The organism is Nocardioides sp. cx-169 (assembly GCF_021083605.1).
Taxonomy (GTDB): Bacteria; Actinomycetota; Actinomycetes; order Propionibacteriales; family Nocardioidaceae; genus Nocardioides.
The window spans coordinates 1-46,332 of the sequence record NZ_JAJNRO010000020.1 but is presented as its reverse complement, the minus strand read 5'-3'; the positions used below and the strand labels follow the sequence as shown (position 1 = coordinate 46,332).

The window sequence follows — 46,332 nt, the reverse complement described above, 5'->3', positions numbered from 1 at the left end:
CCCATACGCCGCGGTCCCGATCGCCGCCAGGTAGCCGAGCGCCGGGTAGAGGACCCGGTCGACGGCGTTGAAGCGCCCGATCAGCTGGCGGATGATCGTCGCGGCCGTGCAGAACAGGCACAGACAGATCGCGCCGAGGAACGTGACCACCCGCCCCGCGACGAAGTTGCCCGGCGCATCGCCGGCGTTCCAGACGTAGACGCCGAACCCGACGCAGACACCCATCATGGCGAGCGGGATGGCCCGGAAGATGACGCTGACCCAATAGTTCATGAGAGCACGACCTTCAACAGTTGAAGTCGGCCCGCACGCGACCTCACGGCCACGCGTCCACCCGTCGTCCTAGTAGAGCATGGATCACCGGCTGCAACCGAGGACCGTCGCTCAAGGGAGATCCTGACCCCACGTGGCCACGACGTGAACGCACGTCGGGACACTCCCCGCGCCTCAGGATGAGCGTGTAGGAGCCTTCATCCTCGGGAGCCTCGATGTCTGCACCGGGACCGACGCGCCAGCCGACCTCCACCCTGAATTGCGAAGAGCCTGATCACTCTGCGGTCTAGGAAGACGGTTTGTGTCGAGCCTTCTTTGGCTCTTCTCCCGCAGGCCCCATTGCGCAAACTAGGCCCGCGCAAGACTCCTAATTATGTCGCTGAACTTGACCAGCCACTCCAGTCACGCCAGCCCTGGCCCGGGCGCTTGCATACATGCACACTGCCGTCACACCGGCCAACACGAAATTCGATCGTCTCGCCCTCAGCAAAATTCTTGTTGCATTCCCCAATATTCCCCGAGCCCAAGGTGCTTCGACACATTCCAGCCCGGCCGTAGTTTGTCCGCCAATGCATGCCGACGGACATCCCGTCACCGCAGAAGTCACGCATCCTAAGCGTATCTTCCGATCGGACGTAGCCTCCGTCGCCGCATCCAGCCGCCCCTTGAAGCCAGGAGCCGACGCTGTCGCCGAGCCCTGGGCATGGCCAACCACAGTCCACGGCAACGTCGTACTCGAATGAGTACGCCTGAGCGGGGGCTGCTCCAACAAAACTCAGCGACAGAAGGCAGAGAACTGCCGCCATCACTGTAGATCGTCCGTAAGCTCGCATTGTTCTCATCGATCCTTTCGTGTGTGGTGGAATCACACCCGGAGGAGAGTTTCGCGGCTTCATCGATATGGAGACTAGGACGTGCTTTTGCACAAGGCCCCACAACATCCGAGAATCCAAGAGTCCGAGGAACCCCGATGATGTCGGGTAAGAGTTAGTTTGGCCATGGCCTGAAATGGCTACCAGTTTGGCCAGGTTGAGTCATTGTCAGTTAAGGAGTTTGGACGTAGCGTTTCGTGCCTCCCGTTGGAAGCAGCGCGATCGATGTCCCGTCGATAAGGTGCTCCTCACAGCTCGGACTGATGGTGTGCCCGGCCCGGCGTCCGCACCGAGTCGCCGGGCGGGGTGAGCGTGTGACCGTCCGCCTCCGAGAAAGCCGACTGAACTTCGCACGCATCCTCGGCACCCGCTACCCCCACGTCGAGTCAGTGCGCCAGCTTCTGCGACGTCCTCCAGGTCGCGCGGGCGTAGCCCTCACCTGAGGGACGGCGGGATCGAGGAGCGGAGGCGCACACGGCACCTCCGCTCCCCTCGGCGCGCTGGTCACGGTCACCACCTCACGAGTCGAGAGGGTGCGTCCCCAATTTTGGGGATATCCGGCTCGTTCACCGCCCCTCGACCGACGGTGCGGCGAACATCGCCTGTTCAACCGTTGTCCTGGCCCCCCTGGACCCGGTACCTCCGAAGGGCCTGACGAAGGAGACTGACAACGATGTCCATACCCCTCAGGGCGCTCACCGCGATTGCTGTCACGCTGGCCGTGCTCGGCGCGGCCGCCACCGTCCCCGCGTACGCCGACTCACCCCGCCGCGGCCAGCACGGCCACCACCAGGGCCATCACTGGCACGGCGGTGGGGGGCACCACTCGAGCAACGACTCGGTCCGCAAGCTCACCAGGGCTGTCTCGGTCAAGGGTGTGCTCCGGCATCTCCAGGCCCTCCAGCGCATCGCCGACGAGGACGGGGACCGCGCCGCCGGACGCCCTGGTTACGAGTCCTCCGTCGGCTACGTGGTCGGGAGGCTTCGGCACGCGGGCTACCGGCCCACGGTGCAGGAGTTCACCTTCGACTACTTCGAGGAGAACTCCGAGCTGATCCGGGTCAGCCCCGATCCCGCCGAGTTCGTCGACGAGCAGGACTTCCTGCGCAACACCTTCGACACCGGCTCGCCCGAGGGCACCGCCACCGGCGCCCTTGTCCCGGTGGGCCTCGTACTCGACCCGACCGCACCGGTCGGCACCAACTCCAGTGGTTGCGAGGCCGCGGACTTCGCCGGCTTCGTGGCCGGCTCGATTGCGCTGCTCCAGCGGGGCACCTGCGGCTTCAGCGTGAAGGCGCTCAACGCCCAGGCGGCGGGTGCGGCCGGCGTAGTGATCATGAACGAGGGCCAGCCGGGTCGCACCGGGCTGCTCAACATGATCGGCGACGCGACCGGACTGACGATCCCCGCGGTCTTCGCGACGTACGACACCGGGGTGAACCTCGCGGCCACCCCTGGCGCCAGGGTCACCGTGACCGTCGAGTACACGACCGAGGAGCGCACCAGCTGGAACGTCGTGGCCGAGACCCGTCGGGGCCGCACGGACAACGTCGTGATGGCCGGCGCCCACCTCGACAGCGTTCAGGAGGGTGCGGGCATCAACGACAACGGCTCCGGCAGCGCCGCGCTCCTCGAGGTCGCGCTGCAGATGGCGAAGGTGAGGCCGGCCAACCAGGTCCGGTTCGCCTGGTGGGGCGCGGAGGAGAGCGGCCTGCTCGGCTCCGAGCACTACGTCGCCGAGCTGAGCGAGGAGCAGGCCGAGGCGATCGCGCTCTACCTCAACTTCGACATGGTCGCCTCGCCCAACTACATCTTCGGCGTGTACGACGGCGACAACTCCGGTGGCACCGCACCCGACGGCTTCATCCCCGAGGGATCGGCGCAGATCGAGGACGTCTTCGAGAAGTTCTACGCCAACCGCGGGGAGCCGTTCCAGGACAGCGAGTTCTCGGGCCGCTCCGACTACGGACCGTTCATCGCGGTCGGGATCCCGGCCGGTGGCCTGTTCACCGGTGCCGAGGTCGTCAAGACCGACGAGGAGGCCGCGCGGTACGGCGGCGTGGCAGGCGCGGCGTACGACCCGTGCTACCACCAGCCGTGCGACAACCTCACCGGTGAGGGCCAGGACGAGGCGCTCTACGACCAGCTCGACGAGGACTACTGGCTCAAGGGGAACATCAACGTGGGCGCGCTGGATGTGAACTCCGACGCGATCGCCACGGCGGTGCTCACCTTCGCCAAGGACACCTCGACGGTCAATGGCGTGGTGACCCGCCCCGGCCACGGCCACGGTCACGGCCACCACGGGGGAGGCAGGAAGGGCCACGGAAAGAAGTGGCAGGCGTGGCAGCGTCAGGACCACGACCGGCACTACGTCGGCGGTCTGACGGCCCGCCGGCGGTGAGCCACTGACCGCACGCCCGCACAGGTGACGGCGCTCGCTGCTCAGTGACTGCGCAGCGAGCGCCGCCGTGCGCTCGACGGGTGATGAGGCCGGGCCTGAATCCTCTGCAGCGCGAGTGGCGCACACCTCTGCGGCGTCGACATCGTGTCAATCGTTTGCCCGGGTTCATTGCCGGGAGGTGCCGCTCTCCAGGATGGAGACGATCGAGTAGAGCGTGAAGCAGATCCCCCCCCCCAACCCCACCGCCTTCGCCGAGTTGGCGGGGATCAGCGAGAACTTCGTCGAGGCGGCGGCGACCGTGGACACACAGCCGCAGATCAGGCCGAGCCCGAGGACGACGTGGCCGGCGACGTACTCCGGTTTGGCACCGTTGCCCGAGGCGCCGGCGAAGACGTAGCACCCATACGCCGCGGTCCCGATCGCCGCCAGGTAGCCGAGCGCCGGGTAGAGGACCCGGTCGACGGCGTTGAAGCGCCCGATCAGCTGGCGGATGATCGTCGCGGCCGTGCAGAACAGGCACAGACAGATCGCGCCGAGGAACGTGACCACCCGCCCCGCGACGAAGTTGCCCGGCGCATCGCCGGCGTTCCAGACGTAGACGCCGAACCCGACGCAGACACCCATCATGGACGTCAGCCGCGCTGCTCCGACGCTCGTGTGGCGGCCAGGCTGCCGAGTAGGGCGAGCGCCTCCGCGGCCCGCGAGCCAGGCTCTGCGTGGTAGACGATCAGCTCCTGGCCGGGAGCGGTGCGGACGTCGAAGGCGTGGATGCCGAGGGTGAGCTCCCCGACCTCGCGATGGCGGAAGCGCTTGCGCTCCAGGCGCTTGGTGCGCGCCTCGTGCCTGTCCCACATCGCCACGAAGTCCTGGCTCTCCCGGCTCAGCAGAGCGACGACCTCGGCGATGCGCGGGTCGTGCGGGCTGCGTCCGTGCAGCACCCGGAAGCCCGCCACGGTGTAGCGCGCCACCCGCTCCCAGTCGACGTAGAAGGTCCGGGCGTCCGGGTCCAGGAACACCTTCATCATCAGGTTCGGCCCCTGCTGGAACCCGTCGAAGAGGGCATAGGCGAGCGGGTTGCCGGCGAGGACGTCGTAGGCGCGGCCGAGCACGAGGGCCGGCGTGTCGGGCCAGAGGTCCAGCAGGCGCAGCAGCTCGGGGTCGACCCGCTCGGGCAGCGGGGGTCGCGGGGTGCCGGGTGTCAGTCCGGCGACCTGGTAGAGATGCTGACGGGCGTCGTCGTCGAGCCGCAGGACCTGACTGAGGGCGTCGAGCACCTGCGCGGAAGGGCGCCGCTCTCGCCCCTGCTCGAGGCGGATGTAGTAGTCGACGCTCATCCCGGCCATGGTCGCGACCTCCTCGCGGCGCAGGCCCGGGACCCGGCGTACGCCGTGGACCGGGACGCCCGCGGACTCGGGCGTCACCTGAGCGCGGCGGGCGCGGAGGTACTCCCCCAGCGCGGTGGTCGGCATGCCTCGATCCTAGGTACGAACGTGGCGCCGTGGGTGGGTGCAGCGCTCCCGGGCACGACACGTCCTAGCAGGGGGCCGCGCGAGGGGGCACCGTCGACGACATGACCGACACCTTTGCCTCACCCCGTCCGAAGATCGTCCTGGTCACCGGCGCCAGCAGCGGCATCGGGGCAGCGACCGCCCGCCGGCTCGCTGCCGAGGGCCACGTCGTGGTCGCGACCGCCCGCCGTGCCGACCGCCTCGAGGAGCTGGCGCACGACGCGAGCGCGGCCGGGCACCGGATGGAGGCCCGCGCCCTCGACGTCACCGACCGTGCCGCGTTCGCCGACCTGGTGGGGCGCGTCGTCGCCGACCACGGCCGGCTGGACGTCCTCGTCGGCAACGCCGGCGCCATGCTGCTCTCGCGGCTGGACTCGTTCCTCGTGGACGAGTGGAACCGGATGCTCGACGTCAACGTGCGCGGGCTCCTGCACGGCGTAGCGGCGGTGCTGCCCCGCTTCCGCGAGCAGGGCGGCGGCCACGTGGTGACCCTCGCCTCCATCGGCGCCCACCAGGTCTCGGCCACCTCCGCGGTCTACTCGGCGACCAAGTACGCCGCGTGGGCGCTGACCGAGGGGCTGCGCCTCGAGGCCGACCCCGGCATCCGGGTCACCACCATCTCCCCCGGCGTCGTCGAGTCCGAGCTCGCCGACCACATCACCGACCCGCACGCCGCCGAGCTGATGACCACCTACCGAGCCGCCAGCATCTCCCCCGTCGCCGTCGCCGGGGCGATCTCGTTCGCGCTCGCGCAGCCCGACGACGTCGACGTCAACGAGATCGTCGTCCGCCCCACCCGGCAGCGCTGAGACCCCCCGAAGCCGAGACCCATCGAAGGAGCAGCAGATGAGCAGGAACTGGTTCATCACAGGCGCCTCGTGTGGTTTCGGGCGCGCCTTCGCCCGTGCCGCCCTCGAGCGGGGCGACCGGGTCGCGGCTACGGCGCGCGAGCGCCACGCAATCGACGACCTGGCAACCGCGCACCCCGACACGCTGGTGCCGCTGACCCTGGACGTGACCGACGGGGCGGCCGTCGCGGCCGTCGTCCGCGACGCCGAGAACCGGCTCGGCGGTCTCGACGTCGTCGTCAACAACGCCGGCTACGGCCAATTCGGCGCCGTGGAGGAGCTCACCGACGCCGACCTGCACGACCAGCTCGAGACCAACGTGCTCGGGCCTCTGCGCGTCGTGCGGGCGCCGCTGCCGGCCATGCGCGAGCGCGGCCACGGGACACCTGGTCCAGGTGTCCTCCATCGGCGGCATCGGCGCGTTCGCCAACCTAGGGTTTAGGGTTCGACGATGGACCGTGACGGCGATGTCGGAGCACTGGCGACATGGCGGACCACCGACCCCGGCGAGGCCGAGGCAGCCGTGGCGGCGGCGTACCACGTCCCCAACCGGCTGGTGCTGAACTCCACCGACCAGAGCCGCTTCCACATGCAGCTCGACGAGGTGCGGATCGCCTCCTCCTCGGTCGGGCTGCTGTCCTTCGGTGCGGAGGCCCGGGTGCTGACCGGGGCCACCAGCGGCTTCCACGTGAACCTCACGCTGGCGGGTCGTGCCGCGGGCGCGGGTGACGGCGGGCCGGTGCAGACGGCCGGGGCCGGTGAGGGGCTCGTCTACGAGCCCGGCGCGGTCACCGAGGCGTCGTGGTTCCGTGGGTGCCGGGTCCTGACGCTGCTGCTCTCGCGCAGGGCCGTCGAGCGCGAGCTGGAGTCACTGCTGGGCCACAGCGTGCGCGCGCCGCTTCGTCCCTCGCCCAAGGCCACCACCGACGGGCTGGCCCGTGCCCTCGCGCCGACGGTCCACCTGGCGCGGATGCAGTTGGCCCGCCCCAGCCCGCCGGCCGTGCTGACCACCGTCGCCCGCCACCTCGAGGCGCTGCTGGTGGACAGCTTCCTGCTCGAGCACCCGCACAGCTATCGCGACGAGATCGACCGCGCGGCGCGCACGCCCACGCAGACGCCGGTGCAACGCGCCGCACATCTGCTGGAGGAACGCCCGGAGCACCCATGGACGACCGCCGCGCTGGCGCAGGAGGTGCACCTCGGCGTCCGGGCGCTGCAGCAGGGCTTCCGCCGCCACTACGACTGCCCGCCGATGACCTACCTGCGGCGCGTCCGACTCCGCCGGACGCACGAGGTGCTCGCGGCCGCCATACCGGGCGAATCGACCGTGCAGGAGGTGGCCCTGCGACACGGGATCCTGCACCTGGGGCGCTTCTCGGTCACCTACCGCAAGGAGTACGGCGAGAGCCCGTCGGTCACGCTCGCCCGCCCGGAGTTCTGAGGCCCGGGGCCACGTCAGCCGTGGCCCGCACCGGGCGCAGCGGGACCTGGACGGTCGCCGTGGTCCCCCTCCCCGGGACGCTGGACAGGTCGACCTCGCCGCCGTGCGCCTCGATGATCTGCTGGGCGATCGACAGTCCGATCCCCAGACCCTGGATCGCCCGCTCGTGGGCCGCGGTCGTGCGATAGAAGCGCTCGAACACCCGATCCAGCTCGGCGCCTGACATGCCGATGCCGGTGTCGGCGACGCGGAGCACGAAGGCGTCGTCCCGCCCCTCGAGCCCGACCTCGACCGCACCGCCGGCGGGCGTGTACTTGAGAGCATTGGAGACCAGGTTGTCGACCACCTGCTCCCACGCGTCCGGATCCAGGTGTCCGCGCACTCCAGGCGCCACGGCGGTGGTCAGGCGGATGCCCGCCGCCGCGGCCACGGCGCCCTGCTTGGCCAGCGCGTCGAGGACCAGCGACGAGACGTCCACCGGCCTGGCCCGCATCCCCGGTCCCTCCGCACCCGAGGCCTGGAGGAGCTGGGAGACCCGCGAGAGCAGCACGTGCGCGTTGCGCTGCGCCACGGAGAGCATGTGCGAGACCCGCTGGTCCTCCGGACCCAGCTCCTCGGCGATCAGCTCCTGGTAGCCGATGATGGAGGTGAGTGGGGTGCGCAGCTCGTGCGAGACCGTCGTGAGGAACTCCTCGCGGACCCGGACCGCCTCCACGGCGTCGGTGACGTCCCAGCCCACGACCACGGTGCCGAACCGGTCGCCGTTGGCGCGATGGATCTGCCGCGCCCCGAGCCGGACCGCCACCTGGTCCTCGGGCGGGCCGATCCAGTAGGTGCGCGGCGGCACCTCCTCGCCCCGCTGGGCCCGAGGCACCACGCGCAGGTCGTCCGGCACCGGCGTCACCCGGTCCTCGAGGTAGAGCTGGGTCTGGCGGGCCTCCCCGGCGCCGGACAGACGCACCCCCGCCCGGGCCGCGTGCTCGTGGGCGAGGGAGTTCTCCAGAACCAGGTTGCCGTCCCGGTCGTAGCTGACGATGCCCGCGTCGACGGAGTCGAGGACGGCCTGGACCACCAGGAGCCGGTCGTGGGCGAGCTCGAGCGTGCTCTCGTGGAGTGCCGACTGCTCCTCGAGCACCCGTCGTCTCCACCGCAGCCGGACCCCCACCTGCCGTACGGCGATACCCAGGCCCAGGCCCACGGCGAGCACCATCGCGAGCTGCAGCCGCACCGGCCACGAGGAGGGCAGGGATGCCTCCCCCAGGTACGCAACACCCACGAGCGCGACGGCGGAGAGCACCGCCAAGGCGGTGCCGATCCAGTCGAAGTCGAAGACCAGCCACAGCACCGCGAGCACGGCGATCAGCAGCACCGACGGCATCCGGGAGACGGTGTCGAGCGCCATCAGCAGCACCGCCACCACCGCGAGCAGCGGCACGAGTGCCTGCCAGGCATGAGCGATGCGGTGCCAGGGCACGACGCTGATGGCCACGGTCGGGATCACCATGAGCGACATCCCGACCACCGTCGAGGCGGCACCGCACGACCCGGAATACCCGAGCGCGACGGCGATCCCGAAGATGGCGGTCAGTGCCAGGGTCGACAGCTGCCAGGCGAGGTAGGGCCGGGGCGGCGTGCGCCGGACGGCTCGTGAGGTCGGGCTCATGGATGCTGCCTACTCCGATGCGAGCGCGGCACAGCAGCGTGCCGGGGTCCGCGGTTTGCTCGCCACCAGAGGGTAGGGCGTCCGGCGCCCCGCTTCCCGACGATGACGCCCCACACGGGACAGACTGCGCGTGTGGCACAGGTGCGATCGCGAATCGGATACCGCGTCGCCGCTGCGCGAGGCGACCCGAGCCGCCGAAATGAACGACACCCGGGCTCTGCGACCCCTTGACCCCCAGAGCAACGCGACCGTGCCGCTTGGTCTCGTCTGCGGCTGTCACGTCCAGGTTTCGGCGTCAAGTGGGGTGCCGGGATGCCGTCGTCGACACTCAGGTCGGCCTCCAACCCGGCGGCGGTACGGCGTGCCTCGTCGAGTGCCCTACGCATCGACGCCTGGCCGTCGACGTCGTCCAGCCCCACAGCTGGTGCACGATCTCCATCACGTTCCGCCCGAACAGCGCCATGGTCAGGCCACGGTCAGGTTGTCGCCAGCGCCTCGGTCGGAGACAGTCGGGAGGCCCGCACGGCGGGGTAGAGACCGGCCAGGGCGCCGATCACGATCGCGCCGGAGAAGCCCGCGCCGATCGCGGTCGCAGGGACCACCAGCGGCCAATCGCGTGACGCGGCGTACCCGATGCTTCCGAGCAGCCCGATCAGCATCCCGCCGGCGCCACCGAGCAGCGAGAGCAGCACGGCCTCGGTGAGGAACTGGCCGCGGACGTCGCCGCGGGTCGCGCCGAGCGCACGGCGCAGACCGATCTCGCGACGGCGTTCGAGGACGGACACGATCATCGTGTTCGCCACGCCGATGCCGCCGACGACGAGCGCGACGGCGGCCAGACCGAGGAACAGCGCCGAGAAGGTCGACTGGGTCGCGCGCTTCGCCGCCAGCGCGTCGGAGGGTCGGCTCACCGAGATCAGCCCGGGCAGCTCTGGGCTCAGGGTCGCCGGCAAGACGCTGCGGACCGGCTCGACCTGCGACTCCGCCGCGCGCAGGTAGACGACCGTCGGGTGACCGCTGAAGCCGAGCTGCGACCGAGCCGCGTCCCAGCCGACCAGCACGGCCTGGTCCAGCTCGGGGGTCAGTGGAGTCTTGGCCAGGATGCCGACCACGGTGAACCGGTGACCGCCGATCAGGACGTCGGGAGCACGCGCCGGGTCGAGGTCGGTGATGCCGAGCCAGGTGGCCGCGGTGTGGCCGAGGACGACGGTCGGGAACCTCTGCAAGGTCGGCGTCAGGAAGGCGCCGGACTCGACCGTGGCGTGGATCGCGCCCAGCAGGTCGGGCGTCGCCGCGAGGGCGGTGATGCCGGCGGTCTCATTGGGGTCGGCGAAGGACGTTCTCAGCACCGTGGTGTTGAGGTTCGCGACCCCGGACGCCGTATCGACCGGTCCGATCCGGCGCACCATCGCGGCCGCCGAGGTGGGGAGCTCGACAGGGGTCTCGCCGGCGTCGGATCCCTGCGCCACCAGCACGTTCGTGCCGAGCGCAGTGAGCTTGCGGTCCAGGTCGGCCTGACCGCTCGCCGGGATGCTCGTCACCAGGACGAGGGTGGCGATACCGAGCGCGATGCCGAGCGCGCTCATCACCGCGCGCGCCGGCCTGGCGCGGACGCCGAGCCAGCCGAGCGTCAGCGCGTCGAGGAGGCGTGTCACCGGACGACCTCCTCGGTGAGCAGTCCGTCGCGGATCTTGACCCGGCGGCTGAACGCTGCTGCCACCGACGAGTCGTGGGTGATCACCGCGATCGTGGTGCCTTGCGCGTTGAGCTCGCGGAACAGCGCGAGCACGGATCGTCCGGTGGCCTGGTCGAGCGCACCGGTCGGCTCGTCGGCGAGCACCATCGCGGGCGCGTTCACCAGGGCACGGGCGATGCCTACGCGTTGCCGCTCGCCCCCTGAGAGCTGGTGCGGCAGGTGGTCATGCCGGTGGCCGAGGCCGACCCGGTCGAGCGCGGCGACCGCCCGGTCGCGGCGTTGCGACCGTGGCACCCCGGCGTAGAGGAGGCCGGCGGTGACGTTGTCGACGGCGTCGAGCCGTTCGGCGAGGTGCGACTGCTGGAACACGAAGCCGATCCACCGCGACCGCAGCCGGGACAGCTCGGCGTCGCTGAGCTGCGAGGTATCGGTCCCGGAGATCTCGATGGTGCCGGAGGTCGGCCGGTCCAGCGTGCCCATCAGGTTCAGCAGCGTGGACTTGCCCGATCCGGACGGTCCGACGATGGCCAGGTCGTCGCCGGGCGCGATCGTCAGGTTCGCGTCGCGCAGCGCGGTGATGCCGCCGTCGTACGTCTTGCTGACCCGGCTCAGCTCCAGGACGCTCATCGGGCCACCACGACCCGGGTCCCCTCGGCGACGCCGGAGACCTCGACCTCGCCGTCGGCGACCATGCCGATCGTCACCGGGACCAGGGTGTGGTCCACGTGCTCGAGGGCGTAGCCGCCGCCTGACAGCGCGAGCAGCGCGGCCAGGGGCACGTGCAGGACGTCCTTGCGCGACGCCGTCACGATCGTGGCGGTGACGGTGCCGAGGCCGGCTGCCTCCATCGCCTTCGCCTTCACCGCGCGGACGACGACCGCAACGCTCGGCGGGCTGCCGTCGGTCGGCGTCGTGGCTGCGCCGAGCCTCACGACCCGGGTCTTGATCCTGGTGCCGTCGGTGAGGGCGACCGGCACGACGATCCCCGGGTGCAGCGACGCCCCGAGCGACGTCGGCGCGGCCAGGGTGATCACCTTGTCGAGGCTGGTGACCTCCAGCACCGAGGTGGCCGCGTCGTCGCCGAGGTGCGCGCTGACGGAGTCGACCCGGACGGCGCCCGCAGCCACGACGACGTGGGCCGGCGAGAGCGTCCCGGTCTCGTCGACGCCGAGATCCGCCTGCCAGGCCTTCACCGCCGCGCCCAGTGAACTGCCGAAGATGGCATCCGTGGTCGTGCCCTCGTAGTAGCCGAGCGCCGCCAGGTTCGCCGCGACCAGATCGACGTCGTTGCCGGTCGGCGGCTGGCCGTCGGTCCCGGCGGTCGTCGTCAGCGCCCGGTAGAGCGGGAGCTTGCCGAAGAGCAGCGAGATCGGCCGGTCGTTGACCCGGTAGACCTGACCGCCTCGCTTCACCGTTGCCCCCGCCGAGGGGAGCCAGGTGATGATTCCCTTGCCGCGTCCGGTGACCGTCACGGGTGCTCCGAAGCCGACCTCCCCGGTGACGTCCTGGGACTGCCGGACGGTGCCGCGCGTGACGGCCACGGTGGCCACGGCGCTCTTCTCGGGGGCGACGTGGTCGGTGCCGGTGTTGCCGACGGCGAGCGCCGAGCCGCCGCCGACCAGCGCGAGCACGACCACGCCGACCGCGACGCGCAGCCTGGTGAGGCGCACCGCCATCACTTGCCCCCGAACGCCTCGAGCAGGCAGCCGTGCTCGATCTTGTCCTCGTCGTCAGGGACCGGGTGACCGGCCGCGTACGTCCAGTCGAGGTTGTGGCTGTTGAGCAGCTGGACCCAGAGGCCCTTGGCCTTCATACAGCCGACGTAGGCCAGCGACTCGGCGTGGAAGTCCGGGTTCGTCTCGGCCTCGGTCTCCGGAGGCAGCTGGGGCAGCTTGCTCGCGCAGGCCGCCTTGGCCTTCGCGGGCACCGGGTCGGCGACGACGATCAGGTCGCTCGTGACGGTCCCGGTCGGACCGGGGACGCTCCGGCCGGTGCCCTGGGTGGCGCCGTGGTCGATCAGGCACTGGCTCCAGGCGTTGATCAGCGCCGTGCGCCGGGCGTCGGTGTCGTCGAGCCGGAAGACCGGACGGCCCGTGACATCGGTGGTGTCGGTCTCTCCGCTCGGGTCCCCGTCGGCGCCGGGAGGGTCGGACGGGTCGGACGGGAGTCCACCGCCGGGCGTCGGACTCGTCGAGATGTCGTCGGTGGGGATGTTGGCGACCTGGTCGGTCGAGGGCGAGCCGCCGCAACCGGACAGCAGAGCGGCGGCGAGGACAGCCGCAACGGCGGCCGCGCGGAAGTGGTGTGTCGTCATCCCAGGAAGCTAGGAACCGAATGTCAGGGACATGTCAGCACCGTGTTGGTCTGCGGTCAGCGTTCCTAGACTCTGGTGGTGGCACGCATCCTGATCGCCGAAGACGACCCCAAGCAAGCGGAGCTCGTCCGCCGCTACGCGGTCTCCGAGGGCCACCAGGTCACGGTGGTCGGTGACGGTCGCTCGGCGGTCGACCAGGTGCGCAGCGCCGTCCCGGACATCCTCATCCTCGACCTGATGATGCCCGGCGTCGACGGTCTCGACGTCTGCCGGATCCTGCGCTCCTCGCCGGAGACCGAGGCGGTGCCGATCCTGATGCTGACCGCGCGAGTCAGCGAGAACGACATGCTGCTCGGCCTCGACCTCGGCGCTGACGACTACATGACCAAGCCATACAGCCCGCGCGAGCTGATGGCACGGAGTCGGTCGCTGCTGCGTCGCAGCCGGTCCAGTGCGACGGCGGTCGGCGGTCGTGCCCTGGTCGTCGGCGAGCTCTCGATCTCGCCGGCCACCCGAAAGGTGACCTTCCGAGGTGCCGGGGTCGAGTGCACCGTCGGGGAGTTCGCGGTGCTGGAGCTGCTGGCCAGCGATCCCGGGCGTGTGTTCAGCCGCGACCAGGTCTTGCGTCACGTCCACGGCCTCGACGGGTTCATCTCGCGCCGCACGGTCGACGTGCACGTCGCCAACCTGCGCAAGAAGTTCGAGCCGGGCCTGGTCCGCACTGTCTACGGCGTCGGCTACTCGCTCACCGTGCCGATCACTGGCGAGCCCGCGTGAAGGACAACCGGGTCCCACGGACTCAGAGCCTGTTCTTCCGTGTCTTCGTGATCGGCGCGGCGATCGCAGCCGTCGCTGTCGTCGCGGCCACCTGGGCAACCGTGCGATCCACCACGGTCGCCGTCGGGGAGGAGAGGCAGCAGTCGCTGCACGCCGAGGCGACGACGTACGACCGCTTGATCGGGTACGCCGCGACCCATAGGTCATGGGGTGGGGCCCAGGGCTTGGTGAACCAGTTGGCCAGCTCGGCCGGACACACGATCACCGTCACCGATCCGCGCGGGCACGTTCTGCTCGTCTCTGCGGGAGGCTCGAAGGAGGTCCAGTCGCCGGGCCGAGCGCGCGCCGGCCTCGACGCCTTGTCGATCGACACCGCCCTCCTCGCTTCCGCTGGCGGGAAGTCCACCGTGCCCTCGACCGACACGGCTGAGTGCCAGTACGACTGCCGCGCGTACACGGTCGCGTCCGACGCGGCGATCGACGCCCGCGCCGTCGGTCCGTTCGGTGGGCCGCCGTCGCGCGCGGTCTGGGGCAACCTGCAGCAGCGCGTGAACACCTGCCTGAAGCAGGCAGGTCTCGGGCCCGTGCTCGCGCTCGGCGAGGACTTCAGCGCGATCGTGTCCTACTCCGAGGGGCACCGAGCCGTGACCAGCTGTCTCGACCAGTCGCGCCGCGCCGTGCTCGCCCCGTACGTCGCTCCGTCGGCGCTGCTCTTCATCGGTGGCGGCGACCCGACGGCCGATCTCGGCTGGGACCTCTCCAGCGACAGCCGACTGCGGATCGCGCTGCTCGCCGGCGCCGTCCTGGTCGCCACCCTGCTGCTCTGCATGCTCCTCGCCGGGTACGTCGTACGGCCGCTGCGTCAGATGGCCGCGGCGGCGCTGCAGGCCGGCGACGGTGACCTCGCTGTCCGGGTCCCGGTCACCCGCAGCGACGAGGTCGGCCAGGTCGCCCGTGCCTTCAACACGATGGCGGACCGTCGCCAACAGCTCGAGAGCGCGCGCCAGCAGCTGGTCAGCGACGTGTCCCATGAGCTGCGCACCCCGATATCCAACATCCGGGGCTGGCTGGAGGCGACCCAGGACGGTCTCGCGAAGCCCGATCCCGCTCTGGTCGCCAGCCTGCTGGAGGAGACGCTGCACCTGCAGCGCCTGGTCGACGACCTGCACGACCTCTCCCTGGGCGATGCCGGTGAGCTCTCGCTGGAGCGCGAGGAGATCGACCTCCCCGCCTTCCTCGAACAGCTCGCCGAGGCGTTCGGCGCCGCGGGGAGCTCGGCGGGCGTCGAGGTCCGGGTCGAGGCTGCTCCGGGCTCCGTGATGCTCGCCGATCCGGTCCGTCTGCGGCAGGCCGTCGGCAACCTGGTCGCGAACGCCCTGCGGCACACCCCGGCCGGCGGCGTGGTGACGCTCGCCGCAGGCCCGGGGCAGATCACCGTCACCGACACCGGCGAGGGCATCGCGGCCCCCGACCTGGCGACCGTCTTCGACCGGTTCCGCCGGGCCGACCCGTCACGCAGCCGGGCGACCGGCGGCAGCGGGTTGGGCCTGGCGATCGTGCGTCAGCTGGTCGAGGCGCACGGCGGCACCGTCACCCTGACCAGCAAGGTGGGCGTCGGGACCGTGGCGACGATCCGCATATAGCAGCCGACGATGTGACCAGCGCCAGCCATGGACCACTCAAGTTGCAATCGAATCTTCGCGGCTCATGCCGCACGTCTCGGCGCTCGGAGTATCGCCCTGCGGATGTAGCACTTCACTGAATCACAACTGCGCGGACGGAACGAGTTGTCAGCGTCCGCTTTCACGGTGACGCCCCGGACTCCATCGCGAGGAATGTGAGAATGTCCGAGGTCGGCAACAGTTCCGGTCCTTCGCCCTAGTCGACTCAAGGAGGAGTACCCAACGTGGACACCCCGCCAGCCGCCGCGGTGGACATCGAAGCAGCTCGTGCCATGTGGGCGGCTTATGCCGCTGCCCACCCCGAACGGGTACGGGCATGCCCCGAGTACACGGTCGAACAGTTCGGCGACTCCCGCCGTTTGGCCGATGAGCTCCTGAAGGCTGTGACCGACGGACCGAAGCGGGCCACGTCCGAGCTGGTGACGGAGTTCCGCGCACGCGGCGACGACCTCCCACGCGTCGGGTCCCACTGGATGGCGTGCGACGGCTCCGGGTCGCCTCGCGTGGTGCTGCGCAGCATCGAACTGCGAATCGGCACGTTCGACGAAGTCGATGAGCGGTTCGCCTACGACGAGGGCGAGGACGATCGATCCCTGTCGACCTGGCAGTCCGAGCACCGTTCCTATTGGCAGCGCGCCTGCTCCGCCCGAGGCGCGGAGTGGTCAGAGCAGGACGAGATCGTCCTCGAGCGCTTCGCGGTTGTCTGGCCACCAGAACTGGTTGGCTGAGCGCGTCAGTCTCGCTAAGTTGCCCTTCCGAGAGCGGGCTCTGGCGGATATAGGCTCTCGCCATGAGGCCTGCGCAGCTCCCCCGCAAGGTTCTCCAACGCGTCGCTTTCGCACTTCAGCGTCACGACCACGCCCTCGAGGCGGCCCTGCGCGCGCTCCCTCTCGCGCACACTGGCCGGGCCCTCCGAGTGGCCGTGATCACCGAACGTCAAGGCCAAGATGGTGCTACCCACGCCGTACGCAGGTGTTTCCCGCAGGCAGACGTGCTCGTAGTCGGGGCGCCGCGCCTCGGGGGCATGCATCGGGCTCTGAGCCGCAAGGGACCAGTGGACCTCATCCTGAACACGCGGCCGGCAAGCGCCAAGACCCACCTTGCGCAGATGAACGGCTTGATGCCACACGCAGCCGTGGGGGGTGTGTACGCAGCGGACACGCGATCGATCGAACCTTCCGCCGACTCGTTCATCACCGCGCTCGCAAATCTGACCCCGCATGGCCGCTTGCCACCGGCGCAGCGACAACGAGCTGCGCTCGTCTCCAGTGTCATCAGTGGTCCCCTAGTGGCCGGTGTCGTCATCGGTCGAGAAGCATTGCTGAAGACGCGTCATGCCACCGCCACCGAGGTCATCAACCGCAGGCCCGGCAGGACTCACGTCACCGAACTACAGGTGCTCCCGCGCGGCGCCTTTCACGACCCGGCTCGCCTGTGGACGCATTCGGTGCGAGGCATCGAGGAGGTTCGTATAGCTGACAGCTTTCCCGAGCACCAGCTACGTCACTATCAGTCTGGCGACATCACCTTGGCCTACGGTTCCATCGCTTTTGCAGATGGAGTGCTTTTTCCCGACACATTCCGTTGGCACCTGCAGAAGCGTCTGACGAACTCCAGATTGATCGACATCGGGCCGCACTTCGGTCGAATTAAGGGAGCGCAGAAGAGTACTCAACTGGCGGGGAGCTACTACCACTTCGACTATCCCAACCCCGGTCACTATGGCCACTTGATGACTGAGGGAATCAGCAGGCTCTGGGGGTGGGAGGCGGCCAAGACCGCCATCCCAGACCTCAAGCTCCTCAGGCGCATACATCCCCGCGACATCACGTCAGGCCGAGAACCACATGATGTTGAGCTGCTCACCGCCTTCGGGATCGCCCCCGACGACATCGTCCGAGTAGCCGGCCGGGTCACGATCAACAGCCTCGTGGCCGCCACGCCAATGTGGCACAACCAAGTCCCCTTCTACGTGCACCCCTCAATGACTTCGATCTGGGAGCAGCTCGGGCGAGGATTCGGGACACAGGGCCTCGAAGCCACAGAGCGAATTTTCGTGACTCGCAGCAAGTCTGGCGGGCGCGTCTGCAAAAACACCAGTGAGGTTGAACTCCTCTTCGCCGCCGCTGGCTTCCGCATCGTTCATCCTGGCGGCATGACCCTCACCGAACAGGCGGGGTTGTTCGCCCGCGCTCGCGTCGTCGCAGGATTCGCAGGCACCGGCATGTTCAACCTGGCGTACGCACATCGGGTCGAACGAGTGATCGTTCTTACGCAGGACGCCTACGACGCTCGCAACGAGTACCTCTTCGCGACTCCCCGCGGGGCGGAGACTCACTACTTCTTGAGTTCAGCCGACGTCGCGCACCCACCAGATGGATGGTCGTACGAAGCATTCCAGTCGAGTTGGACGTTCGACATCAAGCGACACCAAGCGAATCTGCTCGAACTGATTCGCCACTAGCGACCCGTCGTCGAGCTCAGGAACGATTGGTCCACTCGGACACCGCAGCTGGCGCCTCACCCTGCCTCTTGACAGAAGGTCCCCACATATCAGATGTACTGACCGGTGAGGTTGGTCAGCCTGGTGAAGGGTGCTGACCCGCCGATGGCGGTGTGGGGCGGTGGTGGTTGCACTCGTGGAGCCATTTTTGGCAGAGCTGCTCGGCGGGCAGACTCGGAGTTGTAGAACTTCTTGAAGGCCCAGTCCAGTAGACGTCTGTGGGCGCGACCCGTCCCACAGCGCGACGATCGTCATCTGGGGCAGGGCCTACCAGGGGCGGCTGCCGTCCCTGATTCGGCTAGCGATTCCCTCGATCTCGTCCAGGTCACCAGCGGCGATCTCTATCACCAGCTCGTACGCCTGGTCATTGGTCAGGGTGAGTCGGCGCCCGTTGACACCGAGAAACGCGATCGTGCCGGCCAACGCGAGCCGCTTGTTCCCGTCCAACAACGCACGGTTGCGGGCCAGTGAGTGCAGCAGTGCGGCGGCCTTCTCCTCGAGGCTGGCGTAGGCATCGACGCCGAAGGCTGTTGCCTGCGGGCGGGCCAACGCCGCTTGCAGCAACCCAGGGTCTCGAACCGGCGCTTCGCTACCGAGGGTTCGTTCTGCGACGTGGAGCAGTTCGGCCAGCGTCAGGTAGATCACTGACCGAGCCGCTCCAAGGCCTCCGCGTAGCGGGGCAGTTCCCGGTCAAGCACCTGGCCGAGCAACTCTGCCCGGCTGTGGGTCTCGATGTACTCGCGCACTGCCTGCCGGGCGATGTCTTGCATCGAGCGAGACTCCTGCTCGGCACGACGACGCAGGGCGTCTGATTCGGCATCCGAGAGGCGCAGGGTCATGGCCATGACAGTGATGGTATCACGGGTGACACCACAGAGTCTGGCGCCGTTACGCGGTCGTGGTGGCGACTGACGATGCTGACGAACGTCCCTTCGCGCTCTCAGGTGAACAGCCTGCGCGGCCCTCGTGAGCGATTCTCGGTCGCGAGCGCGAGGGTTTCTGGTACATCAACGCGTCATAAGGGGATCTGGCTCACATGGCTAGTGGCCCCTGAGCTGCGGTTTCCGCAGGTCACGGGCCACTTCTCGGTCGGGCTGACAGTGTTCTGGTTCAGGACATCGGCGACACATGTCTCAAGACATAGGCGACACCTGTCTCGAGTCATTGGCGACAGCTTCACGAGGCTCGATGCCCGGCCATGTCGCAGCCCACGTCGAAGGCCCGCCTGGTCATCACCGCTCTGTTCCTCGACAACCAGAGCCCTGCCGAGGTCGCCGCCCGCTACGGCGTGCATCGCGCCTGGGTCTACAAGCTCAAGGCCCGCTACGAAGCCGAGGGCGACACCGCACTGGAACCCCGCTCCCGGCGCCCCAAGACCTCCCCCAACGCCCTCGCAGCCGAGCTGGTCGACCTTATCGCCCGGATCCGCAAGGAGCTGACCGAGGCCGGCCTGGACGCCGGACCCGAAACCATCGCCTGGCACCTCGAGCACCAGCACGGACACCGGGTGTCCAGGTCGACTATCAGCCGTCACCTCACCGCGGCCGGACTGGTCACCCCCGAGCCCAAGAAGCGACCCAAGTCCTCCTACATCCGCTTCCAGGCGGGCGATGCCGAACGAGACCTGGCAGTCCGACTTCACCCACTACCGGCTCACCCGTCCCGACGCCCGCCCGGCGCGGACGCGGAGAGCATCACCTGGCTCGACGACTGCACCCGCTACGCGCTGCACGTGAGCGCGCACCCGCGGATCACCACCCCGATCGTGGTCACAACCTTCCGCGAAGCCCTCGCCCGGCACGGGATCCCCACGTCCACGCTCACTGACAACGGCATGGTCTACACCGTCAGATTCGCCGGAGGACGCGGCGGCCGCAACAGCTTCGAAGACGAGCTACGACGACGTCACGTCGTCCAGAAGAACTCCCGCCCCGGCCACCCCACCACCTGCGGCAAAGCCGAGCGGTTCCAGCAGACGATGAAGAAGTGGCTGCGCGCCCAGCCCGTCCAGCCGACCACGATCGTCGAGCTGCAGGCACTGCTGGACCTCTTCGTCGACCAGTACAACCACCGGCGCCCACACCGGTCGCTGCCCCACCGGGCGACCCCGGCGACGCTCTACGACTCGATGCCCAAAGCCCTGCCGGGTCCGGCCACCGACCCCGATACGCACGAGCGGGTTCGACACGACCGCGTCGACAAAGCCGGCTCGGTCACGCTGCGCCACAACAGCCGTCTCCACCACATCGGCGTCGGCCGAACCCACGCCGGAACCTGCGTCATCCTGCTCGTCCAGGACCTCCAGATCAGGATCGTCAACGCGGCCACCGGCGAGCTCCTACGAGAACTGATCCTCGACCCGAGCCGCGACTACCAGCCCACCGGAGCACCCAAAGGCCCCACCCGACGACCCCCGAAATAAACAACACCCGGACCTGCATTCGCAGGTCCGGGTGTCGCCGATGTCCTGAGACATCACATCGGTCGGGCTGACAGGATTTGAACCTGCGACCCCTTGACCCCCAGTCAAGTGCGCTACCAAGCTGCGCCACAGCCCGAATCTCCCGGTCGATGCTGCGTTGACCGGGCGCTGGAACACTACAACAGGGCGGCCCTCACCCGGGAATCGGGCTCACCGGACGGCCATGCTGTCGTCGTCGACCTGGAGTCGCGCGGTGTGGAAGGTGCCGAAGGCGGAGGCGGGATGGTCTTGAGGTCCTCGATCAGCCGGGTGGGCCGGCGGGCGTGCTGCTCGCCCTGGAAGAACCACGGCGAGCCGCAGTCGGCAAGCACCAGCCGTAGGTCTTCAGGGCGCGCCCGACCCGTCGGGCGTACGGCGAGAGGCCGGCGGGCGACCAACCGGCGCGCAGCCGGAACCGCGCCCCCATCGGCGGGTAGGCGAGGCTGTCACGCGAGCCCGCGTCGTGACGTGCCGGCCACAGGTGGTGCCGGCTCGTGAGGTCGTCGCGCACTTCGTTCCACCGCAGCAGGCCGGGCTCACGTCGTCGCGCCACCAGCTGGCGGCGGGTAGCTGCGAGCAGCGGGTGGTGGCCACCGGCCTGTCCCCCGGCGCCGGCGACGACGTGCGGGTCCCCTGGGCGCCGGCCACCGGCGACAGCACGGCCAGGGCCACCGCACCGAGGGTCAGTCCCACCAGCGTGCGCACCGGCCCAGACTAGGCGAGACGGCCTGCCCGGGGAGGGGAAACCCGTCGTCGTGGGAGATGCCCTCGCCACTCGCGTGGAACTAGCGCTTTCGCTTCTCCCGCGGGCGCTGCTGCAGCAGGATCGGGGTGCCGACGAAGCCGAACTCCTCGCGCAGGCGGCGCTCGATGAACCGCTCGTACGACGCGTCGAGCTTGCCGCTGGTGAAGAGGATGAACATCGGCGGCGCCGTGCTGGCCTGGGTGCCGAAGAGGATCTTGGGCTGCTTGCCGCTGCGCACCGGGTGGGGGTGCTCGGCGACCAGGCGGCCGAGGAACGCGTTGAGCGTGCCGGTGGAGATCCGGGTCTCCCAGCCCTCCAGTGCCTTGTCGATGGCGGGGACGAGGCGGTCGACGTGCCAGCCGGTGCGGGCGGTGATGTTGATCCGCGGCGCCCACTGCACCTGGACGAGGTCGCGCTCGATCTCGCGCTCGAGGTAGTAGCGGCGCTCCTCGCCGACCAGGTCCCACTTGTTGAAGGCGATGACGAGGGCGCGGCCGGCCTCGCGGATGGTCTGGATGATGCGGACGTCCTGCTCCGAGAGCGACTCGCCGCCGTCGACGACCAGCACGGCCACCTCGGCGCGGTCGATGGCGGTGGAGGTGCGCAGTGAGGCGTAGTACTCGTGCCCGGACGCCTCCTTGACCCGCTTGCGGATGCCCGCGGTGTCGATGAAGCGCCACTGGCGCCCGCCGAGCTCGATGAGCTCGTCGACCGGGTCGACCGTCGTGCCGGCGACGTTGTCGACGACTACCCGCTCCTCCCCCGCCAGGCGGTTGAGGAGCGAGGACTTGCCGACGTTGGGCTTGCCGACGATCGCGACGCGGCGGGGTCCCCCGGCCTCGTGCTCGCGCTCGGGCGGCGGCTCCGGCAGTGCGGCGAGGATCGCGTCCAGCATGTCGCCGGACCCGCGCCCGTGCAGCGCCGAGACGGGCCACGGCTCCCCCAGGCCGAGGTTCCACAGGCCGAAGGCCTCGGCCTCGGCCCGCTGGTCGTCCACCTTGTTCGCGGCGAGGACGACCGGCTTGCCGGACTTGCGCAGGATCTTGACGACCGACTCGTCGAGGTCGGTGATGCCGACGGAGGCGTCGACGACGAAGAGGACGGCGTCGGCGAGCGTCACCGCGATCTCCGCCTGGGCGGCGATGCTCTGCGCCAGCCCCCGCGCATCGGGGTCCCACCCGCCGGTGTCGACGACCGTGAAGGCGCGACCGGCCCAGTTGGCGTCGTAGGAGACCCGGTCGCGGGTGACGCCGGGGACGTCCTCGACGACGGCCTCGCGGCGGCCGATGATCCGGTTGACCAGGGTCGACTTGCCCACGTTGGGGCGTCCGACCACCGCCAGCACGGGCACGGGGCCATCGGGGCCGTCGGGGCCCTGGGTGGCCTCGGAGTTGTCGGGGGTCTGGCTCACGTCGTCGTTCCTGTCACGCCACCGGAAGGGTCGGGCTCCTGCTCCCCTGGCGGGAGGGGTCCCGGGAGGCTCCGGCCGGTGGTCACCAGCGCCTCTCGAAGGTCGTCGAGCATGCGGTCGCGCAACTGCAGCGACGCGGACTCCACGTCGCCGCGACGGCGCGGCCATGCCGTCTGCTCCAGTGTGAAGGGTGGCCCGAAGACCAGCTCAATCCTCGCGCCCTTGCGCGGGAGCGATCCGGTGTGCCCGCCGGGCTCGCGGGTGCCGATCAGGATCACCGGCACGACCGGGGCGCCGGTCACGAGCGCGAAGTACGCGGCACCGCGGTGGAAGCGCTCGAGCTCCCCCGCGCCGCGGTGCCCCTCGGGGAAGATCCCGACCGCCCCGCCGTCGCGCAGCACCCGCAGCCCCTGCCGGACCGCGCCCGGGTCGTAGACGAAGCGGTCGAGGGGGATCTGGCCGGAGTAGTGCAGGAAGCGGCCCAGCCGGCCGCGGAACATCTCGATCTTGGTCAGGGCGTGGACCGGGCGCGGCGCGAAGATGGCCAGCAGCGGCCCGTCGATCACCCCGACGTGGTTGGCCGCGAGGATCACCGGTCCCGAGGTGGGCACGTGCTCCGCGCCGTGCACGAGTACGTCGTAGCGGCGTCGGAGCAGCCGGCGGGCGAGCGGCCGAAGCCCTTCGAGCATCAGCCGCGGCGGGTGGGGCGTGTGGTCGGTGCGGGGCGGCTGGGTGTGCTCGCTCATCCGACGGCCCGCTCGACGAGCTGCACCACCCGGTCGATGACCTCGTCGAGCGAGTGGTAGGTGGTGTCGACGTGCACGGCGCCGTCGGCCATCACCAGCGGGGCGGTGGCGCGCCCGGAGTCGATCCGGTCGCGCTCGGCGAGCACCTTCTCGGTCGCGGCCACGTCGGAGCCGCCCTCCTCGGCCGCGCGGCGCAGCGCGCGCGCGTTGGCGTCGGCCGTCAGGTAGAGCTTGACCTCGGCCTGGGGCCAGACCACCGAGCCGATGTCGCGCCCCTCGACCACGATGCCGCCGTCGGCGTCGATGATCTCGCGCTGGAGCTCCAGCAGCCGGGCCCGGACCTCGGGGACCGTGCTCACCGGCGACACCGCGCCCGTGACCCGGTCGGAGCGGATCTCGACCGCCACGTCGACGCCGTCGACCTCGATGGTGGGGGCGAGCGGGTCGGTGCCGGAGACGATCGTGGGCTCGCCGGCGCGCGCGGCGACGGCATCGGCGTCGTGGATGTCCACGCCCTCGCGCAGCATCCACCAGGTCATCGCGCGGAACTGGGCCCCGGTGTCCAGGTAGCGCAACCCGAGCCGGTCGGCGACGCCCCGGCAGGTGCTCGACTTCCCCGACCCCGAGGTGCCGTCCACCGCCACCACGACGCGCTCCCCGGTGCTGCTCTCCACGGGAGGTGACCCTACCGGTGAGTCACCCAACCCCGTGATTCGAGAGAGTCCAGCAAGTGCTCGGCGCGATCCTCATCGACGATCAGCTCCACCAGGCCCACGGGACGACCCGGGTCGTGGTCGATCCGCACGTCCTCGATGTTGACGCCGCTCTCCCCCGCGTCGGCGAACAGCCGCGCGAGCTCGCCGGGGTGGTCGGGGACGGCCACGAACACCGCTCCGGTCGGACGCGGCGCGCCGCCGTGCTTGCCCGGGATCGAGCGGGTCCCACGGACGCCCTCGCCTAGGACCCGCTCGACGCCCGCGCGGTCCCCGGCCGCCAGGGCCTCGATGACTGTGTCGAGGCGATCGCGGACCCCCGCCAGCAAGGCACCCACCGCCACCGCGTTGCCTGCCACGATCTGCCCGTAGAGGGCAGGGTCGCCGGCGGCAACCCGGGTGACGTCGCGCACGCCCTGGCCGGAGAGCGCCAAGTGGTCGGCCGGGGCGCCGGCCAGGGCCCCGGCAGCGAGGGACGCCATGAGGTGCGGGACGTGCGAGGTGCGGGCGACGGCCTTGTCGTGCTCGTCCGGGGTCAGCCGAACCGGCACCGCCCCGCACAGCGCCACAAGCCCCTCGACCAGATCCACCGCGGCGGCGTCGGACTCCGGGTGGGGCGTGACGGCCCAGGGCCGGCCGTCGAAGAGCGCCGCACTGGCCGCCAGGGGCCCGGAGCGCTCACTGCCCGCCATCGGATGCCCGCCGACGTACCGGGCGATGCCGGGCAGGCCGGCCAGCGCCGCCAGGGGGGCGGCCTTGACGCTGCCGACGTCGGTCACCACCGCGTCGCCCGCGAGCGCGCGTCTGATCTCCTGCGCCAGGTGGTCCGGCGGCACCGCGACCACGACCAGCTGGGGCTTGTCGCCGGGAGCACTCGCACGACCGGCACCGAGGCCGGAGGCGGTGCGCAGGTGGTCGTCGGAGGGGTCGGTCAGCAGCACCTCGAGCCCGGCCCGGCGGCAGGCCAGTGCGATGGAGGTGCCGATGAGGCCGGCGCCGACGATCTCGACCGGACCGACGAGCGCGTCACTCATGCCGGTCGCTCATCGCAGTCACTCATCGGGGACCGACCGCACGCGGCTCAGGTCGCTGCGCAGCGCGGCGGCGCCGTGAAGGTAGACGTGGGTGATGTCGGCGCGCGGAAGGTCGGTCTCGATGTGCGCCATCATGCGCACCACGCGCGGCATGGAGCCCGCGATCTCGAGCTCGCGCGCGCAGATCAACGGCACCTCGCCGAACCCGAGCTGGCGGGCGGCGTACGCCGGAAACTCCGAGACCACGTCCGAGGTGGCGGTGAAGATCACGGAGATGAAGTCGTCGACCTCCAGGCCGTTGGACGTCATCACGTCCGTGACCATCTCCGAGACCCGCTCGAGCAGGTGCTCGCGCTGGTCGACATCGAGTTGGGTGGCGCCGCGGACGGCTCTGACTGGCACCCCGCGATGCTATCGGGGCTGGTAGCTCCCGATTGACCAGTGGTTGCCCTCTGGATCGATGACGCTGCCGCCGCGACCGCCGTAGTCCTGGTCGACCATGGGCCTCAGGACGCTCGCTCCGGCCGCCACGGCGCGCTCGAACAGGTCGTCGGGGTCGTCGGTGACCAGGTACGCCGCGGAGCCGCCGGCGTTGTCGACCGCGGCGTCGGGGCGCACGGAGCCGAACATCACCCCGCCTCCGGCCCACACCCACTCGGCGTGCATCACCACCGAGGGGTCGTGCTCGTCGCGGTAGGTGGCGTGCTCGGTGAAGCCGAGGGCGCCGAGCCAGCGCATCATCGCGTCCGCGTCGCGGAAGCTCATCGTCTGCCAGTGCCGGATCTCTGCTGCTCTGCTGGTCGTCGAGGTCATGGCCCCACCCTCACCCGACGGGTACGCCGCCGGCTTGGACGTCTGGGAACTCCTCGCGCAGCCACGTGGTCGGCGCACAGCCCGCCAGCTCGCGCCACTCGCGGGCCAGGTGGGACTGGTCGGCATACCCGCAATTGGCGGCCACCTCGGCGAGCGTGCCGCCGCGCCGCGCCGCGGCCAGCACCTGGTCGCGGCTGGTCTCGAAGCGGGCGACGCGCTGGTACTCCTTGGGGCTGAGCCCGGTCTCGGCCACCACGAGGTTGCGCAGGTGGCGCCGGCTGTAGCCGACCTCCTCGGCCACGTCGGCGACCGCGGCGCCACGTGCCAGCCGCGCGAGCGCGCGCCCCACCTCGGCCCGCGCCTCGGGAGCTCCCCCGGCGGCGAGGGCGGTGGTGAGCGCCCGGTGCAACGTGGCGGCGCGGTCGGTCCAGGTCAGCGACTGGTGCAGCTGCTCGGGCAGGTGGCGCAGGGCAGGGACCAGGTCGTCCAGGGTCAGCAGCTCCCCCGCGATCGCCGCGGCCGGCAGCCCGAGCAGCGCCCTTGCGCCCGCGGTCGTGAGCGCCAGGAAGAACCCCTCCTGGTGACCGTCGTGGCGGATCTCGGCCGGCGCCGCGTGCAGCCCGGCCACGCTGGACCAGACCGCGCCCCTCGACCCGGGATCGCCGCTCCACGCCACGTCCAGCGGCGCCCCGATCGGCAGCACGAACGTCAGCGAGGTGCCCGGCAGCCCGCGGTGGATGCCCGGCGGCCCGACCACGTCGTAGGCGCTCAGCCAGGCGACGTACGGCCGCAGCGCGGCGGGGACGGGTGCCTGGGTGTCCACGGCGTCACGCTACGCCGCTCGCGGCCGGGTGGATGGATACCCGGTCAGCCGGGTATCCATCCCCTGCCTACAGCTGCGCCCCGTCCAACAGCTCGCCGAGCTCGTCGAGCGTGAGCTCGCGCAGGTGGCCGGGCTTGAGCGTGCCGAGGGCGACCGGGCCGATGGCGGTGCGGGTGAGCTTGCGGACCGGGTGGCCGACCTCGTCGAGCAGCCGACGCACGATCCGGTTGCGTCCCTCGTGGATGACCAGCTCGACGATGGACTTGTCGGGCGCCGCCGCCACCACGCGCGCCGACGACACCGTTACCGGGCCGTCCTCGAGCGTCACCCCGGCCAGCAGTCGGGCGACGGTCGCCTTGCTGACCTCGCCTCCCACCTCGGCGACATAGGTCTTGTCCACCTCGTACGAGGGGTGGGCCATGCGCTGGGCGAAGTCACCGTCGTTGGTGAGCAGCAGCAGTCCCGAGGTGTCGGTGTCGAGGCGGCCGACGTGGAAGAGCCGCTCGGAGCGATGCTCGACCAGGTCGGAGATGGTGCGCCGGCCCTCGGGGTCCGACATCGTCGACACCACGCCCGTGGGCTTGTTGAGCACCAGGTAGACCAGGTCCGACACCGGCGGCAGCCGCTTGCCCGAGACCCGGATGACCGCGGTGCGCGGGTCGACCTTGGTGCCGAGCCGGGTGACCACCTCGCCGTCCACCTCGACCTCCCCGTCGAGCATCAGCTCCTCGCACTTGCGGCGCGAGGCCACCCCCGACTGCGCCAGGAGCTTCTGCAGCCGGATCAGGCCGTCCTCGTCGGTCGCGACCTCGCGGCTCACGGCTGCCGCTCCGACTGCCGCTCCGACTGGGGCTCCGACTGGGGCACCGCCTCGGCACCGCCGGCGGGTCCCTCGTGCACGCTCTCGGAGGCCGCCATCTCGGCGAGCTCGTCCTCGAGGTCGTCCAGGTCGGGCAGGTACGGCGCGAGCTCGGGCAGGTCCTCCACGGACGTCACGCCGATCCGCTCCAGGAAGTAGCTGGTCGTGCGGAAGAGGTTGGCACCGGTCTCGCCGTCCTGGCCGGCCTCCTCGACCAGGCCGCGCGAGATCAGGGTGCGCATGACGCCGTCGACGTTCACGCCGCGGATCGCGGAGATCCGCGCGCGCGAGACCGGCTGCTTGTAGGCGACCACGGCGAGCGTCTCCAGCGCCGCCTGGGTGAGCCGGCCGTGCTGGCCCTCCAGGACGAACGCCTCGACGACCGGGGCGTACTCGTCGCGCGAGTAGAAGCGCCAGCCGCCCGCGACGTTGCGCAGCTCGAAGCCGCGTCCCTGTGCGGTGTACTCCTCGGCCAGCTCGCGCAGCGCCGCGGAGACCTCCTCGGCGGGGTAGCCGACGGTGGAGGCCAGGCTCACGTCGTCGAGGGGCTGGTCGGAGACCATGAGCACCGCCTCCAGGGCGGGTCGCAGCTCCGCCAGCGGTACGGCGAGCAGCTCGCCGTCGTCGGTCGGCGACTCGGGCCGGGTGTCACTCATGGGGTCTCCTCGTCAGCGGGGGCGGGCGCCTGAGGCTCGGGCGGCGGCGCCCCGTCGAACTCGTCGGTGATCTCGATCTCGTCGTCGTCGGCGCCGGTCCACCGAATGGTGAGCTCGCCGAGCGCGGTCACCTGCTCGAAGGACACCGCCCCCTCGCGGAACAGCTCGAGCAGCGACAGAAACCGCGCCACGGTCGTCAGCCGGTCGGGCGAGTCGCCGCACAGGGCACGGAAGGTCATGGTGCCGGTGCGGCGCAGCCGGTCGACCACCAGGGCGGCCTGCTCGCGCACGCTGACCTTGTTGGCGTGGATGTGCTGCAGCGACACCTCCTGCACCTGCTTGGGCGCCAGCGCCTTGGCGGCGAGCTCGGCGAACTGCTCCAGGCCGAGCCCGATCAGCACCTCCGGCAGCAGGTTGGCGTAGCGCTCCTCGAGTCCCACCGCGCGGGGGTAGCGCCGCGACTCCTCGGCGAGCCGCACGTCCAGGAACGAGGCGACCTGCTTGAAGGCCTTGTACTGCATGAGCCGCGCGAAGAGCAGGTCGCGCGCCTCCAGCAGCGCCAGGTCCTCCTCGTCCTCGACGTCGCCCTGCGGCAGCAGCCGCGCCGCCTTGAGGTCGAGCAGCGTCGAGGCCACCAGCAGGAAGGAGGTGGTCTGCTCAAGGTCCCAGACCGGCCCCCCGGCCTTGACGTGGGCGATGAACTCGTCGGTCACCCGGGAGAGCGCGACCTCGGTGATGTCGAGCTTGTGCTTGGAGATCAGGCTCAGCAGGAGGTCGAAGGGGCCCTCGAAGTTGTCCAGCCGGAGCTCGAAGCCCGGCGTGCCTTCACCCGCCTCGCCGGGAGCGGCGAGCGCGGTCATCGGGGAGTCATCCCTCGGTCAGCCGCCGCACCAGCCCGCTGTCGTCGCCCTGGGCGTCGAAGTCGGCCAGCACCAGCGCCACCGCCTCGCGCACCAGGCGGCCACGGTCGACGGCCAGCCCGTGAGCGCTGCGCAGCGTGAGGCGCGCCTGCTCGATGTGCAGCAGCTCGTCGGAGGTGACGTAGACCGTCATCTTCTCGTCGTGCCGGATCCGGCCGCTCGGCTTGGGGACCGCGGGCTCGGGCGCCTGCCCGGCGTCGTCGGTGACCTCCGGCGCGTCGGGGACCGCGTGGACGGCGGTCGGGCGGAAGAGGTCGTCGGCCGTGGGCATGCTCACGCGTCGAGGCACCGGGCGAGCACCTCCTTGGACAGCTGGCGGTAGGCGTCGGCGCCGCCGGACGTCGAGGCGTACGACGTGATCGGCTCGCCGGCGACCGTGGCGTCGGAGAACTTCACGGTCCTGCGGATGACGGTGTGAAACACCTTGTCGCCCCAGGCCTGCACGAGGCGGTCCATGACCTCGCGCGAGTGCAGGGTGCGGCCGTCGAACATGGTGCCGAGCACGCCGTCGATCTCCAGGTTCGGGTTGAGCCGCTCGCGCACCTTGTCGATGGTCGTCTTGAGCAGTGCCACGCCGCGCAGGGCGAAGTACTCGCACTCCAGCGGGATGATCACGCCGTTGGAGGCGGTGAGCGCGTTGACCGTGAGCAGGCCCAGGGAGGGCTGGCAGTCGATGAGGATGACGTCGTACTTGTCCATGGCCGGCGCGAGCACCCGCTGCAGCGTCTGCTCCCGGGCCACCTCGTGCACGAGCTGCACCTCGGCGGCGGACAGGTCGATGTTGGAGGGCAGCAGGTCCATGCCGGGCACCCGGGTGGGCACCACGACGTCCTCGACGCTGACGTCGCGCTGCATGAGCAGGTTGTAGATGGACAGGTCCATCTCGTGCGGGTTGAGACCCAGGCCGACCGACAGCGAGCCCTGCGGGTCGAAGTCGACGAGCAGCACCTTGCGGCCGTGCTCGGCCAGCGCCGCCCCCAGGTTGATGGTCGTCGTGGTCTTGCCGACACCACCCTTCTGGTTGCACATCGAGATGACCCGCGCACGGGTCGGCCCGGAGACCGGCCGCGGCTCGGGAAGGAACGGCATCGGCCGACCGGTGGGGCCGAGGACGACCTCGGCGACCTCGGTGCCCTCGAGCACCGGGTCGCGCTCCACCGTCGTCGTCGAGGGCGCCTCGTTGCTGGCGGCCATCTCGGGGACTCCCTCGCGCTGGGGGCGCTCGAAGGGAAGGGGGTCGGACACGGTGTGCTCATCTCCTGCTGGTGGGGAAGGGACCGGCACCCGCGGGGGCATGTCGAAGGCACTGCTGCCGGCGGATCCGGGGTACGTCCCGTGGTCGCTCATGTGCCACTCCTGCTGCATCGTCGGGGTGCCGTCGGGGGTCTGCTCCCCATCACACAATGTCGACACGACGACATTGCGCAGGCTCGCCGGGGACTCTAGGTCCGGTCCGGGCGACGCGCCAAGACGTCGCCACGATCCCACAGGCGGCAGGGCGATCTGTGCACGAGGTGTGCACTCGCGCGCGCTCCTGTGCACAGGCAGCGGGGAGCCTGTCAGTTTCCTGTGGACGAATACGGACCACTGGTCCAGCGCGACGGCGCGGCTTTCCCCGGACAACACCGGCTCCGCGGCGTAACGTGGCCGGACCCCCCGAACATCGGAGTCCCCCGTGCGCCTGAGCCCCGCTGCCGCCTCCCTCGCCGTGCTCGCCGCCGGGCTCGCCGCCCTCCCGGCCACCTCCCCGGCCCAGGCCGAGTCCAAGCGACCCCCGACGTGCCTGGGCCAGGACGCCACGATCGTAGGCAAGGGCCACGTGCGGGGCACCCGCGGGCGCGACGTCATCGTCGCGACCGCCCCGACGACCGTGGCCGCCCTGGGTGGCGACGACCTCATCTGCGTCGTCGGCACCGGCACCACGAAGCAGACCAAGGTGCGCGTCGGTGCGGGCGAGGGGGACGACCGGGTCGTGGACCGCGTGCGGAGCCCCCACAAGACCGACATCCGCCTCGCTGGCGGTGACGACCGATACACCGCGAGCAGCTCGCTCGTGCTGGACCGGGTGGAGGCCGGGCCGGGTCGCGACGTGGTGAGCACCGGCCGCGGGGACGACCAGGTCACCAGCGGCGTCCGAGGACGGCCCAACCACGACCAGGTCAACCTCGGACCCGGCGACGACCGTCTCTTCGCACGTGGGGTCGGCCAGACCAGCTCACGCCTGCGCGGCGGCCTGGGACGCGACGAGCTCGACGCCAGCGACCTCGGGCCGGGGGGGCAGCTGTCGGGCGGCCCCGGTGCCTGGATGTTCGACAACGCGGCCGGCACCGCGACCTACGAGGGCACCGTGCTGACGCGCTGGGGCGGGTTCGAGGAGTTCGACCTCCCCTGGGGGACCGGGCCGCTGACCTTCCGAGGCGGGCCCGCCTCGGAGTCGATCTGGTTCTACAACCCCGACAGAGCGTCCTACGAGGTCCTCATGGGCGGCGGGGACGACGAGGTGAAGGTGAGCGACGACATCACGATGTCGGCGCCGGTCGACGGCGGAGGCGGCCGGGACACGATCCTGGCGTACTCCTACCACCCCTCGAGTGCCACCGCCTCGCTGGCTGACCAGCAGCTCAGGTTCCGGGTCATCCCCGGAGTGGAGCCCGACCCGGGCTATGCCGAGTCCACGGTGGAGCTACGCGGCTTCGAGAACGCCGAGGCGTTCGCGCCCGTCGCGCTCGCGATCGGTGATGCCGGGCCCAACGAGCTGCAGGCGCTCGGGTGCGGCCCGGTGGCGCGCGGCGGCGACGGTGACGACAGCCTCGAGGTGCGCGTCGTGCGGGGCGAGTTCGGCTGCTTCGAGGCGGCCAACTCGAGAGCACGAGCCTACGGCGAGCAGGGCGACGACCGCCTCCTCGGAGGTCCGTTCACGGAGATCCTCGTCGGCGGACCGGGCCTCGACCGGGCGGACGGGCGAGAGCGCAACGACATCTGCGACGCGGAGCGCGAGGTCCGCTGCGAGCGCAACCCCTGACGCCCGGTCCTCAGTCGCCCAGGCAGCGCATCGCGGTGGTGGTGAGGACCAGCTCGCCGAGCTCGTCGGAGACGTCCAGGTCGACCACCGCCTCGATCACCCAGTCGTGGTTGCCCTCGGGGTCGTGGATGGTCTGACGGACCTCCCACCGCCGACCGCTGCGCTGTACGGCGAGCAGTGACGGGCCCCGGGCGTCGGGGCCCAGGTCGACGCGGTCGTGCTCGGCGTAGTACTCCTCGATCGCGGCATCCCACGCGGAGCGCGTCATGATCACCTCGCCGGGCGGGTCGGTGCGGTCCGCAGCGGCGCGCTCCAGGGCCATCAGCCCGTCCAGGTCGTCGCGCGCGACCAGCTCGACCCGGCGGAACATCGCGTTGCGGATCATGATCGTGAACGGCCGCTCCTGAGCGCTGATCGGCCGGTTCATCGGCGGCGGCGTGCCCTCGGCGACCGTCCGGGCCACGTGCTCGGGGTCTGAGAGCGCCTCCCACTCGTCGAGCAGCGAGGAGTCGGTCTGGCGCACGGTCTCCCCCAGCCACTCGACGAGGTCGTCGAGCTCGGGCGTGCGGTGTGCCTCGGGGACCGTCTGGCGAAGGGTGCGGTAGGCGTCGGTGAGGTAGCGGAGCACCAGCCCCTCGGAGCGCGCCAGCTCATAACGGCCGACGAAGTCGGTGAAGCTCATCCCCTGCTCGTACATCTCGCGCACGATCGACTTCGGGTCCAGCGCGTCCTCACGCAGCCACGGGTGGGTGCCGCGGTAGATCTCGTAGACGCCCTCCAGCAGCTCGGCGAGCGGCTGCGGCCAGGTGATGGCGTCCAGCAGCAGCATCCGCTCGTCGTACTCGATGCCGTCGGCCTTCATCTCCCCGATCGCGACGCCGCGCGCGGCGCGCTGCTGGGCGAACAGGATCTGCCGAGGCGCCTCGAGCACCGCCTCGATCACCGAGACGACGTCGAGGGTGTAGGTCTCGCTCTCCGGATCCAGGACGTCGAGCGCGGCCAGGGCGAAGTGCGCCAGCGGCTGGTTGAGGGCGAAGTCCTCCGGGAGGTCGACCGTGAGGACGTAGCGCCGACCGAACTCGTCGGGCTCGTCGAGGCGCGTCACCGTGCCGGAGCGAACCAGGCTGCGCACCAGGCGCAGCGCGCGCCGGCTGAGCCGCAGCTGGCTGCGGCGATCCTCGTGGTTGTCCTGGAGCAGGCTGCGGAGCACCGGGAAGGCGTCCTCCTCGCGGGCGAGGACGTTGACGAGCATCGCGTTGTCGACCCTCATCCGCGACTGCAGCCGCTCGGACTCGCCGTTGACCAGCTTCTCGAAGGTCTGCTCGGTCCACACGACCATGCCCTCGGGCGGCTTCTTGAGCTGCGCCTTGCTCTTGCGCTTGGCCTGCTTCTCCGCGCTCATCGAGGCGTTCTTGGCGTCGGCCTTCTTGCGGGCACGGTCGTTCTCGATGACGTGCTCTGGCGCCTGGACGACGACGTACCCGGCCGTGTCGAACCCGGCCCGTCCGGCGCGGCCGGCGATCTGCAGGAACTCCCGGGTGCGCAGGATCCGCTGCCGGCTGCCGTCGAACTTCGCCAGCCCGGTGAACAGCACGGTGCGGATCGGGACATTGATGCCCACCCCGAGGGTGTCGGTGCCGCAGATGACGGTGAGCAGTCCCGCCTGGGCGAGCTGCTCCACGAGGCGGCGATAGCGCGGCAGCATGCCGGCGTGGTGGATGCCGATCCCCCGGCGCACCATCTTGGACAGCGTCTTGCCGAAGCCCGAGCCGAAGCGGAACCCGCCGATCACCTCGGCGATCGCGTCCTTGTCGGCCTGGCTGAGCTTCCCGATGGCCGAGCTCGGCGAGAGCAGGCTGGTGGCGTGCTCCACGGCGTCCTTCTGCGTGAAGTGCACGACGTAGACCGGGGCCTGCCGCTCCTCGACGAGCCGCTGCACGGTCTCGTCGAGGGGGGTGAGCGACCACTCGAACGACAGCGGCACCGGCCGCTCGGCATCATCGACGACGGCGGTCTCCCGACCGGTACGCCGGCTCAGGTCCACGGCGATGTCGCTGACGTCGCCCAGGGTCGCCGACATCAGCAGGAACTGCGCGTGCGGTAGCGCCAGGATCGGCACCTGCCAGGCCCAGCCGCGGTCCGGCTCGGCGTAGTAGTGGAACTCGTCCATCACCACCAGCCCGACGTCGGCATCGGCGCCCTCGCGCAGGGCGATGTTGGCGAGCACCTCGGCGGTGCAGCAGATGATGGGGGCGTCGACGTTGACCGAGGCGTCGCCGGTGAGCATGCCGACGTTCTCGGCTCCGAAGACCGCGCACAGGGCGAAGAACTTCTCGCTCACCAGCGCCTTGATGGGCGCGGTGTAGAACGACACCCGGTCCTCGGCGAGCGCGGCGTGGTGCGCGGCCTCCGCCACCAGCGACTTGCCGGAGCCGGTCGGGGTCGCGAGCACCACGTTGTCACCGGAGAGCAGCGCGAGGATGGCCTCCTCCTGGTGCGGGTACAGCTCCAGGCCACGTGCGGCGACCGCCGTGGTGATCTCGTCGAGGAGGTCGCTCACCGTGCGTCCAGGACCGTCAGGACGTGGTGCCACCGGGCACGCGCGACCAGGTCCCGGGCGGTGTCGCCCGCGGCGGTCAGGGCCGGGTCGTCGCAAGGATGGGCGAAGGCGCGTGGGGGGCTCACGCTGGCCATTCTCCCCAACGTCCCCGGACTCAGTCGCGCGCCCGGGGGTGCGCGGTCGCGAAGACCTCGCGCAGGTTGTCGACGGTGACCAGCGTGTAGACCTGGGTCGTGGTCACCGAGGCGTGACCGAGCAGCTCCTGCACGACGCGGACGTCGGCGCCGCCGTCGAGCAGGTGCGTGGCGAAGGAGTGGCGCATCGTGTGCGGCGAGACGTCGCGCGTGATGCCGGCGCGGTCGGCCGCTTTGACCAGCACCGCCCACGCGGACTGGCGCGAGAGGCGACCGCCGCGGGCGTTCAGGAAGAGCGCGCCACCGACCCTCCCGGAGCCGGCGGCCACCAGCTCGGGCCGGGCCCGCACCAGGTAGGCCGACAGTGCCTCGCGGGCGTATGAGCCGATCGGCACCAGGCGCTCCTTGCTGCCCTTGCCCCGCAGCAGGACCGTGCCGTCGACGTCGTCGAGGTCGTCCACATCGAGGCCCACGGCCTCGGAGATCCGGGCCCCGGTGCCGTAGAGCACCTCGAGCAGCGCTCGGTCGCGCAGTGCCAGCGTCGTGCCCGGAGCACCGGCCGCCTCCAGGATCGCCTCGACGTCGGAGAGCGGCAGCGCCTTGGGCAGCCGCTTGGCCGGGGTCGGCGGCTTCACGCCGCTGGCCGGGTCCAGCGTGGCCAGGCCGTCGGCCACCGCGAACTTGTGGAAGCCCCGCACCGCGACGACGGTCCGGGCGGCCGAGGTGGCACTGAGCGGTTGGTGGTCCTCGTCCCCCTCTCGCAGCCGCATCAGGAACCCGGCCACGGTCGCCTCGCTCACCTGGTCCAACCGCTCGACGCCCTCGGCCGCGAGGTGCGCTCGGTAGCGCCGCAGGTCGCGACGGTACGACGTCAGGGTGTTGGCCGCCAGGCCCTTCTCCACCGAGAGGTGCTCGAGGTAGGTGCGGATCGCCCGCTCGATGTCCTTGCCGACGTCGGCCGGCCGGGTCGTGTCGCCCAACTCAGCCCAGCACGCTCTCCAGGGCGACCGCCTCGAAGCCGACGGCCTCCCCGACAGGCCCGTTGGTGAGGTGCCCGGCATGGGTGTTGAGCCCCAGCGCCAGGCTGTGGTCCTGCCGGCTCGCCTGCGCCCACCCCTGGTCGGCCAGCTTGACCGTGTAGGGCAGCGTCGCGTTGGTCAGCGCGTACGTCGAGGTGTTCGGCACCGCACCGGGCATGTTCGCCACGCAGTAGAACGTCGAGCCGTGCACCTGGTAGGTCGGGTCCGCGTGCGTCGTGGCATGGGTGTCCTCGAAGCAACCGCCCTGGTCGACCGCGATGTCGACCAGCACCGAGCCCGGCTTCATCCGCGAGACCAGCTCGTTGGAGACCAGCTTGGGCGCCGCCGCCCCCGGGATCAGCACCGCACCGATCACCAGGTCGGCCTCCATCACCTGCTGCTCCACCGCCAGCTTGGAGGAGGCCAGCCCGTGCACCCGGTTGCTGTAGCGCCAAAACGACATCCGCAACTTGTCCAGGTCGGTGTCCAGCAACGTCACGTCAGCGCCCATCCCCAGCGCGATGTTCGCGGCGTTCTGCCCCGAGACCCCCGCCCCGATGATCACGACCTTGGCATTGGCCACCCCACCGACCCCGCCCATCAGCACACCCCTCCCCCCCTCGGCCTTCAGCAGGCTGTGCGCGCCGACCTGCGGCGCCAGACACCCCGCGACCTCCGACATCGGATACAGCAGCGGCAGCCCACCCGAGGGCAGCTGCACGGTCTCGTAGGCGATCGCGGTGACCCCGCTCGCCAGCAGGGCCTCGGTCAGCGGCTTGTCGGCCGCCAGGTGCAGGTAGGTGAACAGCGTCAGACCCTCACGCAGCCGGTGGTACTCCTCGGCCACCGGCTCCTTGACCTTGAGCACCAGGTCCACCGAGCCCCACACCTCGTCGGCGGAGTCCAGGATCCGCGCGCCGGCCGCGACGTACTCCTCGTCCAGGATCGAGGAGCCGACCCCCGCGCCCAGCTCGACCACGACCTCATGGCCGCGCGCGGTCAGCTCGTGCACCCCTACCGGAGTGATCGCGACGCGGTACTCGTGGTTCTTGACTTCCTTCGGCACGCCGACCTTCACCTGCAGCTCCTTCCGCCGGGCGGCGCTGGGGCGCCACCCGGCGACACTATCGCCCGGAGCCACCCGCGACACGGCCGTTGGCCGGACAGCTCATGAGGACGTGAGCCCCCGTGCCTGCGCCGTGAGCACCGCGATCGCCACGTGGGCGTCGGCGACCGCGCCGCAGAGTACGGCGTCGCGGAGCTCGTCGAGCGGCACCCAGCCGACCTCCATCTCGGCCTCCTCGTGCTCGAGCTCGAAGTCGCCTCTCCCCACGTCGGTGAGGCCGCGCGCCAGGAAGTAGTGCGCCCGCTCCTCGGTGAGGCCCGGAGAGGAGAGCATCGTCGCCAGGTGGGTCCACTCGCTCGCCTCGAGCCCGGCCTCCTCACGCAGCTCGCGACGCGCCACCTCGGCCGGCTCCTCGCCGGGGACGTCGAGCAGCCCCGCCGGGAGCTGCACGAGCCGGCGGCCCACCGGGTGGCGGTACTGCCACAGGCACAGGGCGCGGTCCTCATCGTCAACGGCGAGGACGACAGCCGCGCCCGGATGCTCGACGACCACCCGCGTGAACGGCCTCTCCGCGGGGTGACCCGGCCGGCGTACCCGGTCCGCGCGGACGCGCACCACCCAGCCGCCCCCGTCGTACACCTCCACGCTGTCCTCGACCGGCCAGTGCTCCTCGACGTCCGCGATCTCCGGGTTGCTCACCCCGCCGACGCTATCGGTCCCCCCTCACCAGCGCTGACCCGTCACACACTCTCTGACGGGTCAGCGGGGATGTGGCGCCGTTGGCGACGGCTCAGTCGTCGGCGTCGGCGCGGCGCAGGGCGCTCTCGTCGATCGGGAAGCGGAGCTCCTTCTGACGCTCGATCGCCGCGCCGATGAGGCCGGCGAACAGCGGGTGCGGGCGGGTGGGCCGGGAGCGCAGCTCGGGGTGAGCCTGGGTGGACACGTAGTAGGGGTGCACCTCGCGAGGCAGCTCGACGAACTCCACCAGGCCCAGGTCGGTGTTGGTGCCCGAGAAGACCAGGCCGGCCTCCAGGAGCTGGTCGCGGTAGGCGTTGTTGACCTCGTAGCGGTGCCGGTGGCGCTCCTGGATCGTGGCCTCGCCGTAGGCCTCGCGTACGACGGTGCCCGGCGCGAGCTCGGCGGGGTAGAGGCCCAGCCGCATCGTGCCGCCCAGGTCGCCGGCGCCCGCCACGATGGACTTCTGCTCCTCCATCGTCGCGATCACCGGCTCGGGGCAGTCCGGGTCGAACTCGGTGGACGCGGCCTTGGACAGGCCGGCCACCGATCGTGCGTACTCGATGACCATGCACTGCAGGCCCAGACACAGACCCAGCGTCGGGATGCCGTGGGTGCGCGCGTAGGTCAGGGCCCCCAGCTTGCCCTCGATGCCGCGGACGCCGAAGCCCCCCGGCACGCAGACCGCGTCGACGTCGTGGAGGTGCTTGTGGGCGCCGGCGGGCGTCGCGCACTCGTCGGAGGCGACCCACCTCAGCTGCACCTTGGCCTCGTGGGCGAAGCCGCCCGCGCGCAGCGCCTCGGCCACCGAGAGGTAGGCGTCGGGCAGGTCGATGTACTTGCCGACCAGGGCGACGGTCACCTCCTCCTTGGGGTGGTGCACGCGGCGCAGCAGGTCGTCCCAGAGGGTCCAGTCGACGTCGCGAAAGGGCAGGTCGAGACGGCGCACGACGTAGGCGTCGAGTCCCTCGCGGTGCAGGACCTTCGGGATGTCGTAGATCGACGGGGCGTCGGCCGCGGTGACGACGGCCTCCTCGTCGACGTCGCACATCAGCGAGATCTTCTTCTTGATCGACTGCGGCAGCTCCCGGTCGGCGCGGCAGACGACGGCGTCGGGCTGGATGCCGACCTGGCGCAGCGCGGCCACCGAGTGCTGGGTCGGCTTGGTCTTCAGCTCCCCCGAGGGCCCGATGTAGGGCACGAGGGAGACGTGCAGGAAGAAGCAGTTGGCGCGGCCGATGTCGTGGCGCACCTGACGGGCGGCCTCGAGGAACGGCAGCGACTCGATGTCGCCGACCGTGCCGCCGACCTCGGTGATCACCACGTCGACCTCACCGTCCCCGGTGCCGGAGCCCATCGCGAGGATGCGCTCCTTGATCTCGTTGGTGATGTGCGGGATCACCTGGACGGTGTCCCCGAGGTAGTCGCCCCGACGCTCCTTGGCGATCACGCTGGAGTAGACCTGCCCGGTCGTGACGTTGGCGATCTGCCCCAGGTCGGTGTCGAGGAACCGCTCGTAGTGGCCGATGTCGAGGTCGGTCTCGGCCCCGTCGTTGGTCACGAAGACCTCGCCGTGCTGGAACGGGTTCATCGTCCCGGGGTCGACGTTGAGGTAGGGGTCGAGCTTCTGCATGGTCACGCGCAGGCCGCGCGAGCGCAGCAGGCGGCCGAGGCTGGAAGCCGTGAGCCCTTTCCCGAGGGAGGAGGCGACGCCTCCGGTCACGAACACGTGCTTGGTCGGCGTGGGGCTCTTCACGGAAGACCAGGGTATCCCAGAAACGGTGATCTATCCGCGTCCACGCGCCGACTGGGCCACCTCGAGCAGCTCACGGGCGTGCGCCAACGCGGTGTCGGAGTCGGTGAGCCCGGCCAGCATCCGCGACAGCTCGCGCTCGCGGCTCTCGTCGTCGAGGACCGTCAGGCCCGAGCTCGTGACCGAGCCGTCGCTCGACTTCTCGACCACCACGTGCCGGTCGGCGTAGGCCGCGACCTGGGGCAGGTGGGTCACGACGAGGACCTGCGCCGTCCGGGCCAGCTGCGCCAGGCGGCGTCCGACCTCGACTGCCGCCGCACCACCCACGCCCGCGTCCACCTCGTCGAAGACGAAGGTCGGCACGGGGCTGGTGCCCGCCAGCGACACCTCGACCGCGAGCATCACCCGGGACAGCTCGCCCCCCGAGGCCCCCTTGCCCAGGGGGCGAGCCTCGGAGCCGGTGTTGGCCGCCAGCAGGAGCTCCACGTCGTCGACGCCATGGGCGGAGTAGCGCAGCCACCTCGTGCCGATCCGCAGCGGCGCCCGACGGCCCTCGCTGGGCTCGGCCTCGGTCTGGGTCACCGCGACGGTGAGCCGGGCGTGCGGCATCGCCAGCAGGGTCAGCTCCTCGCTGACCTGGTCGCCGAGCCGTCCGGCGGCGTCCTGCCGCAGGCGGGAGAGCTCGGCGGCGGCCCCCGCCAGCTGGGTGCGCAGGGTCTCGCGCTCGGCTTTGAGCTCGGCGATGCGGTCGTCGGTGGAGTCGAGGTCCAGCAGCCGCCGGGACGCCTCCTGCGCCCACGCCAGGACCTCCTCGAGGCTGTCGCCGTACTTGCGGGTGAGCGCGGTGAGCGAGGCCCGGCGCTCGGAGACCACGGCGAGCCGGGCGGGGTCGGTGTCGATGCGGGAGGCGTACGACGCCACGTCGGCGGCCACGTCGGAGAGCAGGTAGGTGACCTCGGCGAGCCGGTCGGCGAGCTCGCCCGCCTCGGCATCGTGCTGGCGGACGCCGTCCAGCGCGGTGCGGGCGGCCGACGTGGTGGCCAGCGCGTCGGGTGCCTGCTGCTCGCTGCTCAGCGCCTCGCGCGCCGTCTCCGCCGCGGCACGCAGGGTGTCGGAGAACCCCAGCCGGGCCTCCTCGGCGGCCAGCTCCACGTCCTCGCCGGGCTCGGGTGAGACGGCCTCGACCTCCTCGAGCCCGAACCGCAACAGGTCGGCCTCGCGAGCCCGCTCCCGAGCGCTGGAGACCACCTCGACGAGCTCGGACTCGACGCCCTCCAGCCGCTCGTGCACTCGCGCGTAGGAGGCGGCCGCAGCACCCAGCGCCGGGCCCCCGAACCGGTCCAGTGCCTCACGCTGGGCCCGCGCCTGCAGGAGGCGGTGCTGGTCGGACTGGCCGTGCACTGCCACCAGGGGCTGGGCGACCTCGGCCAGGGTGGCGACCGGGACCGAGGCGCCGCCGACGAACGCGCGCGAGCGCCCCTCGGCGGAGACGTTGCGGGCCAGGACGACCCGGTCGTCCTCCACCACTCCCCCGGCCTCCTCGATCGCCTCGGCCAGGCCGGGCAGGTCGGAGACGGTCACGACCCCCTCGACACGGGCGGTCTTGGACCCCCTCCGGACCGCTCCGGTGTCGGCGCGCCCGCCCAGCAGCAGGCCGAGCGCGGTGACGATCATGGTCTTGCCGGCGCCGGTCTCGCCGGTGATGACCGTGAGCCCGGGCCCGAGCTCGAGCGCGGAGGAGTCGATGACCCCGAGGGACCCGATGCGGATCTCCTCGATCATGCCTCCTCCCCCCGGAAGCGACGCTCGGCGGTGCCGCGCCAGCCCTCGACGGGCAGGCCGAACTTCGCCACCAGGCGGTCGGTGAACGGCGCCTCGTGCAGTCGGACCAACCGGACCGGCTGGGTGCCGCGGCGTACCTCGATCCGCGCTCCGGGCGGCAGGTCGACCGTGCGGCGGCCGTCGCACCAGAGCACCCCGGCACCCTCGGTGCGCGCGAGCACCTCGATGGCCACGACCGAGGTCGGAGCGACGACCAGGGGCCGGGCGAACAGGGCGTGCGCGCTCAGCGGCACGATGCACATGGCCTCGACGCTCGGCCACACGACGGGGCCCCCGGCGCTGAAGTTGTAGGCCGTCGAGCCGGTGGGGGTCGCACACACCACGCCGTCACAGCCCCAGCGCGACAGCGGTCGTCCGTCGATGCCGAGGACGACTTCGAGCATCCGCTGACGGGCGGCCTTCTCGACGCTGGCCTCGTTGACCGCGAAGGTGCTGGTGACCAGCTCACCGTCGCGGTAGACGCGGACATCGAGCGTCATCCGGTCCTCGAGCGTGTAGTCGCGAGCGACGATCGCGGCGAGCGTGGACTCCACGTCGTCCTGCTCGGCCTCCGCGAGGAAGCCCACGTGGCCCAGGTTGACGCCGAGGACCGGAGTGAGGCTCTCGTGGGTCACCTCGGCGGCCCGCAGGATCGAGCCGTCCCCGCCGATCACCAAGGTGATCTCGCAGTCCCTGCTCGCGTCGGTCTCGGACTCCGTGAGCTCGATGCAGGGGTCGTAGTCGATCGGCTCCAGCCCCAGGTCGGCCGCCTCGTCGGCCAGGAGCCGAACGACGATGCCCTCGCCGGTGAGGCCCTTGCAGAAGGCTCGAGCGACGTCGCGAGCCTCCTCGCGCCCCGTGTGGGCGAGCACGAGGACGCGGCGCACGGGCGAGTGGTCGGTCACGGCTCCACCCTCTCACCCGGCGCCCCCGGCGCCGCGGCTTGGCGCACGCAGGCGTGGATGTCCTCCTCGGTGAGCGTCGCGGGGCCGCGTCGCAGCCAGAGGAAGAACTCCACGTTGCCCGAGGGCCCCGGCAGCGGGCTGGTCGCCACCTGGACGGCGCCCCAGCCCCGCGCCGCGGCCGCGTCGGCCACGCCGATGACGGCCTCCGCCCGGAGCCCCGGGTCACGCACCACGCCGCCCTTCGGGATGCGGTCCTTGCCGACCTCGAACTGGGGCTTCACCATGAGCGCGAGGTCCCCGTCCGCACGCGTCACCCCGATGAGGGCGTCCAGGACCAACGGCAGGGAGATGAACGACAGGTCCCCTACCACCAGGTCGACCGGTCCCCCGATGAGCTCGGGGGTCAGCTCCCGGACGTTGGTACGGTCGTGGACCACCACCCGCTCGTCGTTCTGCAGGCGCCAGACGAGCTGCCCGTAGCCGACGTCGACCGCTACGACCTGCGCCGCCCCGGCGCGCAGCAGCACGTCGGTGAACCCGCCGGTGGACGCGCCGGCGTCGAGGCAGCGCCGCCCGGCCACCTCGAGCCCGAGCGGCCCGAACGCTGCGAGGGCGCCGGCCAGCTTGTGGCCGCCGCGGGAGGCGTAGTCGGGGCGATCCGGGTCGTCGCTCACCACGATCGCGACGTCGGTCGTCACGCCGGTCGCCGGCTTGCCGGCGACCGCGCCGGACACCTTGACCCGACCGGCCGCGATCAGCTCGCTGGCGTGGTCTCGGCTCCTGGCCAGGCCCCGGCGCACCAGCTCGGCGTCGAGGCGGAGTCGGCGCGGTGGCATCGGCCGGCTCCTACGCCGGGTCTGTCGGGGAGGGCTTCGCCATGCCCGTGGGAGTGCCCGCCCTGCTCGTACTCGCCGGGGGCACCTCGTCCAGGGCCCGGCGCAGCTTGTCGTGCGCCTGCTCGAACGCCGCGACGTGCTCCTCCACGGGCCGGTCGCGCAGGTCCTCGATCTCGGCGAGGACGGAGTCGACCCGCGCGTCGCCGGTGCGCACCCGCTCCCCCTCCCACAGGTCGTCGGAGACCTCGCGGTCGCTCGGCTCACCGGGCCGGTGCCCCGGCTGGTCACCGGCGTCGTGCTCGTGGTGAACGGGCTCCTGCGTCATGGCTCCGAGGCTACCGGCCGCCGGGGTCCGCGCGTCAGGGCGCCACCAGGTCGTCGGTGGTGGGCACGTCGCCGCCCCCGTCGACGTGGGCCCACGCCGCGCACGCGATGACCGCCCACCACGCCTCTGCCTCCCCGGAGCCGGAGACCTCCAGGCGGCCGTCGGCGACCCGCGCTCGCCACCCGCCCAGCTCCCACCTGTCGTCGGTGAGCCTCGGCGCCTCGTGGGCCCGCAGCAGCCCACCCAGGTCCCGGGCGAGGTACGTCGGTCGCTCCTGCGGGCGCGCCGCGACCAGCTCGGGCAGCCCCGTGACCCCGGTCAGCACGAGCAGGGAGTCGATCCCGGCGTTGCGGGCGCCCTCGATGTCGGTGTCCAGACGGTCCCCGACCATGAGCGGGCGCCGCCCGCCGACGCGGCGCACGGTCTCGTCGAGCAGCGGTCGCTCCGGCTTCCCGGCGACCACCGGCGAGACCCCTGCGAAGCGGGCCAGGGTGTCCACCAGCACGCCGTGGCCCGGCGCGACGCCGTAGGCGGTGGGGATCGTGTAGTCGGTGTTGCTGGCCACCCACCAGAGCCCGTCGCGCACCCGCACCGCGGCCCGCATGATGTGGCGCCACCGCACCTCCGGCCCGTAGCCGGTCACCAGCGCCACCGCGTCGTCGTCCTCCACGTGCGTCGCAACCAGCCCTTCGGCGCCGAGCGCCTCCTCCAGGCCGGCGGCTCCCAGGAGCACCACCCTGGCGCCCGGGCCGAGGCGGTCCACCAGCACCCGGGCCGCGGCCTGCGCGGAGGTGACGACGTCCTCGGGCCTCGCTGTGACCCCCAGCTCCTGCAGGTGGCTCGCGACGGCCTCCGGCGGCCGGGCGGCGTTGTTGGTGATGAAGGCCAGCCGCATCCCGGACTCGCGCGCCCGGTCCAGGTGCTCCGCCGCACCCCGGACGGCGTCCGGCCCGATGTAGACCACCCCGTCCAGATCGAGCATCGCCAGGTCGTAGTCGGTGGACAGGCTGGTGCCGGACACGCCGAGCATGCGGGCCTCCTCGTGACGTGGGACTGGTCCGCGCACCCTACGATGCGATGATGGAGTCCAGCGCCGTGGTCACCCCGCCGTACGTCGGCGGGCCGCTGCGTCTCGTGCCCTTCCGGGCACTCATGCTGGCCCCCTCGCGCATCGGAGACCCCAGCTCGGCGCGTGCCTTCGCGCGGCCTTATCGCGACGTCGCGGCGCGCCTGGAGCGGTGGCGGGCCCAGGGCCAGATGACCAGGGACGAGGAGCCCGCGCTCTACCTGCACGAGTACACCGCGGCGGGCATCACGATCCGTGGCCTCGTGGGCCTGCTCGACGTCTCGCGACGCGCCGCCCGCGCCGAGGACCGCGCGATCCTGCCGCACGAGGGCGTCTACCCGGCTCAGGCCGACGACCTGGCGGACCGGATGTCGCAGATGCAGCTGAACCCGGCGCCCATCCTGCTGGTGCACCGCGGCCCGGCCCCGTTGCGGGCCCTCCTCGCCCGCGTGCAGCGCCGCGTCCCCGAGCACGACTTCACCGACCGCAACGGGCAGCAGCACCGGGTCTGGCCCATCCGCGACCCCGACGAGCTCGCCGCCATCGCGGATCTGCTCGCGCGGGAGACCGCGCTGATCGCCGACGGTCATCACCGGTACGCCGCCTACCTGCGGCTGCACACCCGGGATCCGGGGAGCGCCAGCGACTACGGGCTGGCCATGCTCGTCGACCAGGAGGACACCCCGCTCTTCCTCGGCGCCATCCACCGGGTGCTGACCGGCACCTCGGTCGACGACGTGCTCGCGGCGGCGGCGGCCGTGGGCATGGGCGTCGAGGAGACCACGGCGGAGGCGGCCGTCGCCGCTCTCGACCCCGACCACGTGGTGATCACCGACAGCGACCGCTGGGCCGTGCTCAAGGTCACCGTGCCGCCGGACCGGACGGCCGTCCAGCTCCTCCACGACCAGCTGATCCCCGCGCTCCCCTACGGTCCACGCGACATCCGGTACCACCACACGGTCGACGACGCCCTGGCTCAGGTGGGTCCCGATGTCGGGGTGGCGGTGCTCATGCCGGCCCCCCTCGTCGACCGGATCCTGCGGATCGTGCGCAATGACGGGCTGCTGCCCGAGAAGGCCACGTCCTTCCAGCCCAAGCCCAGCCTCGGTGTGCTGATCAGGTCGCTGCACGACGGATGAGCCGTCCGGAGCTCACCTCCACCTCCACCACGGAGGTGGCTCCCTGCCCGGAGCGGAAGAAGCGACGCCGCAGGCTGCCCTCGACCGCCACCCAGTCACCCGCCCGCCAACCGGCCACGGAGCGCTTGATGCGCCCGCCCCACACGCAGCACTCGAGGGCGTCCACGCTCTGATGCGCTCGCGCCTTCGCCGGCGCGCGCGGCACCACCACGCGCAACGTCCACACCGAGTCCCCGCTGGGCAGCACCTTCAGCTCCGGGTCGCGTGACACCCGGCCCACCAGCCGCACCTCGTTGGCGACCTCCACGTCGCCCCCTGCCGTCTGCGCCGACATGCGCACCACCTCCGAGCGGGACGGTCGCAGGCTTCGCCGACCATGGCAGCCCAGAGCGTCACGCCCTGTGGAGAACGAGCGTCACAGGGCACCGCTGTGGACACCTACCGATCGGCCACGTCAGCACCCATAAGCGCGAGGGGGACGTAAATCAAAGTAGGGCCATCCAGGAATGGATGGCCCTACTTCAAGAATTGTCCGGCGGCGTCCTACTCTCCCACAGCCTCTCGGGTGCAGTACCATTGGCGCTGTCAGGCTTAACTTCCGGGTTCGGGATGGGACCGGGTGTTTCCCTGACGCTATGGCCGCCGTAACTCTATGACCCCATGTCCCGGTCTGGTCCCCGCATGTGTGGGGGGCCACCGGGTGGGGTGGTCTTGTAGTGGACGCGTGCATACGTTAAGTAGCAGGTGGTTGTGGTTTTGGTTGAGGGTTTGTGGGGCAAGCCCTCGGCC

Annotated in this window: 46 protein-coding genes, 1 tRNA gene, 1 rRNA gene and 1 pseudogene; 12 read left to right on the top strand and 37 right to left on the bottom strand. The window is 71.1% G+C overall.

The window, feature by feature from the left end; all coding sequences use genetic code 11:
- On the bottom strand, positions 1 to 273 hold a 273-nt coding region (locus LRP67_RS20770; protein WP_231272164.1), incomplete at its 3' end, for a DUF2776 family protein.
- 1,545 nt (positions 274 to 1,818) lie between these two features.
- On the opposite strand from LRP67_RS20770, the gene LRP67_RS20765 reads away from it, so the two are divergent.
- Complete coding sequence (locus tag LRP67_RS20765) at positions 1,819 to 3,549, top strand: M28 family metallopeptidase (RefSeq protein WP_231272163.1); 1,731 nt, start codon at positions 1,819 to 1,821, stop codon at positions 3,547 to 3,549.
- Positions 3,550 to 3,714: 165 nt separating this feature from the next.
- Here LRP67_RS20765 and LRP67_RS20760 read toward each other — a convergent pair whose 3' ends face one another.
- Both LRP67_RS20760 and LRP67_RS20755 read right to left on the bottom strand, forming a co-directional pair.
- On the bottom strand, positions 3,715 to 4,176 hold the full coding sequence (locus LRP67_RS20760; protein ID WP_231272161.1) for a DUF2776 family protein: 462 nt from the start codon (positions 4,174 to 4,176) through the stop codon (positions 3,715 to 3,717).
- 5 nt (positions 4,177 to 4,181) lie between these two features.
- The gene (locus LRP67_RS20755) at positions 4,182 to 5,018 is read right to left on the bottom strand and encodes a helix-turn-helix transcriptional regulator (RefSeq protein WP_231272160.1); all 837 of its coding nucleotides are present in this window, start codon (positions 5,016 to 5,018) and stop codon (positions 4,182 to 4,184) included.
- Positions 5,019 to 5,119: 101 nt separating this feature from the next.
- On the opposite strand from LRP67_RS20755, the gene LRP67_RS20750 reads away from it, so the two are divergent.
- From LRP67_RS20750 to LRP67_RS20740, 3 genes are read left to right on the top strand one after another with little or no spacing between them, the layout of a single operon-like run.
- Positions 5,120 to 5,866 (top strand): SDR family oxidoreductase, encoded by a 747-nt coding sequence (locus tag LRP67_RS20750; protein WP_231272158.1) that lies wholly within the window; start codon positions 5,120 to 5,122, stop codon positions 5,864 to 5,866.
- 37 nt (positions 5,867 to 5,903) lie between these two features.
- Positions 5,904 to 6,347, top strand: coding sequence for an SDR family NAD(P)-dependent oxidoreductase (locus LRP67_RS20745; RefSeq protein ID WP_231272153.1), 444 nt, complete (start codon positions 5,904 to 5,906; stop codon positions 6,345 to 6,347).
- Positions 6,348 to 6,356: 9 nt separating this feature from the next.
- Positions 6,357 to 7,346, top strand: a complete 990-nt coding sequence (locus LRP67_RS20740; protein ID WP_231272152.1) for an AraC family transcriptional regulator — start codon at positions 6,357 to 6,359, stop codon at positions 7,344 to 7,346.
- On the opposite strand, the gene LRP67_RS20735 is transcribed toward LRP67_RS20740, so the two are convergent.
- The 5 genes from LRP67_RS20735 to LRP67_RS20715 all read right to left on the bottom strand — a co-directional run bounded on the left by LRP67_RS20735 (position 7,321) and on the right by LRP67_RS20715 (position 13,019).
- Positions 7,321 to 9,009, bottom strand: a complete 1,689-nt coding sequence (locus tag LRP67_RS20735) for a cell wall metabolism sensor histidine kinase WalK (protein WP_231272151.1) — start codon at positions 9,007 to 9,009, stop codon at positions 7,321 to 7,323. The genes LRP67_RS20740 and LRP67_RS20735 overlap by 26 nt on opposite strands.
- A gap of 476 nt (positions 9,010 to 9,485) precedes the next feature.
- On the bottom strand, positions 9,486 to 10,664 hold the full coding sequence (locus LRP67_RS20730) for an ABC transporter permease (RefSeq protein ID WP_231272144.1): 1,179 nt from the start codon (positions 10,662 to 10,664) through the stop codon (positions 9,486 to 9,488).
- Positions 10,661 to 11,332: an ABC transporter ATP-binding protein gene (locus LRP67_RS20725; protein ID WP_231272142.1), complete on the bottom strand. Its 672-nt coding sequence runs from the start codon at positions 11,330 to 11,332 to the stop codon at positions 10,661 to 10,663. Before LRP67_RS20725 ends, LRP67_RS20730 begins: the two co-directional genes overlap by 4 nt.
- Positions 11,329 to 12,375 carry a peptidoglycan-binding domain-containing protein gene (locus LRP67_RS20720; RefSeq protein WP_231272140.1) on the bottom strand — a complete coding sequence of 349 codons (1,047 nt, stop codon included), beginning with the start codon at positions 12,373 to 12,375 and terminating at the stop codon, positions 11,329 to 11,331. Before LRP67_RS20720 ends, LRP67_RS20725 begins: the two co-directional genes overlap by 4 nt.
- 5 nt (positions 12,376 to 12,380) lie before the next feature.
- The gene (locus tag LRP67_RS20715) at positions 12,381 to 13,019 is read right to left on the bottom strand and encodes a hypothetical protein (RefSeq protein ID WP_231272139.1); all 639 of its coding nucleotides are present in this window, start codon (positions 13,017 to 13,019) and stop codon (positions 12,381 to 12,383) included.
- Positions 13,020 to 13,097: 78 nt separating this feature from the next.
- On the opposite strand from LRP67_RS20715, the gene LRP67_RS20710 reads away from it, so the two are divergent.
- From LRP67_RS20710 to LRP67_RS22000, 4 genes are all read left to right on the top strand, one after another.
- Complete coding sequence (locus LRP67_RS20710) at positions 13,098 to 13,796, top strand: response regulator transcription factor (RefSeq protein WP_231272136.1); 699 nt, start codon at positions 13,098 to 13,100, stop codon at positions 13,794 to 13,796.
- Complete coding sequence (locus tag LRP67_RS22005; RefSeq protein ID WP_231272134.1) at positions 13,793 to 15,439, top strand: cell wall metabolism sensor histidine kinase WalK; 1,647 nt, start codon at positions 13,793 to 13,795, stop codon at positions 15,437 to 15,439. Before LRP67_RS20710 ends, LRP67_RS22005 begins: the two co-directional genes overlap by 4 nt.
- Before the next feature lie 263 nt (positions 15,440 to 15,702).
- A complete protein-coding gene (locus tag LRP67_RS20700; RefSeq protein WP_231272133.1) occupies positions 15,703 to 16,206 on the top strand; it encodes an ASCH domain-containing protein in 504 nt (167 codons plus the stop codon).
- Between the two features lie 326 nt (positions 16,207 to 16,532).
- On the top strand, positions 16,533 to 17,942 hold the full coding sequence (locus tag LRP67_RS22000; protein ID WP_231272131.1) for a DUF563 domain-containing protein: 1,410 nt from the start codon (positions 16,533 to 16,535) through the stop codon (positions 17,940 to 17,942).
- 89 nt (positions 17,943 to 18,031) lie between these two features.
- On the opposite strand, the pseudogene LRP67_RS22085 reads toward LRP67_RS22000, so the two are convergent.
- The 3 genes and pseudogenes from LRP67_RS22085 to LRP67_RS20685 all read right to left on the bottom strand — a co-directional run.
- A pseudogene (locus tag LRP67_RS22085) lies at positions 18,032 to 18,208 on the bottom strand (IS481 family transposase); the annotation flags it as partial.
- A 40-nt stretch (positions 18,209 to 18,248) separates the two neighbouring features.
- On the bottom strand, positions 18,249 to 18,626 hold the full coding sequence (locus LRP67_RS20690) for a type II toxin-antitoxin system death-on-curing family toxin (RefSeq protein WP_231272129.1): 378 nt from the start codon (positions 18,624 to 18,626) through the stop codon (positions 18,249 to 18,251).
- On the bottom strand, positions 18,623 to 18,826 hold the full coding sequence (locus tag LRP67_RS20685; protein ID WP_231272127.1) for a hypothetical protein: 204 nt from the start codon (positions 18,824 to 18,826) through the stop codon (positions 18,623 to 18,625). The genes LRP67_RS20690 and LRP67_RS20685 overlap by 4 nt, the downstream gene beginning before the upstream one ends.
- Before the next feature lie 353 nt (positions 18,827 to 19,179).
- Between LRP67_RS20685 and LRP67_RS20680 the strand changes: the two genes are divergently transcribed.
- A complete protein-coding gene (locus tag LRP67_RS20680; RefSeq protein WP_231272125.1) occupies positions 19,180 to 20,403 on the top strand; it encodes an integrase core domain-containing protein in 1,224 nt (407 codons plus the stop codon).
- Positions 20,404 to 20,465: 62 nt separating this feature from the next.
- Here LRP67_RS20680 and LRP67_RS20675 read toward each other — a convergent pair.
- Positions 20,466 to 20,539 (bottom strand) — tRNA-Pro (locus LRP67_RS20675).
- A 366-nt stretch (positions 20,540 to 20,905) separates the two neighbouring features.
- On the opposite strand from LRP67_RS20675, the gene LRP67_RS20670 reads away from it, so the two are divergent.
- Entirely contained in the window at positions 20,906 to 21,160 is a 255-nt protein-coding gene (locus LRP67_RS20670; RefSeq protein WP_231272123.1) for a hypothetical protein, read from the top strand.
- A 67-nt stretch (positions 21,161 to 21,227) separates the two neighbouring features.
- Here LRP67_RS20670 and der read toward each other — a convergent pair whose 3' ends face one another.
- The 12 genes from der to LRP67_RS20610 all read right to left on the bottom strand — a co-directional run bounded on the left by der (position 21,228) and on the right by LRP67_RS20610 (position 30,356).
- On the bottom strand, positions 21,228 to 22,598 hold the full coding sequence (gene der / locus LRP67_RS20665; RefSeq protein WP_231272122.1) for a ribosome biogenesis GTPase Der: 1,371 nt from the start codon (positions 22,596 to 22,598) through the stop codon (positions 21,228 to 21,230).
- Positions 22,595 to 23,344, bottom strand: a complete 750-nt coding sequence (locus LRP67_RS20660) for a 1-acyl-sn-glycerol-3-phosphate acyltransferase (RefSeq protein ID WP_231272120.1) — start codon at positions 23,342 to 23,344, stop codon at positions 22,595 to 22,597. The genes der and LRP67_RS20660 overlap by 4 nt, the downstream gene beginning before the upstream one ends.
- Complete coding sequence (gene cmk / locus LRP67_RS20655; protein ID WP_231272119.1) at positions 23,341 to 24,018, bottom strand: (d)CMP kinase; 678 nt, start codon at positions 24,016 to 24,018, stop codon at positions 23,341 to 23,343. Before cmk ends, LRP67_RS20660 begins: the two co-directional genes overlap by 4 nt.
- An 11-nt stretch (positions 24,019 to 24,029) precedes the next feature.
- Complete coding sequence (locus LRP67_RS20650; protein WP_231272118.1) at positions 24,030 to 25,091, bottom strand: prephenate dehydrogenase; 1,062 nt, start codon at positions 25,089 to 25,091, stop codon at positions 24,030 to 24,032.
- An 18-nt stretch (positions 25,092 to 25,109) separates the two neighbouring features.
- Positions 25,110 to 25,493 (bottom strand): chorismate mutase, encoded by a 384-nt coding sequence (aroH, locus tag LRP67_RS20645; protein ID WP_231272116.1) that lies wholly within the window; start codon positions 25,491 to 25,493, stop codon positions 25,110 to 25,112.
- Between the two features lie 9 nt (positions 25,494 to 25,502).
- A complete protein-coding gene (locus LRP67_RS20640) occupies positions 25,503 to 25,904 on the bottom strand; it encodes a VOC family protein (protein WP_231272114.1) in 402 nt (133 codons plus the stop codon).
- 10 nt (positions 25,905 to 25,914) lie between these two features.
- Positions 25,915 to 26,727: an AraC family transcriptional regulator gene (locus LRP67_RS20635; RefSeq protein ID WP_231272112.1), complete on the bottom strand. Its 813-nt coding sequence runs from the start codon at positions 26,725 to 26,727 to the stop codon at positions 25,915 to 25,917.
- A gap of 67 nt (positions 26,728 to 26,794) precedes the next feature.
- Positions 26,795 to 27,547 (bottom strand): pseudouridine synthase, encoded by a 753-nt coding sequence (locus LRP67_RS20630; RefSeq protein WP_231272110.1) that lies wholly within the window; start codon positions 27,545 to 27,547, stop codon positions 26,795 to 26,797.
- A complete protein-coding gene (gene scpB, locus LRP67_RS20625) occupies positions 27,544 to 28,242 on the bottom strand; it encodes an SMC-Scp complex subunit ScpB (protein ID WP_231272109.1) in 699 nt (232 codons plus the stop codon). The genes LRP67_RS20630 and scpB overlap by 4 nt, the downstream gene beginning before the upstream one ends.
- Positions 28,239 to 29,102: a ScpA family protein gene (locus LRP67_RS20620; RefSeq protein ID WP_231272108.1), complete on the bottom strand. Its 864-nt coding sequence runs from the start codon at positions 29,100 to 29,102 to the stop codon at positions 28,239 to 28,241. The genes scpB and LRP67_RS20620 overlap by 4 nt, the downstream gene beginning before the upstream one ends.
- A gap of 7 nt (positions 29,103 to 29,109) precedes the next feature.
- Positions 29,110 to 29,433 carry a hypothetical protein gene (locus LRP67_RS20615; protein WP_269211919.1) on the bottom strand — a complete coding sequence of 108 codons (324 nt, stop codon included), beginning with the start codon at positions 29,431 to 29,433 and terminating at the stop codon, positions 29,110 to 29,112.
- A gap of 2 nt (positions 29,434 to 29,435) precedes the next feature.
- Positions 29,436 to 30,356, bottom strand: a complete 921-nt coding sequence (locus tag LRP67_RS20610) for a ParA family protein (protein WP_374107434.1) — start codon at positions 30,354 to 30,356, stop codon at positions 29,436 to 29,438.
- A 481-nt stretch (positions 30,357 to 30,837) separates the two neighbouring features.
- Here LRP67_RS20610 and LRP67_RS20605 point away from each other — a divergent pair, with 481 nt between their 5' ends.
- Positions 30,838 to 32,184 carry a hypothetical protein gene (locus LRP67_RS20605; RefSeq protein WP_231272105.1) on the top strand — a complete coding sequence of 449 codons (1,347 nt, stop codon included), beginning with the start codon at positions 30,838 to 30,840 and terminating at the stop codon, positions 32,182 to 32,184.
- A gap of 10 nt (positions 32,185 to 32,194) precedes the next feature.
- Here the strand turns inward: LRP67_RS20605 and LRP67_RS20600 are convergent, their stop codons facing one another.
- From LRP67_RS20600 to LRP67_RS20555, 11 genes are all read right to left on the bottom strand, one after another.
- Entirely contained in the window at positions 32,195 to 34,777 is a 2,583-nt protein-coding gene (locus tag LRP67_RS20600) for a DEAD/DEAH box helicase (protein ID WP_374107433.1), read from the bottom strand.
- Positions 34,741 to 34,869 carry a hypothetical protein gene (locus tag LRP67_RS21700; RefSeq protein WP_269211915.1) on the bottom strand — a complete coding sequence of 43 codons (129 nt, stop codon included), beginning with the start codon at positions 34,867 to 34,869 and terminating at the stop codon, positions 34,741 to 34,743. Before LRP67_RS21700 ends, LRP67_RS20600 begins: the two co-directional genes overlap by 37 nt.
- 29 nt (positions 34,870 to 34,898) lie before the next feature.
- Entirely contained in the window at positions 34,899 to 35,858 is a 960-nt protein-coding gene (gene xerD / locus LRP67_RS20595; RefSeq protein WP_231272101.1) for a site-specific tyrosine recombinase XerD, read from the bottom strand.
- 1 nt (position 35,859) lies between these two features.
- Entirely contained in the window at positions 35,860 to 36,975 is a 1,116-nt protein-coding gene (gene ald / locus LRP67_RS20590) for an alanine dehydrogenase (RefSeq protein WP_231272099.1), read from the bottom strand.
- 90 nt (positions 36,976 to 37,065) lie between these two features.
- Positions 37,066 to 37,662, bottom strand: a complete 597-nt coding sequence (locus tag LRP67_RS20585; RefSeq protein WP_231272097.1) for an NUDIX domain-containing protein — start codon at positions 37,660 to 37,662, stop codon at positions 37,066 to 37,068.
- Between the two features lie 91 nt (positions 37,663 to 37,753).
- The gene (locus LRP67_RS20580) at positions 37,754 to 39,454 is read right to left on the bottom strand and encodes a CTP synthase (protein ID WP_231272096.1); all 1,701 of its coding nucleotides are present in this window, start codon (positions 39,452 to 39,454) and stop codon (positions 37,754 to 37,756) included.
- 30 nt (positions 39,455 to 39,484) lie between these two features.
- Positions 39,485 to 41,233 carry a DNA repair protein RecN gene (recN, locus tag LRP67_RS20575; protein ID WP_231272094.1) on the bottom strand — a complete coding sequence of 583 codons (1,749 nt, stop codon included), beginning with the start codon at positions 41,231 to 41,233 and terminating at the stop codon, positions 39,485 to 39,487.
- Positions 41,230 to 42,177, bottom strand: a complete 948-nt coding sequence (locus tag LRP67_RS20570; protein WP_231272092.1) for an NAD kinase — start codon at positions 42,175 to 42,177, stop codon at positions 41,230 to 41,232. The genes recN and LRP67_RS20570 overlap by 4 nt, the downstream gene beginning before the upstream one ends.
- Positions 42,174 to 43,013: a TlyA family RNA methyltransferase gene (locus LRP67_RS20565; RefSeq protein ID WP_231272090.1), complete on the bottom strand. Its 840-nt coding sequence runs from the start codon at positions 43,011 to 43,013 to the stop codon at positions 42,174 to 42,176. The genes LRP67_RS20570 and LRP67_RS20565 overlap by 4 nt, the downstream gene beginning before the upstream one ends.
- Positions 43,014 to 43,023: 10 nt before the next feature.
- Entirely contained in the window at positions 43,024 to 43,338 is a 315-nt protein-coding gene (locus LRP67_RS20560) for a hypothetical protein (RefSeq protein WP_231272088.1), read from the bottom strand.
- A gap of 34 nt (positions 43,339 to 43,372) precedes the next feature.
- Positions 43,373 to 44,368 (bottom strand): HAD-IIA family hydrolase, encoded by a 996-nt coding sequence (locus LRP67_RS20555; RefSeq protein ID WP_231272086.1) that lies wholly within the window; start codon positions 44,366 to 44,368, stop codon positions 43,373 to 43,375.
- Between the two features lie 50 nt (positions 44,369 to 44,418).
- Here LRP67_RS20555 and LRP67_RS20550 point away from each other — a divergent pair, with 50 nt between their 5' ends.
- The gene (locus tag LRP67_RS20550) at positions 44,419 to 45,543 is read left to right on the top strand and encodes a DUF1015 family protein (protein WP_231272084.1); all 1,125 of its coding nucleotides are present in this window, start codon (positions 44,419 to 44,421) and stop codon (positions 45,541 to 45,543) included.
- Here LRP67_RS20550 and LRP67_RS20545 read toward each other — a convergent pair.
- Both LRP67_RS20545 and rrf read right to left on the bottom strand, forming a co-directional pair.
- Entirely contained in the window at positions 45,521 to 45,877 is a 357-nt protein-coding gene (locus LRP67_RS20545; RefSeq protein WP_231272082.1) for a single-stranded DNA-binding protein, read from the bottom strand. The two genes, LRP67_RS20550 and LRP67_RS20545, sit on opposite strands and share 23 nt — an antisense overlap.
- A gap of 196 nt (positions 45,878 to 46,073) precedes the next feature.
- A 5S ribosomal RNA gene (gene rrf, locus LRP67_RS20540) occupies positions 46,074 to 46,190 on the bottom strand.
- Positions 46,191 to 46,332 lie beyond the last annotated feature (142 nt).

Excerpts from the sequence above, each read along its gene's own strand:
- LRP67_RS20765 (WP_231272163.1), top strand. The coding sequence starts at position 1,819 with ATGTCCATACCCCTCAGGGCGCTCACCGCGATTGCTGTCACGCTGGCC.
- LRP67_RS20760 (WP_231272161.1), bottom strand. The coding sequence starts at position 4,176 with ATGATGGGTGTCTGCGTCGGGTTCGGCGTCTACGTCTGGAACGCCGGC.
- LRP67_RS20755 (WP_231272160.1), bottom strand. The coding sequence starts at position 5,018 with ATGCCGACCACCGCGCTGGGGGAGTACCTCCGCGCCCGCCGCGCTCAG.
- LRP67_RS20750 (WP_231272158.1), top strand. The coding sequence starts at position 5,120 with ATGACCGACACCTTTGCCTCACCCCGTCCGAAGATCGTCCTGGTCACC.
- LRP67_RS20745 (WP_231272153.1), top strand. The coding sequence starts at position 5,904 with ATGAGCAGGAACTGGTTCATCACAGGCGCCTCGTGTGGTTTCGGGCGC.
- LRP67_RS20740 (WP_231272152.1), top strand. The coding sequence starts at position 6,357 with ATGGACCGTGACGGCGATGTCGGAGCACTGGCGACATGGCGGACCACC.
- LRP67_RS20735 (WP_231272151.1), bottom strand. The coding sequence starts at position 9,009 with ATGAGCCCGACCTCACGAGCCGTCCGGCGCACGCCGCCCCGGCCCTAC.
- LRP67_RS20725 (WP_231272142.1), bottom strand. The coding sequence starts at position 11,332 with ATGAGCGTCCTGGAGCTGAGCCGGGTCAGCAAGACGTACGACGGCGGC.
- LRP67_RS20715 (WP_231272139.1), bottom strand. The coding sequence starts at position 13,019 with ATGACGACACACCACTTCCGCGCGGCCGCCGTTGCGGCTGTCCTCGCC.
- LRP67_RS20685 (WP_231272127.1), bottom strand. The coding sequence starts at position 18,826 with ATGGCCATGACCCTGCGCCTCTCGGATGCCGAATCAGACGCCCTGCGT.
- LRP67_RS20680 (WP_231272125.1), top strand. The coding sequence starts at position 19,180 with ATGTCGCAGCCCACGTCGAAGGCCCGCCTGGTCATCACCGCTCTGTTC.
- LRP67_RS20660 (WP_231272120.1), bottom strand. The coding sequence starts at position 23,344 with ATGAGCGAGCACACCCAGCCGCCCCGCACCGACCACACGCCCCACCCG.
- LRP67_RS20650 (WP_231272118.1), bottom strand. The coding sequence starts at position 25,091 with ATGAGTGACGCGCTCGTCGGTCCGGTCGAGATCGTCGGCGCCGGCCTC.
- LRP67_RS20640 (WP_231272114.1), bottom strand. The coding sequence starts at position 25,904 with ATGACCTCGACGACCAGCAGAGCAGCAGAGATCCGGCACTGGCAGACG.
- scpB (WP_231272109.1), bottom strand. The coding sequence starts at position 28,242 with ATGAGTGACACCCGGCCCGAGTCGCCGACCGACGACGGCGAGCTGCTC.
- LRP67_RS20620 (WP_231272108.1), bottom strand. The coding sequence starts at position 29,102 with ATGACCGCGCTCGCCGCTCCCGGCGAGGCGGGTGAAGGCACGCCGGGC.
- LRP67_RS20615 (WP_269211919.1), bottom strand. The coding sequence starts at position 29,433 with ATGCCCACGGCCGACGACCTCTTCCGCCCGACCGCCGTCCACGCGGTC.
- LRP67_RS20610 (WP_374107434.1), bottom strand. The coding sequence starts at position 30,356 with ATGGCCGCCAGCAACGAGGCGCCCTCGACGACGACGGTGGAGCGCGAC.
- recN (WP_231272094.1), bottom strand. The coding sequence starts at position 41,233 with ATGATCGAGGAGATCCGCATCGGGTCCCTCGGGGTCATCGACTCCTCC.
- LRP67_RS20565 (WP_231272090.1), bottom strand. The coding sequence starts at position 43,013 with ATGCCACCGCGCCGACTCCGCCTCGACGCCGAGCTGGTGCGCCGGGGC.
- LRP67_RS20560 (WP_231272088.1), bottom strand. The coding sequence starts at position 43,338 with ATGACGCAGGAGCCCGTTCACCACGAGCACGACGCCGGTGACCAGCCG.
- LRP67_RS20555 (WP_231272086.1), bottom strand. The coding sequence starts at position 44,368 with ATGCTCGGCGTGTCCGGCACCAGCCTGTCCACCGACTACGACCTGGCG.
- LRP67_RS20550 (WP_231272084.1), top strand. The coding sequence starts at position 44,419 with ATGGAGTCCAGCGCCGTGGTCACCCCGCCGTACGTCGGCGGGCCGCTG.
- LRP67_RS20545 (WP_231272082.1), bottom strand. The coding sequence starts at position 45,877 with ATGTCGGCGCAGACGGCAGGGGGCGACGTGGAGGTCGCCAACGAGGTG.